The organism is Dryocola baronae (assembly GCF_051297175.1).
Lineage (GTDB): Bacteria > Pseudomonadota > Gammaproteobacteria > Enterobacterales > Enterobacteriaceae > Dryocola.
In genome coordinates, this window is record NZ_JBINNY010000001.1 from 112,736 (window position 1) to 170,406 (window position 57,671).

Annotated in this window: 44 protein-coding genes, 3 tRNA genes, 3 rRNA genes and 1 riboswitch (2 of these 51 running past the window's edge); of the genes, 33 read left to right on the top strand and 17 right to left on the bottom strand. The window is 55.3% G+C overall.

Translation table 11 applies throughout. The features are described 5' to 3' along the window. From hslU to priA, 5 genes are all read right to left on the bottom strand, one after another. Positions 1–263, bottom strand: partial view of an ATP-dependent protease ATPase subunit HslU gene (hslU, locus tag ACSPHG_RS00545; protein WP_435951541.1) — the 5' end (the start) only. It extends 1,072 nt beyond the left edge of the window; 263 of the gene's 1,335 nt are visible here — the first part of the coding sequence; it begins with the start codon at positions 261–263; its stop codon lies off the left edge, out of view. 9 nt (positions 264–272) lie between these two features. Beyond that, positions 273–803 (bottom strand): ATP-dependent protease subunit HslV, encoded by a 531-nt coding sequence (hslV, locus tag ACSPHG_RS00550; protein WP_034461419.1) that lies wholly within the window; start codon positions 801–803, stop codon positions 273–275. A 90-nt stretch (positions 804–893) separates the two neighbouring features. Continuing rightward, complete coding sequence (gene ftsN / locus ACSPHG_RS00555; protein WP_435951542.1) at positions 894–1,928, bottom strand: cell division protein FtsN; 1,035 nt, start codon at positions 1,926–1,928, stop codon at positions 894–896. A gap of 88 nt (positions 1,929–2,016) precedes the next feature. After that, positions 2,017–3,051 (bottom strand): DNA-binding transcriptional regulator CytR, encoded by a 1,035-nt coding sequence (gene cytR, locus ACSPHG_RS00560; RefSeq protein ID WP_435951543.1) that lies wholly within the window; start codon positions 3,049–3,051, stop codon positions 2,017–2,019. A gap of 163 nt (positions 3,052–3,214) precedes the next feature. Continuing rightward, positions 3,215–5,410: a primosomal protein N' gene (gene priA, locus ACSPHG_RS00565; RefSeq protein WP_435951544.1), complete on the bottom strand. Its 2,196-nt coding sequence runs from the start codon at positions 5,408–5,410 to the stop codon at positions 3,215–3,217. 206 nt (positions 5,411–5,616) lie between these two features. On the opposite strand from priA, the gene rpmE reads away from it, so the two are divergent. Beyond that, positions 5,617–5,832 carry a 50S ribosomal protein L31 gene (gene rpmE / locus ACSPHG_RS00570; RefSeq protein WP_435951545.1) on the top strand — a complete coding sequence of 72 codons (216 nt, stop codon included), beginning with the start codon at positions 5,617–5,619 and terminating at the stop codon, positions 5,830–5,832. Positions 5,833–6,021: 189 nt separating this feature from the next. On the opposite strand, the gene metJ is transcribed toward rpmE, so the two are convergent. After that, positions 6,022–6,339 carry a met regulon transcriptional regulator MetJ gene (metJ, locus tag ACSPHG_RS00575; RefSeq protein ID WP_031523354.1) on the bottom strand — a complete coding sequence of 106 codons (318 nt, stop codon included), beginning with the start codon at positions 6,337–6,339 and terminating at the stop codon, positions 6,022–6,024. A 263-nt stretch (positions 6,340–6,602) separates the two neighbouring features. Between metJ and metB the strand changes: the two genes are divergently transcribed. The 4 genes from metB to metF all read left to right on the top strand — a co-directional run bounded on the left by metB (position 6,603) and on the right by metF (position 11,677). Continuing rightward, entirely contained in the window at positions 6,603–7,763 is a 1,161-nt protein-coding gene (gene metB / locus ACSPHG_RS00580; RefSeq protein ID WP_435951546.1) for a cystathionine gamma-synthase, read from the top strand. A 2-nt stretch (positions 7,764–7,765) separates the two neighbouring features. Then, a complete protein-coding gene (locus tag ACSPHG_RS00585) occupies positions 7,766–10,198 on the top strand; it encodes a bifunctional aspartate kinase/homoserine dehydrogenase II (RefSeq protein WP_435951547.1) in 2,433 nt (810 codons plus the stop codon). 89 nt (positions 10,199–10,287) lie between these two features. Continuing rightward, a complete protein-coding gene (locus ACSPHG_RS00590) occupies positions 10,288–10,632 on the top strand; it encodes a hypothetical protein (protein ID WP_435951548.1) in 345 nt (114 codons plus the stop codon). Positions 10,633–10,786: 154 nt separating this feature from the next. After that, positions 10,787–11,677 (top strand): methylenetetrahydrofolate reductase, encoded by an 891-nt coding sequence (gene metF, locus ACSPHG_RS00595; protein ID WP_435951549.1) that lies wholly within the window; start codon positions 10,787–10,789, stop codon positions 11,675–11,677. A 326-nt stretch (positions 11,678–12,003) separates the two neighbouring features. On the opposite strand, the gene fsa is transcribed toward metF, so the two are convergent. Next, a complete protein-coding gene (gene fsa, locus ACSPHG_RS00600; protein WP_435951550.1) occupies positions 12,004–12,666 on the bottom strand; it encodes a fructose-6-phosphate aldolase in 663 nt (220 codons plus the stop codon). Positions 12,667–12,687: 21 nt separating this feature from the next. Further along, a complete protein-coding gene (gene ptsP, locus ACSPHG_RS00605; protein WP_435951551.1) occupies positions 12,688–15,189 on the bottom strand; it encodes a phosphoenolpyruvate--protein phosphotransferase in 2,502 nt (833 codons plus the stop codon). Between the two features lie 310 nt (positions 15,190–15,499). Between ptsP and ACSPHG_RS00610 the strand changes: the two genes are divergently transcribed. Genes ACSPHG_RS00610 through ACSPHG_RS00630 form a run of 5 tightly spaced genes read left to right on the top strand, consistent with a single transcriptional unit; the run spans position 15,500 to position 20,455 of the window. Beyond that, positions 15,500–16,582, top strand: coding sequence for a PTS fructose transporter subunit EIIC (locus ACSPHG_RS00610; RefSeq protein WP_435951552.1), 1,083 nt, complete (start codon positions 15,500–15,502; stop codon positions 16,580–16,582). A 21-nt stretch (positions 16,583–16,603) separates the two neighbouring features. Next, a complete protein-coding gene (locus tag ACSPHG_RS00615; RefSeq protein WP_435951553.1) occupies positions 16,604–16,924 on the top strand; it encodes a PTS fructose-like transporter subunit IIB in 321 nt (106 codons plus the stop codon). Positions 16,925–16,951: 27 nt separating this feature from the next. After that, positions 16,952–19,249 carry a formate C-acetyltransferase gene (locus tag ACSPHG_RS00620; RefSeq protein WP_435951554.1) on the top strand — a complete coding sequence of 766 codons (2,298 nt, stop codon included), beginning with the start codon at positions 16,952–16,954 and terminating at the stop codon, positions 19,247–19,249. Continuing rightward, positions 19,215–20,090 carry a [formate-C-acetyltransferase]-activating enzyme gene (locus ACSPHG_RS00625; protein WP_435951555.1) on the top strand — a complete coding sequence of 292 codons (876 nt, stop codon included), beginning with the start codon at positions 19,215–19,217 and terminating at the stop codon, positions 20,088–20,090. The genes ACSPHG_RS00620 and ACSPHG_RS00625 overlap by 35 nt, the downstream gene beginning before the upstream one ends. A gap of 20 nt (positions 20,091–20,110) precedes the next feature. Beyond that, positions 20,111–20,455: a PTS fructose-like transporter subunit IIB gene (locus ACSPHG_RS00630; protein WP_435951556.1), complete on the top strand. Its 345-nt coding sequence runs from the start codon at positions 20,111–20,113 to the stop codon at positions 20,453–20,455. On the opposite strand, the gene ACSPHG_RS00635 is transcribed toward ACSPHG_RS00630, so the two are convergent. From ACSPHG_RS00635 to argE, 3 genes are all read right to left on the bottom strand, one after another. Further along, positions 20,448–21,302: an AraC family transcriptional regulator gene (locus ACSPHG_RS00635; protein WP_435951557.1), complete on the bottom strand. Its 855-nt coding sequence runs from the start codon at positions 21,300–21,302 to the stop codon at positions 20,448–20,450. The genes ACSPHG_RS00630 and ACSPHG_RS00635 overlap by 8 nt on opposite strands. Before the next feature lie 117 nt (positions 21,303–21,419). Continuing rightward, complete coding sequence (gene ppc, locus ACSPHG_RS00640; RefSeq protein WP_435951558.1) at positions 21,420–24,071, bottom strand: phosphoenolpyruvate carboxylase; 2,652 nt, start codon at positions 24,069–24,071, stop codon at positions 21,420–21,422. Positions 24,072–24,313: 242 nt separating this feature from the next. Beyond that, complete coding sequence (argE, locus tag ACSPHG_RS00645) at positions 24,314–25,465, bottom strand: acetylornithine deacetylase (protein WP_435951559.1); 1,152 nt, start codon at positions 25,463–25,465, stop codon at positions 24,314–24,316. A gap of 186 nt (positions 25,466–25,651) precedes the next feature. Here argE and argC point away from each other — a divergent pair, with 186 nt between their 5' ends. The 4 genes from argC (at position 25,652) to argH (ending at position 30,135) form a co-directional block, all read left to right on the top strand. After that, complete coding sequence (gene argC / locus ACSPHG_RS00650; protein ID WP_435951560.1) at positions 25,652–26,656, top strand: N-acetyl-gamma-glutamyl-phosphate reductase; 1,005 nt, start codon at positions 25,652–25,654, stop codon at positions 26,654–26,656. A 14-nt stretch (positions 26,657–26,670) separates the two neighbouring features. Beyond that, entirely contained in the window at positions 26,671–27,447 is a 777-nt protein-coding gene (argB, locus tag ACSPHG_RS00655) for an acetylglutamate kinase (RefSeq protein WP_435951561.1), read from the top strand. 29 nt (positions 27,448–27,476) lie between these two features. Then, the gene (locus ACSPHG_RS00660) at positions 27,477–28,694 is read left to right on the top strand and encodes an argininosuccinate synthase (protein ID WP_435951562.1); all 1,218 of its coding nucleotides are present in this window, start codon (positions 27,477–27,479) and stop codon (positions 28,692–28,694) included. Positions 28,695–28,761: 67 nt separating this feature from the next. Further along, on the top strand, positions 28,762–30,135 hold the full coding sequence (gene argH / locus ACSPHG_RS00665; protein ID WP_435951563.1) for an argininosuccinate lyase: 1,374 nt from the start codon (positions 28,762–28,764) through the stop codon (positions 30,133–30,135). A 72-nt stretch (positions 30,136–30,207) separates the two neighbouring features. Here the strand turns inward: argH and ACSPHG_RS00670 are convergent, their stop codons facing one another. Continuing rightward, complete coding sequence (locus tag ACSPHG_RS00670) at positions 30,208–32,727, bottom strand: carbohydrate-binding protein (RefSeq protein ID WP_435951564.1); 2,520 nt, start codon at positions 32,725–32,727, stop codon at positions 30,208–30,210. Between the two features lie 457 nt (positions 32,728–33,184). Here ACSPHG_RS00670 and oxyR point away from each other — a divergent pair, with 457 nt between their 5' ends. After that, on the top strand, positions 33,185–34,102 hold the full coding sequence (gene oxyR, locus ACSPHG_RS00675; protein ID WP_435951565.1) for a DNA-binding transcriptional regulator OxyR: 918 nt from the start codon (positions 33,185–33,187) through the stop codon (positions 34,100–34,102). On the opposite strand, the gene sthA is transcribed toward oxyR, so the two are convergent. Beyond that, positions 34,085–35,485 (bottom strand): Si-specific NAD(P)(+) transhydrogenase, encoded by a 1,401-nt coding sequence (gene sthA / locus ACSPHG_RS00680; RefSeq protein WP_435951566.1) that lies wholly within the window; start codon positions 35,483–35,485, stop codon positions 34,085–34,087. The genes oxyR and sthA overlap by 18 nt on opposite strands. Positions 35,486–35,678: 193 nt before the next feature. Between sthA and fabR the strand changes: the two genes are divergently transcribed. Both fabR and ACSPHG_RS00690 read left to right on the top strand, forming a co-directional pair. Continuing rightward, on the top strand, positions 35,679–36,323 hold the full coding sequence (fabR, locus tag ACSPHG_RS00685; protein ID WP_271125441.1) for an HTH-type transcriptional repressor FabR: 645 nt from the start codon (positions 35,679–35,681) through the stop codon (positions 36,321–36,323). Positions 36,324–36,333: 10 nt separating this feature from the next. Then, positions 36,334–36,690 (top strand): YijD family membrane protein, encoded by a 357-nt coding sequence (locus ACSPHG_RS00690; RefSeq protein ID WP_435951567.1) that lies wholly within the window; start codon positions 36,334–36,336, stop codon positions 36,688–36,690. A gap of 48 nt (positions 36,691–36,738) precedes the next feature. On the opposite strand, the gene trmA is transcribed toward ACSPHG_RS00690, so the two are convergent. Next, positions 36,739–37,839, bottom strand: coding sequence for a tRNA (uridine(54)-C5)-methyltransferase TrmA (gene trmA, locus ACSPHG_RS00695; RefSeq protein WP_435951568.1), 1,101 nt, complete (start codon positions 37,837–37,839; stop codon positions 36,739–36,741). A gap of 120 nt (positions 37,840–37,959) precedes the next feature. Further along, a riboswitch (cobalamin riboswitch) is annotated at positions 37,960–38,144 on the top strand. Positions 38,145–38,214: 70 nt separating this feature from the next. Between trmA and btuB the strand changes: the two genes are divergently transcribed. The 8 genes from btuB to ACSPHG_RS00735 all read left to right on the top strand — a co-directional run bounded on the left by btuB (position 38,215) and on the right by ACSPHG_RS00735 (position 46,592). Further along, complete coding sequence (gene btuB, locus ACSPHG_RS00700; protein ID WP_435955916.1) at positions 38,215–40,086, top strand: TonB-dependent vitamin B12 receptor BtuB; 1,872 nt, start codon at positions 38,215–38,217, stop codon at positions 40,084–40,086. Beyond that, positions 40,031–40,912, top strand: coding sequence for a glutamate racemase (gene murI / locus ACSPHG_RS00705; RefSeq protein ID WP_435951569.1), 882 nt, complete (start codon positions 40,031–40,033; stop codon positions 40,910–40,912). The genes btuB and murI overlap by 56 nt, the downstream gene beginning before the upstream one ends. A gap of 366 nt (positions 40,913–41,278) precedes the next feature. Beyond that, positions 41,279–42,820: ribosomal RNA gene (locus ACSPHG_RS00710) — 16S ribosomal RNA — on the top strand. Positions 42,821–42,905: 85 nt separating this feature from the next. After that, positions 42,906–42,981, top strand: a tRNA-Glu gene (locus tag ACSPHG_RS00715). Between the two features lie 221 nt (positions 42,982–43,202). Next, a 23S ribosomal RNA gene (locus ACSPHG_RS00720) occupies positions 43,203–46,110 on the top strand. A gap of 105 nt (positions 46,111–46,215) precedes the next feature. Further along, a 5S ribosomal RNA gene (gene rrf / locus ACSPHG_RS00725) occupies positions 46,216–46,331 on the top strand. Together the 16S, 23S and 5S rRNA genes with 3 tRNA genes alongside form the textbook arrangement of a ribosomal RNA operon. A gap of 53 nt (positions 46,332–46,384) precedes the next feature. Further along, positions 46,385–46,461, top strand: a tRNA-Asp gene (locus tag ACSPHG_RS00730). Positions 46,462–46,516: 55 nt separating this feature from the next. Further along, positions 46,517–46,592, top strand: a tRNA-Trp gene (locus ACSPHG_RS00735). Between the two features lie 80 nt (positions 46,593–46,672). Here the strand turns inward: ACSPHG_RS00735 and hdfR are convergent. Continuing rightward, on the bottom strand, positions 46,673–47,497 hold the full coding sequence (gene hdfR / locus ACSPHG_RS00740; RefSeq protein WP_435951570.1) for an HTH-type transcriptional regulator HdfR: 825 nt from the start codon (positions 47,495–47,497) through the stop codon (positions 46,673–46,675). Positions 47,498–47,616: 119 nt separating this feature from the next. Here hdfR and ACSPHG_RS00745 point away from each other — a divergent pair, with 119 nt between their 5' ends. Beyond that, positions 47,617–47,955 carry a MaoP family protein gene (locus ACSPHG_RS00745; RefSeq protein ID WP_435951571.1) on the top strand — a complete coding sequence of 113 codons (339 nt, stop codon included), beginning with the start codon at positions 47,617–47,619 and terminating at the stop codon, positions 47,953–47,955. A gap of 27 nt (positions 47,956–47,982) precedes the next feature. Here the strand turns inward: ACSPHG_RS00745 and ACSPHG_RS00750 are convergent, their stop codons facing one another. Next, on the bottom strand, positions 47,983–49,503 hold the full coding sequence (locus ACSPHG_RS00750) for a YifB family Mg chelatase-like AAA ATPase (RefSeq protein WP_435951572.1): 1,521 nt from the start codon (positions 49,501–49,503) through the stop codon (positions 47,983–47,985). 351 nt (positions 49,504–49,854) lie between these two features. Here ACSPHG_RS00750 and ilvL point away from each other — a divergent pair, with 351 nt between their 5' ends. The 6 genes from ilvL to ilvA all read left to right on the top strand — a co-directional run bounded on the left by ilvL (position 49,855) and on the right by ilvA (position 56,405). Continuing rightward, on the top strand, positions 49,855–49,953 hold the full coding sequence (ilvL, locus tag ACSPHG_RS00755) for an ilv operon leader peptide (RefSeq protein WP_071530467.1): 99 nt from the start codon (positions 49,855–49,857) through the stop codon (positions 49,951–49,953). A 140-nt stretch (positions 49,954–50,093) separates the two neighbouring features. Then, entirely contained in the window at positions 50,094–51,740 is a 1,647-nt protein-coding gene (gene ilvG / locus ACSPHG_RS00760) for an acetolactate synthase 2 catalytic subunit (RefSeq protein WP_435951573.1), read from the top strand. Then, on the top strand, positions 51,737–51,994 hold the full coding sequence (gene ilvM / locus ACSPHG_RS00765) for an acetolactate synthase 2 small subunit (protein ID WP_435951574.1): 258 nt from the start codon (positions 51,737–51,739) through the stop codon (positions 51,992–51,994). The genes ilvG and ilvM overlap by 4 nt, the downstream gene beginning before the upstream one ends. Positions 51,995–52,013: 19 nt before the next feature. Further along, positions 52,014–52,952, top strand: a complete 939-nt coding sequence (locus tag ACSPHG_RS00770) for a branched-chain amino acid transaminase (RefSeq protein WP_435951575.1) — start codon at positions 52,014–52,016, stop codon at positions 52,950–52,952. A 55-nt stretch (positions 52,953–53,007) separates the two neighbouring features. Beyond that, entirely contained in the window at positions 53,008–54,858 is a 1,851-nt protein-coding gene (ilvD, locus tag ACSPHG_RS00775; RefSeq protein WP_435951576.1) for a dihydroxy-acid dehydratase, read from the top strand. Between the two features lie 2 nt (positions 54,859–54,860). Continuing rightward, positions 54,861–56,405: a threonine ammonia-lyase, biosynthetic gene (gene ilvA, locus ACSPHG_RS00780; protein WP_435951577.1), complete on the top strand. Its 1,545-nt coding sequence runs from the start codon at positions 54,861–54,863 to the stop codon at positions 56,403–56,405. Here the strand turns inward: ilvA and ilvY are convergent. After that, positions 56,402–57,295, bottom strand: coding sequence for an HTH-type transcriptional activator IlvY (gene ilvY / locus ACSPHG_RS00785; RefSeq protein WP_435951578.1), 894 nt, complete (start codon positions 57,293–57,295; stop codon positions 56,402–56,404). The two genes, ilvA and ilvY, sit on opposite strands and share 4 nt — an antisense overlap. A 164-nt stretch (positions 57,296–57,459) precedes the next feature. Here ilvY and ilvC point away from each other — a divergent pair, with 164 nt between their 5' ends. Next, positions 57,460–57,671: the 5' portion of a ketol-acid reductoisomerase gene (ilvC, locus tag ACSPHG_RS00790; protein WP_435951579.1), read on the top strand. 1,264 nt of this gene lie beyond the right edge of the window; only the first 212 of its 1,476 coding nucleotides appear in the window; the start codon lies at positions 57,460–57,462; the stop codon falls past the right edge of the window.

Below are 57,671 nucleotides of genomic sequence, written 5' to 3' on the forward strand. Positions count from 1 at the left end.
TCGGTGAATTTAGTCGCTTCAACCTTGATGAACGGCGCGTTAGCAAGTTTTGCCAGACGACGGGCGATTTCGGTTTTACCGACGCCGGTCGGGCCGATCATCAGAATGTTTTTTGGCGTCACTTCATGGCGCAGCTCTTCGTCCAGCTGCATACGGCGCCAGCGATTACGCAGCGCGATGGCCACGGAACGCTTGGCGTTGTCCTGGCCGATGATGTGTTTGTTCAGTTCGCTGACAATTTCGCGTGGAGTCATTTCAGACATGGGGGATCCTTACGCCTTAGACGCTAATTCTTCGATAGTGTGGAAATGGTTGGTGTAGATGCAGATATCACCGGCGATCCCCAGCGATTTCTCAACGATATCGCGTGCGCCCAACTCGGTGTTTTCGAGCAGCGCACGAGCTGCGGCCTGGGCGTATGGGCCGCCAGAGCCGATGGCAATCAGGTCGTCTTCCGGCTGAATCACGTCACCGTTACCGGTGATGATCAGCGATGCGTTTTCGTCGGCTACCGCCAACAGCGCTTCGAGCTTGCGCAGCATGCGGTCGGTACGCCAGTCTTTAGCCAGCTCAACGGCGGCTTTGACCAGGTGACCCTGATGCATTTCGAGTTTGCGTTCAAAGAGTTCGAACAGCGTGAAGGCATCCGCCGTGCCGCCCGCAAAGCCCGCGATAACCTTGTCGTTATACAGACGGCGAACTTTTTTGACGTTGCCTTTCATTACGGTGTTGCCGAGCGTGGCCTGACCATCGCCACCGATTACTACATGGCCGTTGCGGCGCACACTTACTATTGTTGTCACGAGCAGACCCCTTATTGCATCAGCTAAATATGGGCCCCAAACCGGGTTTGGGGCTGAATGCAATTATAGATGGGGGGGATTTTGGGGGTTTCAACCCCCGCCCAGACGAATGCAGTTAGAGTGACCAGCCATTTTGAGGCGGTTCAGGGTGCCGTCGGCGTTGTCCTTGCCTTTGATCGGGCCAATCACCACGCGGTTCCAGCCGTTATTGGTGGTAATGCGTGAGTCAAAGCCTTCAAACGCCAGCTGCGCGCGAACGGTTTCCGCCTGCTCGCTGCCTTTAAACGAGCCGCACTGCACCATCCAGCGTTTTTCGTCTTTTTTCTCCTGCGTGGCAGGCGCTGGCTTAGCCGCTTCGGGTTCACGCGTTACCGGCGCTGCTTTTGGCTGCGTTTGTACCTGCTCGCGCGGCTGTGACGTCTGCGCTGGAGCACGCTGCTGCGTGTTATGCGGCGGCGTCTGGATCAGATCCTGATACGGCTGCGAGGCTGCGGTAGTACGCGGCTGTTGCTGAACGGCCTTCGGCTGCTGTGTCTGCTGCACGGTGCGTGGCTGCTGATAAGGCTGCTCCACAACGCGCTGCTGTACGCGAGGCTGTTGCTGCTGCGTGTTCCACTGCTGTTGCTGAGTCTGCTGCTGCACCTGTTGCAGCTGTTTCTGGCGTTGCAGGGTTTGCTGACGCTGCGCCGGGGTTTGTTCGTTCCACGGCACTTCGTTCAGCTGAGTCGGCTGCTGACGCATATCCGCCTGCATCTGTTCCAGCAGCTGACGCTGTTCGTTGGTGAGCTGGTCTTTGTTCTGCACTTCACCACCGGCCGTTGGCTCGGTTGGCGTGCGCACGCCCGGCTGGCGGTTTTCCAGCTCTTTGATATAGCGCCAGCGCTCTTCAGGTTTCGGCGGAAGACCATTCCCGGTCACCTTATGGCCCGGCAGGACTTCACTTTCCTCTTTTTTATGATGGGTAATGAAGTACAGAGCACCAATAAAGGTCACCAGAACGGCGGCCGCAATGGCGACCATTGTCGGCGAGACGGATGGCAGGTTACGTTGCTTTTTGCGGGGGGTACTCTTTTTGCGCCGTGTCCCTGCCGATTGCCCGCGGCGTACATAATCTTTTTGTGCCACTATCGATTCGCTGTATTTATTCGTTTATCAGCCCGCCATGTTACTTAAGGGACGCCCCTTTGACCAGATTGGGGAGTCCTAAAGCGGTTCATTTTCTCAAGCCTGGCGCACTGGTGCTTCCTCGTTCAATGAGGTCGCAGTCCAGCAAGCGCGATCCGCTGCTGACGATTTCACCGTGCAGCTGATCTAATAACAACAGCATAGCTTCCCGTCCGATATCGAAACGCGGTTGCTGAACCGTGGTGAGAGGAGGATCGCAGAACTGCGATAATGCAATATCATCGAAGCCCATGATAGATAAATCTTCCGGCACGCGCAGCCCGCTGCGTTTGGCCTGCGACAGCGCGCCGAGCGCCATCACGTCACTGTGACAGAAAATTGCGGTAGGCGGAACCGGCAAAGTCAGGAGCTGCGCAAGGGCGGCGGCACCCGCTTCGTAGGTAAAATCACCGCGCTGAATGTAATGCGGATCGACAACCATGCCCGTGCGGCGCAGTGCCTGAACGTAGCCCTGCAGGCGGTAATGGCAGAGCGGCATCTCTTCCGGACCGGCGATACAGGCGATTCTTTCGTGGCCCAGCTGCTGCAAATAGTAGACGGCGTTAAACGCGGCGGTAAGGTTGTCGATGTGAACGGTCGGCAGTTCAAGCTCTGGCGCAAACTCGTTCGCCATCACCATCGGCGGCAAATTCCTTTGCTCTTCGAGGCTTGCATCAAACGGCAGGCGCGAGCCGAGCAGCAGCATACCGTCAATTTGCTTGGTGATGATGAGATCGATAAAGGTCTTTTCCTGCTGATTCTGATGGGCGCAGTCGCCGATCAGCACCAGATACCCCTGATCCGCGGCGGTGACTTCAATCCCGCGAATGATCTCGCTGAAGAACGGATCGCAAATATCCGGGACAATCACCAGTATCGTGCGCGATTCGTTACGCTTTGCGTTGCGGCCCAAAGAATGAGGTAAATAGCCCACTTCAATGGCTGCCTGCTCCACTTTACTGCGCGTGCTCTGGGAAACCTTATCCGGGTTCATCAACGCACGGGATACCGTTGCCGTAGAGACTTTCGCCTGGAGGGCAACATCTTTCATGGTCGCGTTCGCGACCTGGTTCTTCGGCTTCACTTCTTCTCCTCGCATGCAGTATGCAGGCCACGACACGTCCCTGATGCCTGATCATCTTCACATTCTTAGCAGAATAATGGCGAAGCCTGTTACAGAAATTTCATCAAAAATGTGACGGGTGCGGAATTTTTCGATCCGCTTCGCATAACCAGCCTTTTGCGGGCTAGCCCTCTATCGGATCGACATCCAGCATCCACTTCACTTTGCGGGATTCGGGAAGCGTATTCACCAGCGTAAGTGAGTGACTTATCAGGCGTTGCAAACGGGCGCGCGACGGATGCTGGAGGAGAATCTGCCAGCGGAAACGGCCGCCGCGTTTGGGCTGAAGCGAAGGCACCGGCCCCATAATCCACAGCTGTTCGTCGCGCAGCGGGCTGGATTCGAGCAGATTGCGCAGCTGCTGAAGGAACAGCGGTGCCTGCTGGTTGTTCTGGTCTTCGGCGCGGAAGATAACGTGGCTGGTAAACGGCGGCAAAAAGACCGTCTGGCGTTCGACCAGCGCCTGGCTTGCGAAGGCGTCATAGCCTTTGGTGAGCAGGGTTTGCAGCAGCGGGTGGTCAGGGTGATGGGTTTGCAGTACCACTTCGCCCTGCTTGCCCGCGCGCCCCGCACGCCCGGAAACCTGGACGTAAAGCTGCGCGAAGCGTTCCGCCGCGCGGAAGTCTGCGGAGAACAGCGCGCCGTCCACGTCCAGCAGCGCGACCAGCGTCACGTCCGGGAAATGGTGCCCTTTGGCCAGCATCTGCGTGCCGATAAGAATGCGGGCGCCGCCGCGATGGACTTCCGCTAGCTGCTCTTCAAGCGCGCCTTTACGGCTGGTCGTGTCGCGGTCGATACGTGAAAGAGGCACGTTCGGGAACAGCGGTGCCAGGCTTTGCTCAAGCTGCTCGGTGCCCATGCCGACCGGCACGAGGTTGGTCGAGCCGCAGCCGGGGCACTGATGCGGAATAGGCCGCTGGCTATCGCAGTGGTGGCAGCGCAGCTGGCGTTGCCCCTGGTGCAGGGTGAAATAGTGGTCGCAGCGCGGGCATTCCGCAATCCAGCCGCATTCGTGACACAGCAGCGCGGGGGCAAAACCCCGGCGGTTGAGGAACAAAATGACCTGGTTATCGGCCTTGATGTGCTGGCCAATTTTCTTGATAAGCGTGGGTGACAGCCCGGATTTCAATGGCTGTCCCTTTAGGTCCACCACCTGCTGTAGCGCCTGGCTTGCGTTCCCGGCGCGCTTGGTCAGGCGCAGCTTGCGATATTTACCGAGCTTCACGTTATGCAGCGTTTCGAGAGCGGGCGTCGCCGAACCCAATATTATGGGGATATCTTCCGCATGGGCGCGGTAAACCGCAAGATCTCGGGCGTGGTAGCGCCAGCCTTCCTGCTGCTTGTAGGAGCTGTCGTGCTCTTCATCAATAACGATGACGCCGAGGCGGCAGAAGGGCGTGAACAGGGAGGAGCGTGTACCGATGACGATAGCAGCCTCACCGCTGCGCGCTTTTAACCACACGGCCAGGCGTTCGCTGTCGTTCAGGCCGGAATGCAGGACTTCTACCGGCGCGTTAAAACGCTCGCGGAAGCGGGCGATGGTTTGCGGCGTCAGGCCGATTTCCGGTACCAGCACCAGGGCCTGCTTCCCCTGCGCCAGCACGTTTTCCAGCACGCTGAGGTAGACTTCGGTCTTGCCCGACCCGGTGATGCCGGCCAGCAGCCATGCGGAAAAATGGTCTGCTGAGCTGTGGATTGCGCCCACGGCTGTGGCCTGTTCGGTGTTCAATCTTAAACGTTCGCCCGCGACGGAATAGCTTTCCCGCCAGTCGGCGGCAGATGGCGCGGCGCTTTTTAAGTCGCAGAGGCCTTTGGTTCGCAACGCCTGTAGGCCCTGCTCGCTGATTTCCATCTCGCTGACCTGATGCCGCCAGATGTTTTTCTGCCGCACCGCCGCCAGCGCCTGCTGCTGTTTTGGCGCGCGCTTCAGGCTATTGAGATCGACGGCTTTGCCTTCTTCAGTGGCGAACCAGTACCACAGCGGCGCGTGATGCGCGGGTTTCCCCTGGCGCAGCAGAATCGGCAGCGCGTGGAACAGCACGTCGCCGATCGGGTGGTGGTAATAGTCCTTCGCCCACAGCAGCACGCGCCATAAAGAAGGAGGGAATAGGGAAGCGCCATCCAGCACGTCGGCTACGGGCTTGAGATCGCCAAGCGGCAGTTCGCTTTTTTCGCTGACCGCAACCACGATACCCACGGCTTCACGTTTGCCAAACGGCACCAGCACGCGACAGCCCGCTGCCACCTGCATGCCAGCAGGGATCAGGTAGTCAAAAGTACGGGCAAGGGGAACCGGTAGGGCGACGTGGGCAACAGGCATGAAAGCATCCGGGCTGATAAAAAAGACGAGATAGTGTACACTGAGTGTTCACGAAATTGCGGATCAGTTTGCAAGCGGGTTTTGTATTCTGTATGATTCGCCGCCTTTGATGCGCAGTTTTGGTGTCGAAAAACCTACATTATTCACATCGCGTGGTGTCTGGCGTAAGGGCTGGAAGAGCGACGCGGCCTTAACCGAGGTTTACCATGAAAAAAGATATCCACCCTAAATATGACTTCATTACTGCAAACTGTTCTTGCGGTAATTCTATCAAAATCCGCTCTACCGCGGGTCACGATCTGAACCTGGACGTTTGTGGCGAATGCCATCCGTTCTACACTGGCAAGCAGCGTGATGTTGCTACCGGTGGCCGCGTTGACCGCTTCAACAAGCGTTTCAGCGTACCAGGCGCGAAAAAATAAGTTTCGCAGCATGGTAAAAGAGAAAGGCGCCCAAGGGCGCCTTTTTTGTATCCATTATTTTTATAGCCGTTAGCATTCGAGTTGCAGGTAGGCGACAAGGGAGCTCATCCCCAGGAGCTTACTGAAGTAAGTGACTGGGGTGAGGGAGTGCAGTCAACACCCCTGCGGCTCGAAGGATGACGGTTAGAATTAATATTCCCAAGTATCCGGGTCGATCCCCAGTTCGCGCATAATCACCTTTGCCTCTTCCGGGATTTCATCACTACGCTCTTTGCGCAGATCCGCATCGTTCGGCAGAGGTTGGCCAGTAAACGCGTGCAGGAAAGCCTCACACAGCAGCTCACTGTTGGTTGCGTGGCGCAGGTTATTCACCTGGCGACGGGTGCGCTCATCGGTGAGGATTTTTAACACCTTCAGAGGAATGGAAACCGTAATTTTTTTTACTTGTTCACTCTTCTTCCCGTGCTCAGCGTAAGGGCTGATATATTCGCCGCTCCATTCAGCCATGAGATACCTTTAATCCTCTTATCAATTAAACATGCTCAAACCGGGCCGGGCACGATCTGGGCGATTATCTGTCATAGTGTACAGCCCAGACACCTGCGCAGTCTGCGAAGCTATCACTCTAAAGCATATAATTTTAACGGCTATTTCGCGTTTGCTCAATCTATACGCAAAGAAGTTTAGATGTCCAGATGTATTGACGTCTATCTCGCCAGTGTTTACTCTGATGCCTGACCTTTATTCGACCAGCAAGGATTAGGCAAACAATGACGCGCAAACAGGCAACCATCGCAGTACGCAGCGGTTTGAACGACGACGAGCAATACGGCTGTGTTGTTCCCCCCATTCACCTTTCCAGCACCTATAACTTCACCGGCTTCAACGAACCGCGCGCGCATGACTATTCGCGCCGTGGCAACCCTACGCGTGACGTTGTTCAACGCGCGCTAGCGGAGCTGGAAGGCGGGGCAGGTGCGGTAATGACGAATACCGGCATGTCGGCTATTCATCTGGTGACCACCGTCTTCCTCAAGCCTGGCGACCTGCTGGTGGCGCCGCACGACTGCTACGGCGGCAGCTATCGCCTGTTTGATAGCCTCGCAAAACGCGGCGCGTATCGCGTTTTATTTGTCGATCAGAATGATGATGCTGCCTTAAGCGCGGCGCTGGCCGAAAAACCGAAGTTAGTGCTGGTAGAAAGCCCAAGCAACCCATTGTTGCGCGTGGTAGATATTGCGAAAATATGCGCCGCGGCGCGTGAAGCCGGCGCCGTGAGCGTGGTGGATAACACCTTCCTTAGCCCGGCGCTGCAAAACCCGCTGGCGCTGGGGGCGGATCTGGTGCTGCATTCCTGCACCAAGTACCTGAATGGCCACTCGGATGTGGTTGCGGGTGTAGTGATTGCCAAAGATGCCGATACCGTCACCGAGCTTGCCTGGTGGGCGAACAATATCGGCGTCACCGGCAGCGCCTTTGATAGTTATTTGCTACTGCGCGGCCTGCGCACCCTGTCGCCTCGCATGGAAGTGGCGCAGCGCAACGCCCAGGCCATTGTGGAGTATCTGAAAACCCAACCGCTGGTCAAAAAGCTGTATCATCCATCGCTGCCAGAAAACCAGGGTCACGAAATCGCGGCCCGTCAGCAGAAAGGTTTTGGCGCGATGTTAAGTTTTGAATTAGACGCAGACGAGCAAACGCTGCGCCGTTTCCTGAGCGCGCTGTCGCTCTTCACTCTGGCGGAATCGCTGGGTGGCGTAGAAAGCCTGATTTCGCACGCGGCGACCATGACCCACGCGGGCATGGCCCCGGAAGCGCGAGCTGCGGCTGGCATTTCCGAAACGCTGCTGCGTGTGTCTACCGGCATAGAAGATGGTGAAGATTTAATTGCTGACCTGGAAAATGCGTTCCGGGCGGCAAGAGAGGGGTAAGCATGAGTGTTTCAGCACCAGCAGGGACGCCGGTTCGTCAACTGCATAAGTTTGGCGGTAGTAGTCTTGCGGACGTGAAATGTTACCTGCGCGTGGCAGGCATCATGACCGAATATTCCAGGCCGGGCGATCTGATGGTGGTTTCCGCCGCGGGCAGCACCACTAACCAACTGATCAATTGGCTTAAACTGAGCCAGAGCGACAGGCTTTCTGCCCATCAGGTGCAGCAGGCGCTGCGTCGCTATCAAAGCGAATTGATCGGTGGTCTGCTGCCGCCGGAAGTCTCCGACGGCCTGATCGGTGAATTCATTCACGATCTCGAACGCCTGGCGGGTTTACTGGATGGCAAGATAACCGACGCGGTATACGCAGAGGTGGTCGGCCACGGTGAAATCTGGTCCGCGCGGCTAATGTCTGCGGTGTTGAATCTTCAGGGTATTGAAGCGGCCTGGCTTGATGCGCGTGAGTTTATGCGCGCCGAACGTGCGGCCCAGCCGCAGGTTAACGAAGGCCTCTCCTGGCCGCTGCTGCAACAGCTTATGGCGCAGCATCCAAATAAACGCCTCGTGGTCACCGGCTTTATCTGCCGTAACGACGCGGGCGAAACCGTGCTGCTGGGCCGTAACGGCTCCGACTATTCAGCGACCCAAATCGGGGCGCTGGCTGGAGTTTCCCGCGTTACCATCTGGAGCGACGTGGCCGGTGTATACAGCGCTGACCCGCGTAAAGTCAAAGATGCCTGCCTGTTGCCGCTGCTGCGTTTAGACGAAGCCAGCGAGCTGGCGCGCCTTGCTGCCCCGGTGCTGCATGCCCGTACGCTACAGCCGGTTTCCGGCAGCGACATCGACCTACAGCTGCGCTGCAGCTATTCTCCGGAACAGGGTTCAACGCGCATTGAGCGCGTGCTGGCCTCCGGCACCGGCGCGCGTATCGTCACCAGCCATGACGACGTCTGCCTGATCGAATTCCATGTTGCCCCGCAGCAGGACTTTAAGCTGGCGCGCAAAGATCTGGACACCCTGCTCCAGCGTTCCCAGGTGCGCCCTCTGTCCATCGGCGTGCATCCCGATCGCAACCTGCTGCAGCTTTGCTACACCTCAGAAGTCGTGAACAGCGCGCTGCAAATTCTTCAGGAAGCCGGACTGCCAGGCGAGCTTCGCCTGCGCGAAGGCCTGGCGATGGTGGCGATTGTCGGCGCTGGCGTCTGCCGTAATCCGCTGCACAGCCACCGTTTCTGGCAGCAGTTAAAAGACCAGGCCGTCGAATACATCTGGCAGTCCGAGGACGGCATCAGCCTTGTCGCCGTTCTGCGCGGTGGCCCAACGGAAAACCTGATTCAGGGCCTGCATAAATCTCTGTTCCGCGCCGAAAAGCGTATCGGCCTGGTGCTGTTTGGCAAAGGGAACATCGGCTCCCGCTGGCTGGAGCTGTTCGCCCGCGAGCAGGAAACCCTCTCTGCCCGCACCGGCTTTGAGTTTGTGCTTGCAGGCGTAGTAGACAGCCGCCGCAGCCTGCTCAACTACGAAGGGCTGCACGCCAGCCGCGCGCTCGCATTCTTTAACGACGAGGCCGTTGAACAGGACGAAGAATCGCTGTTCCTGTGGATGCGCGCCCATCCTTACGATGATTTAGTGGTGCTGGACGTCACGGCAAGCGAGCAGCTCGCCGACCAGTATCTCGATTTCGCAAGCCACGGTTTCCACGTCATCAGCGCCAATAAGCTCGCCGGTGCGGGCAACGGGCAGAAGTATCGCCAGATTCGTGACGCCTTTGAAAAAACTGGCCGCCACTGGCTGTACAACGCGACCGTTGGCGCTGGCCTACCGGTCAACCACACCGTTCGTGACCTGCGCGACAGCGGTGACGCTATTCTTGCCATCAGCGGTATTTTCTCCGGCACGCTTTCCTGGCTGTTCCTGCAGTTTGACGGCACCGTGCCGTTCACCGACCTGGTCGATCAGGCCTGGCAGCAGGGGCTGACGGAACCCGATCCGCGTGTCGATCTCTCGGGTAAAGACGTGATGCGCAAGCTGGTGATCCTCGCCCGTGAAGCAGGCTACGACATCGAACCGGATCAGGTTCGCGTGGAGTCGCTGGTGCCAAACGGCTGCGAAGAAGGCTCGGTGGACCATTTCTTTGAGAACGGCGACGAGCTGAACGAACAGATGGTACAGCGCCTGGAAGCGGCGCAGGAAATGGGCCTGGTGCTGCGTTACGTGGCGCGTTTTGATGCCAACGGCAAGGCTCGCGTCGGCGTGGAGGCGGTTCGCCCCGAGCATCCGCTTGCCGCTCTGCTGCCGTGCGACAACGTCTTCGCCATCGAGAGCCGCTGGTATCGCGATAACCCGCTGGTGATCCGTGGCCCTGGCGCAGGGCGCGATGTCACCGCCGGAGCCATTCAGTCCGATATCAACCGTCTGGCGCAGCTTCTTTAACCTTTGAAGTGTCGGGTGGCGCTGTGCTTACCCGACCTACGCCACGCTGGAAGTTTTAGGGTGGATAAGCGAACGCGCCATTCACCGAATTGTCGGGTGGCGCTGCGCTTACCCGACCTACGCCACGCTGGAAGTTTGTAGGGTGGATAAGCGAACGCGCCATTCACCGAATTGTCGGGTGGCGCTGCGCTTACCCGACCTACGCCACGCTGGAAGTTTTAGGGTGGGTAAGCGAACGCGCCATTCACCGAATTGTCGGGTGGCGCTGCGCTTACCCGACCTACACCACGCTGGAAGTTTTAGGGTGGATAAGCGAACGCGCCATTCACCAAATTGTCGGGTGGCGCTGTGCTTACCCGACCTACGCCACGCTGGAAGTTTTAGGGTGGATAAGCGAAAGCGCCATCCACCTCCCGTCTTTTTCTGCATCGTGAACAAATTTCAGGTTGAGTGAGAATTCCTCAATTTCTCTGGTGATTTTTCAGTTGACGGCCTCCCCCTTTTCCTTCATCTTGCTATCTGGACGTCTAAACGTCTGGACTGCAAACACAACAACATAATGACAAATGCGATTGATGAGGTAAGGGTATGAGCTTTTTTCACGCCAACCAGCGGGAAGCACTGAATCAGAGTCTGGCGGAAGTCGCCGGGCAAATTAACGTTTCCTTTGAGTTTTTCCCGCCGCGCACCAGTGAAATGGAACAGACCCTGTGGAGCTCAATCGACAGGCTCAGCAGCCTGAAGCCTAAATTTGTTTCCGTGACCTACGGGGCCAACTCCGGCGAGCGCGACCGCACGCACAGCATCATCAAAGGAATCAAAGACCGCACCGGCCTTGAAGCCGCTCCGCATTTGACCTGCATCGACGCCAGTCGCGACGAGCTGCGCACCATCGCTCAGGACTACTGGAACAACGGCATCCGCCATATCGTTGCCCTGCGCGGCGACCTGCCGCCAACCGGCGGTAAGCCGGATATGTACGCTTCCGATCTGGTCACCCTGCTAAAAGACGTGGGCGATTTTGATATTTCGGTTGCTGCCTATCCCGAAGTCCACCCGGAAGCGAAAAGCGCGCAGGCCGATCTCATCAACCTGAAACGCAAAATCGACGCCGGTGCGAACCGCGCGATTACCCAGTTCTTCTTCGATGTCGAAAGCTACCTGCGCTTCCGCGACCGCTGCGCGGCAGCGGGTATTGACGTCGAAATCGTGCCGGGCATTTTGCCGGTCAGTAACTACAAGCAGGCGCACAAGTTTGCCACCATGACCAACGTGCGCGTCCCGCACTGGATGGCGCAGATGTTCGAAGGCCTTGATGACGATGCGGAAACCCGCAAAATGGTCGGCGCGAATATCGCCATGGACATGGTGAAAATCCTCAGCCGCGAAGGCGTGAAGGACTTCCACTTCTATACGCTAAACCGCGCCGAGATGAGCTACGCGATTTGCCACACGCTGGGCGTCCGCCCGAGTTTATAAACCTGCTTGTCGGGTGGCACTACGCTTACCCGACCTACGGTTGGCGGATGTAAATGTCGGGTGGCACTACGCTTACCCGACCTACGGTTGACGGATGTAAATGTCTGGTGGCGCTACGCTTACCCGACCTACGGTTGACGGACGTAAATGTCGGGTGGCGCTACGCTTACCCGACCTACGTTTGACGGATGTAAATGTCTGGTGGCGCTACGCTTACCCGACCTACGGTTGGCGGATGTAAATGTCGGGTGGCGCTGCGCTTACCCGACCTACGTTTTGAATTTTGTAGGGTGGATAAGCGCAAGCGCCATCCACCGCGTTTTTAACTACAGCGCCTTGCTGCCAAACGCCTTCTGCCAGTCTTCTTCAAACTTCACAATCGCCGCTTCTACCGCCGGTGCTGCAAGAAATTGCTGGGCGACATCCAGCGGCAGGGTGATCGCTTCACAGCCCGCCAGCAGGCAATCCAGCGCCTGACGCGGCGTTTTAAAGCTTGCGGCCAGGACTTTGCTAGCCGGAGCATGCAGCTCAAGCAGGCTTTGCAGCTCCTGCACCATGCGAATACCGTCACCCCCTTGAGCATCAACGCGGTTAACGTACGGTGCGACGTATTCCGCTCCGGCAAGCGCTGCCAGCAAACCTTGTGCCGCGCTATAGACGGCGGTGCCAAGCGTTGGGATGCCAAAATGTGCAAGCTGTTTTATGGCCGCCAGCCCTTCGGAAGTCACCGGGATCTTCACGACGATACCGGGAACGCATTCCGCTAGCTTCTGCGATTCTTTCACCATGCCCGCCGCATCCCGGCTCATCACCTGAGCGAACAGGCGGCCTTCTGGCCCCACCGCTTTTTGCAGACGCGGCAGAACGTCCCAAACGGATTCGCCGCCAGCAGCCACGATGCTCGGGTTGGTTGTCACGCCGTGCAGCGGGAAGATGCGCGCCAGGCGTTCTACTTCCGCTACGTTTGCGGTATCGAGATAAAGCTCCATCAGTTTTTCCTCTTGAGTCGATTACAGTTCAAGTTCACGGGCCAGCAAAGCGGCTATAGCGTCGCCGTGGGTGGCGTTGACCAGCGCGCTGCGGAATTCTTCGTGCATGATGCGTCGCGCCAGGCGAGAGAAAATCCTCATATGCTGATCGCCCGCCGCGTGTTTGTTCAGCGTTAACATAATGATGAACTGCGCCTCTTCATCGCCCCACGCTACCGGAGCCGGCAAGCGCGCCACGCTGATGGTGGACTGTTCGATATGCTCAGACTTGCTGTGCGGAATGGCGAAGCTAAAGCCCAGCCCGGTGGAAAACACAGCTTCTCGCGCCCACAGGTCGGCTTCCAGCTTACGCGGATAGCGGCTGCGCCCGGCGAGCAGCAGGTTATCGGTCATACCTTTAATCACTTCTTCTTTGCTGCGCCAGTCGTTATCCAGCGAAATGCACTGCGTGGTGATGAGCGGCGCGTCCTGCTGGGTCATACGGAATTGTGCCAACAGGTGTTCAACCTCAAGCGAGGTGCGGCAGGCCATCGCCTGGTTCAGCAACTGGCGGCAGGCGCGGCTGTCCAACTGAGAGAGCCGCTCTTTTGTCGCAGGCACCGATGGCGCGCTCATGCTGATTTCATCAAGACCGAGTCCCACCAGCAGCGGCAGCACAGAGCCTTTTGCGCCCAGTTCCCCGCACAGGCCAATCCATTTCCCCTGGCGATGCACCGCCTGCACGGCGTAATCCAGCGCGCGCAGGAACGCCGGGTTCAGGCTGTTGTAATGACGCGTTACCTTGGCGTTATCGCGGTCGACCGCCAGCAGATACTGCGTCAGGTCATTGCTGCCGATGCTAAAGAAATCAATCTCTTCGCAGCACTGGTCGATGATGAACATCACCGAAGGCACTTCCAGCATGATGCCGAGGGGGATTTTTTCATCGAAAGGAATATGCGCGCTGCGCAGCGACTGTTTGACCTCGGCAAGCTGATCCTTTACCCACAGGATCTCTTCCATGGAGGAGATCATCGGGATCATGATTTTCAGCGATCCGTGCGCAGAGGCACGCAGGATTGAACGCAGCTGGGTATGGAATAACGCGAGGTATTCCTGATAGATACGTACCGCTCGATAGCCGAGGAACGGGTTGTTTTCAGCCGGGATTTTCAGATAGTCCACGGGTTTGTCGCCGCCGATATCCATCGTGCGGACAATAATGCTGCGTCCGTTGGCCCCTTCCAGCGCCTGGCAATAAATGTTGTAAAGCTCATCTTCGGAAGGCGCAAAAGCACGATCCATATAGAGCATTTCCGTACGGAACAGACCGATCGCTTCTGCACCATTGTTGAACGCTGGCGCGGCTTCCACGGAGTGGGCGATGTTCGCCGCGACTTCCATACGGATGCCATCGGCCGTGCGCCCCGGTTCGTTGAGCCATACTTTTTGCCGATCGCGAATCGTTTGCTGTACCCAAGCTTCCTGCTGGTAATAACGCTTAACCGGCTCGCTAAGGTTCACCGCCACCAGGCCAAGATCGCCGTCGATTTGCACCGGCTGTTGCAGCCATGGTGCCAGCGCGTCAATGTCCACTCCAACAAGGGTTGGAATGTTAAAAGAACGAGCCAGAATAACCGTGTGGGAAGTCGTGCCGCCGCTGTGCAGCAAAAGCCCTTGCAGCAGGGTTTTATCCAACTCCAGGAACTGGCTTGGCGTAAGTTCTTCCGCCATGCAAATGGCCGTCTGCTGGAGCTTGCCCGGCGTCGGGAAGCGGGTTTCGCCATAAATCTGCTGCAGGAGCTGGAAGCAAACGTCGCGTACATCGAGCACGCGCTCTTGCAGATAGGCGCTTTCGGATTGCGCAAACTGCTCGCAAAAATGCTCTGCGGTTTTAACAACCGCCGCCGCGCAGCTCATGCCTGCCAGCACATGGCCCAGAAGCTGATTGCGCAGCGAGACATCTCCCGCCAGAGAACGATGAGCTTCCAGAATGGCGCTTGCCGTGCCGTCGTTAGCAAGCAGCTGAATATTGATGGTTTTTAGCAGCCTTTCCAGGCCGCTTTCCAGCGCCGCCTGCTCTTCATCAATGCTTTTCGCCGCCGGTAGTTCACCCAATTTATTCAGGTCGAGGCTGGCTAGCTGCACCAGCGTTCCGTTGGCGCTGCCCGCACAGACCGGCATGGCGTGAAAGAGAGTTGGATTCAGGCGGGACAGGGATTCCGGAATGGTAGCGGCTTCGCTATTTTGCACCTGTGCCAGCGGCTCATCGCAATGGGGAAACTCATCGGTGAGAAAGGTGGTAAGCCGTTTGAAGGCGTTTTCCTCATCTTCACCGCTAATGATTAATCGGCAGTCGTCTCCCTTTAGCGTCCCCGTGCCGATGAGCGCCAGCGCGCTTTTCGCATCGCCAGCGCGCTCGGTGCGCAGGTTGTGCCATTCAATGGTGGAAGCAAACTGATTACACAGCGTTTCAACGTGACTGGCTGGACGGGCATGCACCCCGTTGGGTAAGTCGCAGCGGAAATTTACTACCAGGGCCATGGGATTCTCCTGAGCCAACTCTTAATAATGCCTACAGAATAAGAGCCGGGCAGCTTGCCTCGCCACGGGACAAAACTGCCAAAAACTGGATAAATGTAATGTGTGTGGTTATTTGCGAGATGCCTCACAAATCTGCCCTATTGCAATTTATGCACGTCATTGCGGCAATTTTGAGGCGGATCGCATTTTTCTTTCTGTCATACAAAAATCCAGTAAATGTCATTTTTGTCCACTGTCTGCCGCCGCCTGGATTCCCTATTGTGTGCCCAATCTGTTTTGCTATGCGCCGCAACGGCACCGGGAGCACTTTATGAAAGAGCTAGTCCAGATCCTCAAAAATACGCGCCAGCACCTAATGACCGGCGTGTCACATATGATCCCCTTTGTGGTGGCGGGGGGCATCCTGCTGGCCGTGTCTGTCATGCTGTACGGCAAGGGCGCGGTGCCAGATTCGTTAACCGATCCAAACCTCAAGAAGCTGTTCGATATCGGCGTGGCCGGTTTAACGCTGATGGTGCCTTTTCTGGCGGCCTATATCGGGTATTCCATTGCAGAGCGCTCGGCGCTGGCACCTTGTGCGATAGGTGCCTGGGTAGGAAACAGCTTCGGCGCGGGGTTCTTCGGCGCCATCATCGCCGGGATTATCGGCGGCATTATTGTCTTCTATTTGAAGAAAATTCCGGTGCCGAAGATTTTGCGCTCGGTGATGCCCATTTTCGTTATTCCTATCATCGGCACCTTTATTACCGCGGGCATCATGATGTGGGGCCTTGGTGAACCCGTCGGTGCGCTTACCGCAAGCCTCACCCAATGGCTGCAAAGCATGCAGCAGGGCAGCATCGTCGTGCTGGCGGTGATTATGGGGCTGATGCTGGCGTTCGATATGGGCGGGCCGGTCAATAAAGTGGCCTATGCCTTCATGCTGATTTGCGTGGCGCAGGGGGTTTATACCGTTGTCGCTATTGCCGCTGTGGCTATCGCCATACCGCCGCTTGGTCTTGGCCTGGCAACGCTGATGAACCGTAAAAACTTTACTACCGAAGAGCGTGAAGCCGGGAAAGCGGCGCTGGTTATGGGCTGTGTGGGCGTCACCGAAGGGGCCATTCCTTTTGCAGCAGCAGACCCGCTGCGCGTGATCCCGTCCATCATGCTGGGTTCAGCCTGTGGCGCGGTTACTGCGGCTCTAATGGGCGCGCAATGCTATGCGGGTTGGGGTGGTTTGATTGTGCTGCCGGTGGTGGAAGGCAAGCTGGGTTACATCTTCGCGCTGTTGGTCGGGGCCGTTGTCACCGCCGTATGCGTTAACTTGCTCAAAACCTACGCGCGTAAAAAACAGGTGGATTCTCCAGCACAAGCTGAAGATGACCTGGATCTGGATTTTGAAATTAACTGATTAAATGAGAAGGAATTAACCATGACTAAGATTATTGCTGTGACCGCTTGCCCATCGGGCGTAGCCCATACCTACATGGCCGCAGAGGCGCTGGAAAGTGCTGCGAAAGCAAAAGGGTGGGAAGTAAAAGTGGAAACCCAGGGCTCCATTGGCCTTGAAAATGAGCTGACTGCAGAAGATGTCGCCAGCGCGGATATGGTGATTCTGACGAAAGATATCGGTATCAAAATGGAAGAACGCTTTGCCGGTAAAACCATCGTGCGCGTCAACATCAGCGACGCGGTTAAACGCGCCGAAGCCATCATGAATAAAATCGACGCTCATTTAGCACAGACGGCCTGAGCCTTTGCATGAAGTAAGGAAACCATTATGACCTCTCGTATCGAACGCCTGAAAACAGCCCTGTTTGCCCAGCCGCGGGAAATCTCTCTGGAGCGCGCGGTGCTGTATGCCGCCAGCCATAGAACCACTGAAGGCGAGCATGTTCTGCTCCGCCGCGCGAAAGCGACGGCGTGGATTCTGGATAACGTAGAGATTGCGATTCGAGAAGATGAGTTAATCGCGGGCAACCGAACCGTGAAGCCACGGGCCGGGATCGTGTCCCCCGAAATGGATCCTTACTGGCTGCTGAAAGAGTTAGATCAGTTCCCAAGCCGTCCGCAGGATCGCTTTAACATCAGCGAGCAGGACAAAGCGTTGTATCGCGAGCAGCTCTATCCTTACTGGGAAAAGCGCTCGATGAAGGATTTCATCAATAGCCAGATGACGGATGAAGTGAAGGCTGCGGTTAAGACGCAAATTTTCAGCGTCAATCAAACCGACAAAGGGCAGGGGCACATCATCATTGATTATCCTCGCCTGCTGCAAAACGGGCTGGGCAAGCTGGTGGCGGAACTTCGTGACCACTGTGTTCAGGCGCCGGACAATCACTTCTACCAGGCGGCGCTGATTTTGCTTGAAGCCTCGCAGCGGCATATTTTGCGCTATGTCGCCCTTGCCACACAGATGGCAGAAGAATGTGAGGACGCGGTACGGCGTGATGAGCTGCTGAAAATCGCCGCCATTTCTCGCCACAACTCGGAATGTTGCCCGGAAGACTTCTGGCAGGCGTGCCAGCTGTTCTGGTACATGAATATCATTTTGCAGTACGAATCCAACGCCAGTTCGCTTTCGCTGGGCCGCTTTGACCAATACATGCTGCCGTTTTATCAGGCCTCGCTCAACCGTGGCGAAAGCCCGGCCTTCCTGCGTGAACTGCTGGAGTCATTGTGGGTGAAGTGCAACGACATCGTGCTGCTGCGTTCTACCAGCAGCGCCCGCTATTTTGCGGGTTTTCCTACCGGTTACACCATTTTGCTGGGTGGCCTTACGGAGAACGGGCGCAGCGCGGTAAACGTGCTTTCATTCCTCTGCCTGGATGCCTACCAGAGCATTCAACTACCGCAGCCAAATCTCGGCGTGCGGGTCAATGAACTGATCGATCGTCCGTTCCTGCTTAAAACGGCAGAAACCGTGCGTTTGGGGACAGGCATTCCGCAAATATTTAACGATGAAGTGGTCGTGCCAGCTTTTCTCAACCGGGGCGTCTCGCTTGAGGATGCGCGTGACTATTCCGTCGTGGGGTGCGTAGAGCTGTCGATTCCCGGCAAAACCTACGGCCTGCACGATATCGCCATGTTTAACCTGCTGAAAGTGATGGAAATCGTTCTGCAGGAAAACGAAGGCAATACACAGCTTGATTATTCAGGGCTGCTGCAGCAAATTCGCGACAAAATTCGCCACTACATCCGGCTGATGGTTGAAGGCAGCAATATCTGCGATATCGGCCACCGCGACTGGGCGCCGGTTCCGCTGTTATCTTCTTTTATCGATGACTGCCTGAAAAAGGGTAAAGACATCACCGACGGCGGTGCGCGCTATAACTTCTCCGGCGTGCAGGGTATCGGTATTGCCAACCTGAGCGATTCGCTGCATGCCCTGAACGGGATGGTGTTTGAGCAACAGCGCTTAAGTTTCGATGAGCTGCTGGCAGTATTGAAAGCGAACTTTGCTACGCCAAACGGGGAGCAGATTCGCGCAAGGCTAATCAATCGCTTTGAGAAGTACGGCAACGATATCGACGTAGTGGACAACATCAGCGCCGATCTGCTGCGTTTTTACTGCAAAGAAGTAGAAAAATATGCCAACCCGCGCGGCGGCTACTTCACGCCGGGTTCTTACACGGTTTCAGCCCATGTGCCGCTCGGTGCCGTAGTGGGCGCTACGCCGGACGGGCGTTATGCAGGTGAACAGCTGGCAGACGGGGGGTTATCGCCAATGCTGGGCCAGGATAGTCAGGGGCCAACCGCGGTATTGAAATCGGTCAGTAAGCTAGATAACTACCTGCTGTCTAACGGGACGTTGCTGAACGTGAAGTTTACCCCGAACACGCTCGAAGGCGATGCGGGCCTGCACAAGCTGGCGGATTTCCTCGGTGCCTTCACTAAGCTTAAGCTCCAGCATATTCAATTTAATGTGGTAAACGCCGAAACGCTCCGTGAAGCGCAGCTGCGCCCTCAGGATTACACCGGGCTGGTGGTGCGCGTAGCGGGCTACAGCGCCTTCTTTGTTGAGCTGTCGAAGGAGATTCAGGATGACATTATCCGCCGTACAGCGCATCAGCTGTGACGTCATCGATAACGAGGCGCTAAAGGCGCGGATCTTCAACATTCAGCGTTATTCGCTAAACGACGGCAGGGGGATCAGGACTGTCGTGTTTTTTAAAGGCTGTCCACATTCTTGCCCGTGGTGCGCAAACCCTGAGTCCATCTCTGGAAAGATTGAAACCGTACGGCGTATGTCGAAATGTCTGCGATGCCCGACCTGTGAAAACGATGCGGATGAATGCCCGAGCGGTGCGATGGAGCGGATCGGGCGCGACGTTTCGTTTAGCGAACTGGAAAAAGAAGTCCTTAAAGACGAGGTTTTCTTTCGAGCATCCGGCGGCGGAGTGACGCTTTCTGGTGGTGAAGTGCTCATGCAGGCGGCCTTCGCGGCAAAATTTTTGCACCGTATGAAAGCATTGGGTATTCGCACCGCCATCGAAACCGCCGGGGACGCAGCGCCTGATAAGGTGCTGGCCGTGGCCCGGCAGTGTGATGAAGTCCTGTTTGATTTGAAGATCATGGATGCCGTAAAGGCGAAGCGCGTTCTGAACATGCAACAGCCACGCGTGCTGGATAACTTCAGGATGCTGGTCGAAAAGGGAATTCCCGTGATCCCTCGCGTGCCGCTTATCCCGGGCCATACGTTAGATCAGAGCAACATGCGGGCGATTATCGATTTTCTTGCCCCGCTAAGGCTCACCGAGCTGCATCTGCTACCCTTCCATCAGTACGGCGAGCCAAAATATCAGCTGCTTGGAAAGCCATGGCATATGGCGGGCGTGGCACAACCGAGTGAGGCGGATATTCTGCCGCTGCGGCAAATGGCTGAAAAGGCGGGGTATCATGTCACCATCGGCGGTTAGGTCTACTTAGGAGTTCATAGATGACACGACATCTGGTTGCGGTAACGGCATGTGTCAGCGGTGTTGCTCACACCTATATGGCTGCAGAGCGCCTGGAAAAACTCTGCCAGCAGGAGAAGTGGTCGGTGAAAATCGAAACCCAGGGAGCGTTAGGTATCGAAAATGAACTGACCGCGGCGGATATTGAACAGGCTGATGTGGTGCTGCTGATTACCGATATAGAGCTGGCGGGTGCGGAGCGTTTTCTTCACTGCCGCTGCGTGCAGTCAGGCATAAATACATTTCTCCGCGAGCCGCAAAAGGCTATCGCCGTTGTACGCCGTGTATTCGGCACGCCGCAGGAAACGCATATCATTATTAGCTGAGCGTTTTTTCCGTTAGCTGGCTGTGATACTGGCGGCGGTATTCGGACGGTGACCTTTCGGTACTCTTCCTGAACAGGCGGCAAAAATAGTTGCTGTCGACAAATCCGCAGGCGTGCGCCACTTCTTTCACTTTTAAATCGTAGCGTTTGAGTAGCGTTTTGGCGTGCTCCAGCCGCGTATAGTTCAGGTACTCGTTAAAGCCTACCGCGCCGGTTTTTTGGAAGAGATGCGATAGGTAGTTTGGCGAAATGTAAAAGGCCTGCGCGACGGATTCCCGGGTCAGGGCTTCGGCATATTTTTCATCTATATACTCGCGAATGGCGTCGAACAGCGCTTCGCTGCGCGAGGCCGTTTGGATCTGGCTGCCCAGCAGGTCGGTACAGTGGCTGAGGATGCTGCTGACGATAAACCGTGCCGTTTGCTGTTCGTGAGGCTGCATTACCAGTTCGTTAAGCGCCTGAAGCAGGAATGAGCCGATGCGCGGCCCGCGGCGCGCAACGTTTTGCTTGCCTAAGGTGGTGAATGCTTTTCCATCCCAATGCAGCACGCTAAATCCAAGCTGCTGTTTACCAAAAAGAATACTGAGCGTGGTCACCGGCGAGTTCCACTGTGGGCTGTTCCAGCATTTTGCCGGAACATAGAGCACGTCGTGTTGCTCGAGCCTTGCGGGCATACCCGCGTCGCAGGCGTCCATCAGCACGCCGTCGAGCACCACTTCAAGCCGGGGAAAATCAACCTGATACGCCAGTTCCGATGGCGCAACCTGGCTGCCCGCAAACCAGACGTTTTGCACCCCGGACGGGCCGTTGAGTAGCCGGGAAAGAATTTGGCTTACGTCGTGATTCATAGCGCATTCCGGTTTTTTTAGGGAGTTTTATCCTGGCACAATAGCGGCTTCTGGCGAATGAGCAAAAACAAAAAACCCCGCTTACGCAGGGTTTTATATTTTAGCTTCGTTATCCGTTTAGCCGGTATTACGCATCCCGGCGGCAACGCCGGCGATGGTCACCATCAGCGCCTGCTCAACCTGGGCGTTAGGCTCTTCGCCTTTTTCCTCAGATTGACGTGAACGGTGCAGCAGTTCAGCCTGTAGCACGTTCAGCGGATCGGTATAGATGTTTCGCAGCGTGATGGATTCGGCAATCCACGGCAGGTCTTCCATCAGGTGGGAATCGTTGGCGATATCCAGCACCACTTTGATATCCGCTTCCAGCTGATCGCGCAGCTGTTGACCGAGCTTCCACAGTTCTGGTTTCACCAGGCGCTGATCGTAGTATTCCGCAAGCCACAGGTCGGCTTTCGCAAACACCATTTCCAGCATGCCAAGGCGCGTGGAGAAGAACGGCCAGTCGCGGCACATGGTTTCCAGCTCGCCCTGCTTGCCGTCTTCGACCACTTTTTGCAGCGCGGCACCGGCGCCCAGCCAGGCTGGCAGCATCAGGCGGTTCTGCGTCCAGGCGAAGATCCATGGGATAGCGCGCAGTGACTCAACGCCACCGTTCGGACGGCGTTTTGCCGGACGTGAGCCGAGCGGCAGCTTGCCCAGCTCAAGCTCTGGGGTGGCCGAGCGGAAGTACGGCACGAAGTCTTTGTTTTCGCGGATGTAGCCGCGATACATATCGCAGGAAGTCTCTGAAAGCTCTTCCATAATATGCTTCCACTCTTTCTTCGGTTCCGGCGGCGGCAGCAGGTTGGCTTCCAGGATCGCGCTGGTGTAGAGCGACAGGCTGCTGATGGTGATTTCCGGCAGGCCGTACTTGAAGCGAATCATTTCGCCCTGTTCGGTCACGCGCAGGCCGCCTTTCAGACTGCCCGGCGGTTGCGACAGTAGCGCTGCGTGTGCGGGCGCGCCGCCACGACCAATCGAGCCGCCGCGTCCGTGGAACAGCGTCAGGGTGATTCCCGCTTTTTCGCAGGTTTTGATAAGCGCGTCCTGTGCCTGGTACTGCGCCCAGGAGGCGGCCATCACGCCTGCGTCTTTCGCGGAGTCAGAATAGCCAATCATGACCATCTGTTTGCCCTGAATAAACCCGCGATACCAGTCGATGTTCAGCAGCTGGGTCATTACGTCGTCGGCGTTGTTCAGGTCATCCAGTGTTTCAAACAGCGGGGCGACCGGCAGCGCAAACGTGCATCCCGCTTCTTTCAGCAGCAGGTGAACGGCCAGCACGTCGGAAGGCGTTTTCGCCATCGAGATGACGTAGGCGGCGATGGAGCCGCGCGGTGCTTCGGCAACCACTTTGCAGGTTTCCAGCACTTCGCGCGTGTCGTCGCTTGGCTCCCACTGGCGCGGCAGCAGCGGACGCTTGGAGTTCAGCTCGCGGATCAGGAACGCCTGTTTGTCGGCTTCAGACCAGCTTTCGTAGTCGCCGATGCCGAGGTAGCGGGTCATTTCGCCCAGCGCTTCGGTATGACGGGTGCTTTCCTGGCGAACGTCGATGCGCACCAGCGGTACGCCAAAGCTCTTCACGCGGCGCAGGGTATCGAGCAACTGACCGTTGGCGATGATGCCCATGCCGCAGGCCTGCAGAGATTGATAACAGGCGTATAGCGGGTCCCAAAGCTGTTCGTTCTGCGTCAGAAGGCCCTGTGGTTTCGGCAGGCGCTGGCCTTTCAGGCGCGCTTCCAGCCAGGCCTGGGTCGACAGCAGCTGCTGGCGCAGGCCTTTCATGATGCAGCGGTACGGTTCCTGTGCGCCGTCCGGGCCTGCCAGCTCGCTCAGTTCCGGGGTGCATTCCACCATAGAAAGCTCAGAGATAAGCACCTGGATATCGCGCAGGAACAGGTCGGTTGCTTTCCAGCGGCTCAGCAGCAGAACGTGGCGGGTGATGTCGGCGGTGACGTTCGGGTTGCCGTCGCGGTCGCCGCCCATCCAGGAGGTGAAGCGCACCGGCACAAAATCCACAGGCAGCTTGTAGTTCAGGTTTGCTTCAAGCTGTTCGTTCAGCTCGCGCAGGTAGTTCGGTACGCCTTCCCACAGGCTGTTCTCGACCACCGCAAAGCCCCACTTGGCTTCGTCGACCGGGGAAGGGCGATGCTTACGGATTTCGTCGGTGTGCCACGCCTGGGCGACCAGCTGGCGCAGGCGGCGCATAATCTGGTTGCGTTCATAGTCGGCGATGTCGCCGTGGTCGAGCTGCTTCAGGCAGCTGTTCACTTCAACCAGCTTGTGAATCAGGGTGCGACGGGTGATTTCGGTCGGGTGCGCTGTCAGAACGAGTTCCAGGGAGAGGGATTCCACAGCATCACGAATGGCGGCTTCGCTAATATCCGGCTGATCTTTTAGTTTTTGGAGGGTTTTAGCGATAACTTCGGGATTGCTGGCGGCCTCGCCGTTGGCGGAGATGCTGTGATACTGCTCGGCGGTGTTGGCCAGATTCAGGAACTGGCTGAACGCGCGGGCGACGGGTAGCAGTTCGTCGTTAGAGAGATTCTGCAGGGTGGTCAGCAATTCCTGACGGTTTGCTTCATTTCCCGCGCGGGAGGATTTAGACAGCTTACGGATGGTTTCTACGCGATCGAGGATGTTTTCCCCCAGCGCGTCTTTGATGGTATCGCCAAGCAATTTGCCGAGCATACTGACATTACTTCGCAAAGCAGAATATCGTTCGTTCATATGACCCCAGACACCCTATCCAATCTAATATGTAATTAAATTTCACCCGTGAAGGTTCAACACCGTCTTTTATAAAGCCACGTAAGTCATGTTTCGTCAATTGCTACGAAATCGTTTCAGCTAACGAGTAAATGCCGCAAATTCATGAAATTTACTTACCAAGTTTGCTCATAAGCAATTCTTATAAGACTCCCCATAAAACCAGCGGAAAAAGGGGCCAAAACCCCATTCTCCGCTATTTTTCAATGCCAGCAAAAATGATTGATCACCTGGGTGATGAGTTTGCGAGTCGGCTCGATAAAACGCGTTTCGATATATTCATCCGGCTGATGCGCCTGGTTAATCGAACCCGGCCCAAGCACCAGCGTTGGGCATAGCGTTTGAATAAACGGCGCTTCGGTGCAGTAGTTCACCACTTCGGTTTGCGCGCCGAGCAGCTTCTCAACGACCTGCACCAGGCGATCGTCTTTTGCACATTCATAGCCGGGGATCGGCGGGTGCAGTTCGGAGATGGTCAGGCGGCCCGGCCATTTCTGGCTCACCGGCTCCAGCGCTTCATTCAGTAAACCGTTTAGATCATTTAACGTGAGGCCCGGCAGCGGGCGGATATCCATGTGCAGCTCGCAGCAGGCGCAGATGCGGTTTGCCGCGTCGCCGCCGTTTATGTGGCCGAGGTTCAGCGTGGGATAGGGCACGGTGAAGGCATCGTGGTGATAGCGATCTTTCAGCGTGTTTTTCAGCGTCATGATGTGGCCGATAGCATCGTGCATCAGCTCAATGGCATTCACGCCGCGCGCCGGATCGCTCGAGTGGCCCGACTGGCCGAGGATCCGAATGGCGTTGGAGATATGGCCTTTATGGGCGCGCACCGGCTGGAGCGATGTTGGCTCGCCGATGATGGCGCAGTCCGGGCGTAGGCTGGTGGTTTCCGCGAAGTAGCGCGCGCCGGCCATGGTGGTTTCTTCGTCGGCGGTCGCCAGAATATAAAGAGGTTTTTTAAGCGTCGTGACATCGATATCGCGCAGCGAATCGAGAATAAACGCGAAGAAGCCTTTCATGTCGGCGGTGCCGAGCCCGTAGAGCTTGTTTTCGTGTTCGGTGAGGGTGAACGGGTCGCGGGTCCAGCGGCCTTCGTCGAAGGGAACGGTATCGGTATGCCCCGCCAGCAGCAGCCCGCCCGCACCTGAGCCGGTGCTTGCCAGCATATTGAATTTGCTGCGCGTGCCGGGCACGGGCTGAACCTCAACGTTGAAGCCCAGGTCACGGAACCAGCCCGCCAGTAAATTGATTAAAGACTCATTGCTTTGATCCAGCGCGCTGTCGGTGGCGCTGATGGAAGGAGTCGCGATAAGGGCGCGGTAAATCTCGATAAAAGGCGGTAATTTCATCTTCACTGTTGACAGGCCTTAGCTCAGGATAGTATACATAATCATGCATTAATATTGAATAAAAATACAATATCGCATGCCTCGATGGAACCTTGAATTTCGATAAATCTACGCGGTAACAAGATGTTGGGTGATAGCCTCTGCGCTGACACCTTATTTAGTAAACACGACGAAAGAAGGTGAACAGCCCAGATGTTGAATACGCTGATTGTTGGTGCCAGCGGTTATGCAGGCGCAGAGCTTGTAACCTATTTGAATCGCCATCCTCATATGAACATAACCGCATTGACGGTTTCAGCGCAAAGTTCAGATGCAGGAAAATTGATATCTGATTTGCATCCGCAATTAAAAGGCATTGTCGACATGCCGTTACAGGCGATGTCCGACATCCGCGAATTTACCGACGGCGTAGACGTGGTGTTCCTGGCGACCGCCCATGAGGTGAGTCACGACCTGGCGCCGCAGTTCCTGGCCGCAGGCTGCGTAGTGATTGATTTGTCCGGCGCGTTTCGTGTTAACGATGCCGAGTTTTATCAGCATTATTATGGCTTTACCCATCAGCACCCGGAGCTGCTTGCAAAAGCGGTTTATGGGCTTGCGGAATGGCAGAGCGATAAGCTTAAAGAAACTAACCTGATTTCCGTACCGGGATGCTACCCGACGGCTTCTCAGCTGGCGCTTAAGCCGCTGATTGATGCCGATCTGCTGGATTTGAACCAGTGGCCGGTGATTAACGCGACCAGCGGCGTGAGCGGTGCAGGGCGCAAAGCGGCTATCTCCAACAGCTTCTGCGAAGTGAGTCTTCAGCCGTACGGCATTTTCACCCATCGCCATCAGCCGGAAATCGCTGCGCACCTCGGCACGCAGGTAATTTTTACCCCTCATCTGGGCAACTTCCCGCGCGGCATCCTCGCGACGATTACCTGTCGTCTGAAAGATGGCGTAACCCAGCAGCAGGTTGCCGACGCGTTCAGTCAGGCTTATGAAGGCAAACCGATGGTGCGCCTGTATGAGAAGGGTGTACCAGCGTTGAAAAACGTGGTTGGCCTGCCGTTCTGCGATATCGGCTTTGCCGTGCAGGGCCAGCATCTGATTGTCGTCGCCACCGAAGACAATCTTTTAAAAGGCGCGTCGGCCCAGGCCGTGCAGTGCCTGAATATTCGTTTTGGCTTCGCCGAAACGCAGTCCCTTATTTAAACGAGCCGGGTGACATGATGAATCCGTTAATTATCAAATTAGGTGGCGTACTGCTGGATAGCGAAGAAGCGCTGGAGCGTCTGTTTACCGCTCTGGTCAACTATCGTCAGTCCCATCAGCGTCCGCTGGTGATTGTCCACGGCGGCGGCTGCCTGGTGGATGAGTTAATGAAAAAACTCTCCCTGCCGGTGCAAAAGAAAAATGGCCTGCGCGTAACGCCTGCCGATCAGATCGACATTATCACCGGCGCGCTCGCCGGAACTGCCAACAAAACGCTGCTGGCCTGGGCGAAGAAGCACGGCATTAACGGCGTCGGCCTGTGCCTGGGCGATGGCGACAGCGTGACCGTCACTAAGCTTGATGAAGAGCTTGGCCACGTTGGGCTTGCGAAACCAGGTTCAGCTAAGCTGATTACCGCGCTGCTGGATGGTGGCTTCCTGCCGATCGTCAGCTCCATCGGCGTGACGGCGGAAGGTGAGTTAATGAACGTGAACGCTGACCAGGCGGCTACGGCGCTGGCGGCAACCCTGGGCGCTGACCTGATTTTGCTCTCAGACGTAAGCGGTATCCTGGACGGAAAAGGGCAGCGCATCGCCGAGATGACGGCGGCTAAGGCCGAACAGCTGATTTCACAGGGCATTATTACCGACGGGATGGTTGTGAAAGTAAACGCGGCGCTGGATGCCGCCCGCACGCTGGGTCGTCCGGTGGACATCGCCTCCTGGCGACATGCGGAACAGCTTCCCTCTTTATTCAACGGCGTGGCAATTGGCACCCGGATTCTGGCCTAGTTTAAAAAAAGTATTTGAAGGAAAAGACAATGCAAAATCACGGCATCAAAAAAATCGTTCTGGCTTACTCTGGCGGCCTTGATACCTCTGCCATCATTCCATGGCTGAAAGAAAACTACGGCGGCTGCGAAGTGGTCGCCTGCGTGGTGGATATCGGCCAGGATCGTGACGATCTGAAAGGCGTCGAGCAGAAGGCCCTGCGCTCTGGCGCAACCGAATGCTATGTAGTGGATGCGCGTGAAGAGTTCATCAGCGACTACGTTTACCCGGTGCTGCAAACCGGCGCGCTGTATGAAGGCAGCTATTTGCTGGGCACTTCGATGGCTCGTCCGCTGATCGCCAAAGCGCTGGTGGACGTGGCAAATAAAGTCGGCGCGGACGCGCTGTGCCACGGCGCGACGGGCAAAGGCAACGACCAGGTGCGTTTCGAATCCGCCTGGGCCGCGCTTGCTCCGCATCTTAAAGTGGTTGCGCCATGGCGTGAGTGGGATCTGCGTTCCCGTGAAGCGCTGCTCGACTACTTGAAAGAGCGTGATATCCCGACGACCGCATCGCTTGAAAAAATCTACAGCCGTGATGAAAACGCCTGGCACATCTCTACCGAAGGCGGCGTGCTGGAAAGCCCGTGGAACGCGCCGAACAAAGACTGCTGGGTCTGGACCGTCGATCCGCAGGAAGCGCCAGACCAGGCCGAGCAGGTGACTGTTACCGTTAAACAGGGCAAAGTGGTTGCCGTGAATGGCGAAACCATGAGCCCGTTCAAGTGCCTGGAAACCCTGAACGCCATCGGTTCTAAGCACGGCATTGGCCGTATCGATATCGTTGAAAACCGCCTGGTGGGCATCAAGTCCCGCGGCTGCTACGAAACCCCAGGGGGCACCATCATGATGGCCGCGCTGCGTGGCGTTGAACAGCTGGTGCTGGACCGTGATAGCTTCAAATGGCGTGAGCAGCTGGGCCTGGAAATGTCGTACGTGGTTTACGATGGCCGCTGGTTTGCGCCGCTGCGTAAATCCCTGCAGGCTTCCGCAGAATCTTTGGCTGAAGAAGTGAACGGTGAAGTGGTGTTGCAGCTCTACAAAGGCCAGGTGACGGCGATTCAGAAGAAATCCCCGAACAGCCTGTACAGCGAAGAGTTTGCGACCTTCGGCGAAGACGAAGTGTATGACCACAGCCACGCGGGCGGCTTTATCCGTCTGTTCTCGCTGTCATCACGTATTCGCGCGTTGAACGAGTTGAAGAAGTAATTTTTACCCTCACCCTAACCCTCTCCCATCGGGAGAGGGGATAAATTGAAATTAATGGAGCACGACTATGGCACTTTGGGGCGGACGTTTTACTCAGGCAGCAGACCAGCGGTTCAAACAGTTCAATGATTCATTGCGCTTTGACTACCGACTGGCTGAACAAGACATCGTGGGTTCTGTCGCCTGGTCCAAAGCGCTGGTTACCGTTGGTGTTCTGACGCAGGCTGAACAGCTGGAGCTTGAGCAGGCGCTGAACGTGCTGCTTGAGGAAGTTCAGGCTAACCCGCAGGCGATACTTGCGAGCGACGCGGAAGATATTCACAGCTGGGTGGAAGGCAAGCTCATCGATAAAGTGGGCGCGCTGGGGAAAAAGCTCCACACTGGCCGTAGCCGTAACGATCAGGTCGCCACCGACCTGAAGCTGTGGTGCAAGGCGCAAATTAGCGAGCTGCTGGGCGCAACGCGTCAACTGCAGCAGGCGCTGGTGGACACCGCCGAGAATAATCAGGATGCGGTGATGCCGGGTTATACCCATTTACAGCGCGCGCAGCCGGTGACTTTTGCGCACTGGTGCCTGGCGTACGTTGAGATGCTGGCGCGTGACGAAAGCCGTTTGCAGAGCACGCTGGAACGCCTGGACGTTAGCCCGCTGGGCAGCGGCGCGCTGGCGGGCACGGCGTATGAAATCGATCGCGAGCAGCTGGCGGGCTGGTTAGGCTTTGCTTCCGCCACCCGCAACAGCCTGGACAGCGTGTCCGACCGCGATCACGTGCTTGAGCTGCTTTCCGATGCCTCTATCGGCATGGTTCACCTGTCGCGCTTTGCCGAAGATCTGATCTTCTTTAACACCGGCGAGGCGAACTTCGTTGAGCTGTCCGACCGCGTGACCTCCGGTTCTTCCCTGATGCCGCAGAAGAAAAACCCGGACGCGCTGGAGCTGATTCGCGGCAAGTGTGGCCGCGTGCAGGGCGCGCTGACCGGCATGATGATGACGTTAAAAGGCCTGCCGTTGGCGTACAACAAAGACATGCAGGAAGATAAAGAAGGGCTGTTCGACGCGCTGGACACCTGGCTCGACTGCCTGCATATGTCCGTGCTGGTGCTGGACGGGATTCAGGTAAAACGCCCGCGCTGTAAAGAAGCCGCGGAGCAGGGCTATGCTAACGCCACCGAGCTGGCGGATTATCTGGTCGCCAAGGGCGTGCCGTTCCGCGAAGCGCACCATATCGTCGGTGAGGCGGTAGTTGAGGCAATTCATCAGGGAAAAGCGCTGGAAGCCCTGACGCTTGCCGATCTGCAGAAGTTCAGCCCGGTGATTGGCGATGACGTTTACGCCATTTTGTCCCTGCAGTCCTGCCTTGATAAACGTGCAGCAATTGGCGGCGTGTCGCCGAAGCAGGTTGCGCTGGCAATTGCTGATGCAAAACAGCGCCTGATTTAACGCGCCGCTAAGATTAAAAACCCCAGCAGCCTTTGGCTACTGGGGTTTTATTATGGCGATGGCAAAACTGTTTTAAAGAATTGAAGCGCCCGTTTGAATCATCCCAGCGGTCAACGTCACTTCGCTAATTGTCGTTTGAATGCCGTTACAGTAGCGATAAAGGCGAATTTTATCCCCGGCCTTCAATGCCTGATTCCAGGTCCCTGTTACGGTGCCTTCTGCGGAATTAGCGGTTTTTTTGCCCCCGTTGCTTATAGCATTTGACTGGCTCTTACCCACCGTTTTGCCATTTACCTGCACCGAATAGTTTTTATTCGTCGCTTTATGGGCCGCTTCGGAAAGGGTCAGCGCTATCGCTTTTCCGCCGTTTGCAATCTTCAGGTCTTTTAACTCCTGCGAAATGACGGTAGCGGCGTTGGCCGTTCCGGCAAGCACGTTGCTGGTGACGGTAATAGTTTCTAAAGGCGTCTGCTTACCATTTGAGTAATTGCTCAGGTGAATTTTGTCTCCGGCCTTGAGAGTGTTATTCCAGGTACAGATCACCGCATCGTTTGCTGCATCCGCCGTTTTTTGGGCGGCGTTCGAACAGCTGTTGCTCTGGCTTTTGCCGATGAATTTATCATTGAGATAAATGGAATAGTTCATGTTACCGGCTTTGTGTGCCTGGCTGCTTAACGTCAGTTCGGTTTGCACCTTGCCGTTACGCTTCACGACGTTGAAGCCTTTTAACGAGGCGATGACGGGGTTAGAGATAGTCGCGGCGGTAGCGGTGTCGCTTTTTGAGTCATCGCCTTTTGAGCCATCGCTTTGAGGTTCATCGCTTTGAGCGCCATCGTGGGTAAACGGAGCGAAAATTTTGCTGTAGGCGTAAGTCGGTGCCTGCTGTGTGGTCATACCGCTATGCTCAGGGCTGACCTGTTTTGCGACGCCCGGCTGGTCACGCGCCATAGACCAGATGCCTATCATCCCCAGATCGCGCTTCACGGCGTCTTCCATCACCAGTTTGGCATCGGACTGATAGAAGACTTCGCCCTGCACGTCGTTATAACCGATCATTGGCGTTGTGCCGATCATGGCGTTGATTTGCTTATCGGACTTCGCAGGCCAGATGGCTTTAAGCTGCTTAAACATGTTATCGACGGCAGAGGTCGCGCATTTGCCGTGGATATTTTGCCCTTCGGTGCCGTCAGAGCGGCAGACGGCGTTACCGTAGTCCATGGTCATGACGTTTACACCGGCGAGTTCAACGCCCGCGTCGCGTGCATTTTCCAGCACGTAAATCCCTTCATGAGTCAGACCGGTTGGCAAAATGGGCAAGGTGTACCAGATACCGACCTTGCGGCCTTCTTGTTTCCACTGATCCTGAACGGCTTTTACCGCGCGGTTTCGACGCTGGATAGATTCGCTATCGGAAACCCATGTGCCTTCGATATCGAAGTCCAGCACGTTCAGATTCAGGTTATCAACGATATCGTGATAAAGCTGCTGCAGGTCGACATCGTTTTTACAGGCGGCGGCCAGCGGGTAGTTGTTTGCGCCACCGATGGACAGCATGATGTCGCCGCCAACGTCACGCAGGGCTTTGATTTTGCTGTACTGCGCATAATCTTGCAGGTTGTAGGCGGTGCCCCAGGTAGGAATGCACTGCTCTGCGCTTTTCGCCACGACGAAGGCCATGGTGAAGTGGGTAATGTTTTGTTCGGTGGCCAGTTTTGCCAGGTCCGGAATGGAATTCAGGCTGAAATCGACATAAGGCGCGTAAACATGGGCGGGCCACGGGTTTTTAGGCGTGCCGACGCGTTCTTTGGTGCCCGTCCAGTCGGTGTAGATAGCCCAGCGGTTGGCATCCGTTGGAGAGACGGCGCGAACTTTTAAGGTGGAAACGTAAACCTGGCCCTGGAACTGAATTAAAGAACCAGCGGCATAGGTTGTGGTGGCACTGAAATAAGGCGCGGCATTAAGCTGCGCCTGGCTGTATTCAACCACCGCGCCTAATGGTTTCCACGGTCTGCCATTATTGCTCTGTGGATTTTGGTTTGCAGGATCGGCTGGATTATTTCCTGCCGTATAGAAAAGCGCTTCGTAGGATTGTCCGTTTGCTTTAACGATATCGCCTTTATTATAAATTTTTGACGCGCTCCAGGCCGCGACCGGAATATAGCGCTGCCACGGGTTATCAATTCCTGGAGTGAATGAATTGGCGGGAATGTTGCTTTTTGCCTGATAGGTTATCTTTTCGAAAGTAATAATGTCGCCGGAAACATAGTCTTTGTCGCTGCTAAACACTTCGTGTGCGGACTGACCGGAGCCGCTGGTCGCATCACAGCTTTGCGGATTGCCATATTGCTTTATTTCCGCAGCGGTGGCCGCCCGTACGTAGCGCCAGGGATTGTTTGCCACGTCATTATTGGCTTCGCCTGGGCAGTTATCAGCGGCAACCCACCACGCGTTGCTATAAACCTTGCCGTCATAAATAACCTGTACCGTATCTCCTCCCGTTTGCCCACGCCATGCATCAAGCGCCCAGACACTAGAGGCACAGCCCAGCAAACCCAGTGCAAATAAAGACCGGGAAATATTATTTAATTTCATCGAGATTCCTTCCTGCTCATTGAAGTTGATATATAAATGTGTAATAGCGAGCGGATATTATTGAGCCGTGCGCAGAGGGATATCAACTAACTTAAAAATTAACCTTGGCTTAAAGTTTAAATAAGCATATTGAACATATTTAATATATGAGGATGTGGTAAAAACGCGCCCAGGGAAAATAATCTTGCAGGATAGATTCGATTTACAGTAGCAGGGATTTGTAGGTCGAGAGCAAAAAAAAGCGGACATCAAGTCCGCTAAAAATTCACGTTGGCTTTCATAGTTAGTCATATCAGAGATCAAGGTAGTCTCTACAGTAGAACCGCCGCTTCATGGGTAATGTGAAGGACCGTTCGTGCTGTTGATGGCTATTATTAACTTTCTTTCTTGATAGGGATAATCGTTCGTTGCTATGCTATCTATCGCCATGGGCTATCATGGCGCTGGAGGATAGATAATGAATATTCGTGATCTTGAATACCTGGTGGCGTTAGCTGAACATCGCCATTTTCGTCGGGCAGCGGATGCCTGTCACGTTAGCCAGCCAACCCTGAGCGGCCAAATCCGCAAGCTGGAAGATGAGCTGGGCGTCATGCTGCTGGAACGTACCAGCCGCAAAGTATTGTTCACGCAGGCGGGTTTGCTGTTGGTCGATCAGGCCCGTACCGTGCTGCGCGAAGTCAAAGTTCTTAAAGAGATGGCGAGCCAGCAGGGCGAGGCGATGTCCGGGCCGCTGCATATTGGCCTCATCCCAACCGTCGGCCCTTATCTGCTGCCGCAGATTATCCCGATGCTGCACAAAACCTTCCCAAAACTGGAAATGTACCTGCATGAAGCGCAGACCCATCAGCTGTTAGCGCAGCTTGATAGCGGCAAGCTCGACTGTGCGATTCTGGCGCTGGTGAAAGAGAGCGAAGCTTTTATTGAGGTGCCGCTGTTTGATGAGCCTATGGTGCTGGCGGTTTATCAGGATCATCCATGGGCCAATCGTGACCGCGTGCCGCTGTCAGACCTGGCGGGTGAAAAGCTGTTGATGCTGGAAGACGGGCACTGCCTGCGCGATCAGGCGCTGGGCTTCTGCTTTGAAGCGGGTGCCGACGAAGACACGCATTTCCGCGCAACCAGTCTTGAGACGCTGCGTAATATGGTCGCTGCGGGCAGCGGCATTACGTTGCTTCCGGCGCTGGCCGTGCCGAACGAACGCGAACGCGACGGCGTGGTTTATCTTCCATGCTACAAACCAGAACCGCGCCGTACGGTCGGCCTGGTTTATCGTCCGGGTTCACCGCTGCGCAGCCGCTATGAGCAGCTGGCAGAGGCCGTCCGCACGCAGATGGACGGCCATTTCGAAACCGCGTTAAAACAGGCGGTTTAAGCCGTTTAGCGCCGCTACCCGATAGGCTTCCGCCATGGTCGGGTAGTTAAAGGTGGTGTTAACGAAGTACTCAATGGTGTTACCGCCACCTTTCTGCTCCATTATCGCCTGGCCGATGTGAATGATTTCCGCCGCGCGCTCACCAAAGCAGTGGATGCCTAAAATCTCTTTCGTCTCGCGATGGAAGAGTATTTTTAGCGTGCCCACGTTCATGCCAACGATTTGCGCGCGAGCCAGGTGTTTAAACTGCGCGCGGCCCACTTCGTATGGCACTTTCATCGACGTTAGCTGCTGCTCGGTTTTCCCCACGGAGCTGATTTCCGGAATGGTGTAGATCCCGGTCGGGATATCTTCAATCAGGTGCGCGGTTGCTTCGCCTTTGACCAGCGCCTGCGCCGCAATGCGGCCCTGATCGTAAGCCGCAGAGGCAAGGCTTGGGTAACCAATAACATCGCCCACCGCATAGATGTGCGGCAGCGCCGTCTGGTACATGCTGTTGACCTTCAGCAGGCCGCGTCCGTCGGCTTCAAGACCCACGTTTTCCAACGACAGCGAATCGGTGTTACCGGTACGACCGTTGGCATAAAGCAGGCAGTCGGCTTTCACTTTCTTGCCGGACTTCAGCGAGACGATCACGCCGTCTTCCACGCCTTCAATGCTCTCGAACTCTTCGTTGTGGCGGATAACGACGCCGCTGTTCCAGAAGTGGTAGGAAAGTGAATCTGACATTTCCTGATCGAGGAACGCCAGCAGGCGGTCGCGGGTGTTAATCAGGTCCACCTTGACGTTCATGCCGCGGAAGATAGACGCGTACTCGCAGCCAATCACGCCTGCGCCGTAAATAATGACGTGGCGCGGCTCGTGGTGCAGGTTAAGAATGGAGTCGCTGTCGTACACGCGCGGGTGGCTGAAATCAACTTCCGGCGGGCGGTAAGGCCGCGAGCCGCAGGCAATCACAAACTTGTCAGCGGTAATCATTTCGACCGAGCCGTCGTGGCATTCCAGCGCGATGGTGTGTTCATCAACAAATCTTGCGTCGCCCTGCAGCATTTCGCAGCGGTTGCGCTCGTAAAAGCTTTGGCGCATGCGGGTTTGCTGGTTAATCACGCTGTCAGCATGGTTAAGGATATCGGCAAATGAGGAACGGAGAAGGTGGGTGTGGTCGCTGTATAACGGGTTTTGGTTGAATTCAATAATACGGCTAACGGCGTGGCGGAGCGCTTTGGAAGGAATGGTGCCCCAGTGGGTACAACCGCCGCCGACGTTGTGGTAGCGCTCTATCACCGCTACCCGTGCGCCGAGCTTAACCAGCCCCATTGCAGCGCCTTCGCCGCCCGGGCCGGAACCAATTACAACTGCATCATAATCGTAGGTGTGTGGCATGGTAAGGCTTACCTGTTCTTATACATAAAAGCAACATGATGGTAACATCATCGGCGGTATAACCCAATTATCCCTGTGCTTTTTCCTTTTTTACGCGGCCCGGCTCCCGTAAACAATCATTCACAATCCTGTTTAAAAGCGGTAGCGTTAGAGTCTGATATAGTGCCAGTTCGGTTTGAGGGATTCAGGCAAAATGATGGGTGTAAGAGCGCAACAAAAAGAAAGAACCAGGCGTTCTCTGGTTGAAGCCGCGTTTAGCCAGCTAAGTGCTGAACGGAGTTTCGCCAGCCTCAGTTTGCGAGAGGTTGCTCGTGAGGCAGGGATTGCACCGACGTCGTTTTATCGCCACTTCCGCGATGTTGATGAACTGGGCCTGACCATGGTTGATGAAAGCGGTCTGATGCTGCGCCAGCTAATGCGCCAGGCTCGCCAGCGTATTGCCAAAGGCGGGAGCGTTATCCGCACCTCCGTTTCAACATTTATGGAATTTATCGGTAATAACCCCAACGCTTTTCGCTTATTACTGCGCGAGCGTTCCGGCACGTCCGCCGCTTTTCGTGCCGCCGTGGCCCGCGAAATACAGCATTTTATTGCGGAACTTGCCGACTATTTAGAACTCGAAAATCGCATGCCGCGCAGCTTTACCGAAGCGCAGGCAGAAGCCATGGTAACGATTGTTTTTAGTGCCGGTGCGGAAGCGCTCGACGTCGATCCCGATCAGCGTCGTCAGCTCGAAGAGCGCCTGGTGTTGCAGCTGCGCATGATCTCGAAAGGGGCGTATTACTGGTATCGCCGGGAGCAAGAAAAGATGTCGCTGGCTCAATTATCCGAAGAGTAAAGGACGAGCAATGAAACAGTTACAAGAGAGAGGTACGCTGGTGCTGGCGTTTATCGCCGGGCTGTCGATTAACGGTAGCTTTGCCGCGCTGTTCAGCTCGGTGGTGCCGTTCTCCATTTTCCCGCTTATTGCATTGGTGCTGACGGTTTATTGCCTGCATCAACGTTATCAAAACCGAACGATGCCGGTAGGGTTGCCGAGCCTTGCCGCAGCCTGCTTCGTGCTTGGCGTGCTGCTTTATAGCGCAGTGGCGCGTGCCGAGTACCCGGCGATGGGATCTAACTTCCTGCCTTCGGTGCTGTCCGTGGCGCTGCTGTTCTGGATCGGCATTAAGATCCGTGCCCGTAAGGCGCAGCTGACGGACTAAGTCCCGCAGACTGGACAAAAAACAACGGACGCCTCGGCGTCCGTTTTGCTATTTGCGCGTTAACCACACGCCGCATTCCATATGGTGCGTATAGGGGAACTGGTCGAAGAGCGCCAGGCGCGACACTTCGTGCGTCTGGGTCAGCGTTTCGAGGTTTTCGCACAGCGTTTGTGGATTGCAGGAGATATAAAGGATGCGCGGATAGGCCTGCACCATTTTCACCGTGTCGGCATCCAGCCCGCTGCGCGGCGGATCGACAAATATCGTCTCGCACTGGTAGCTTTTCAGATCGATGCCCTTCAGGCGATTAAATTCGCGCACGCCGTTCATCGCCTGGGTAAATTCTTCCGCCGCCATACGGATGATTTGCACGTTTTCGATGTGGTTGGCCGCAATGTTGTACTGCGCCGCCGCCACGGACGGTTTCGCGATTTCCGTTGCCAGCACGCGGTTGAAGTTGCGCGCCAGCGCCAGCGAAAAGTTACCGTTACCGCAGTACAGCTCCAGCAGATCGCCGCTGGAGTTTTTCGTCGCATCCAGCGCCCATTCAAGCATCTGGACGTTCATCGCCGCGTTTGGCTGGGTGAAGCTGTTTTCGACCTGACGGTAAATCATCTCTTTGCCCGCTACCTGCAGCCGTTCGTCGATGAAATCTTGATCCAGCTCGATTTTAGTTTTGGTGGCGCGGCCAATCAGGTGGACGTTAAAACCACGGGCGCGCAGGCTGTCGCGCAGGGCTTCGGCATGTTCCTTCCACTCTTCATCAAGCTTGCGGTGATAAAGCAGCGAAACGACGGCCTGGTTGCTGAGCGTGGTCAGGTAGTCGATCTGGAATAGCTTATGGCGCAGAGCAGGGACGTCGCGCACGCCGTCCAGCATCGCGGGCATCAGGTCGTTTATCAGCGAGCTTGCCGCCGGGAAGCTGTTGACGCGAATGCGCTGCTTAGTCTGCTGGTCGAACATGATGTGGTAGAGATCGCCCTCGTCGTGCCAGATGCGGAATTCTGCACGCATGCGGTAATGGCTGACAGGTGAACGGAACACCTCCGGTGCCGGCGCGGCAAATGGGGCCATCATGCTCTGCAAGCGGGCGACTTTTTCATCCAGCTGCGCGTCGTACTGATCGATAGGGAGATGTTCGGGGGTCATAGGCGGCTACCTGTTAATAGAAGTCAAACTACGCGGCGATTTTAGGGAATAGCCCCGCGATGTCCAGTCTCTTTGACCGTGGAAGTGCAACTGGAAGTCTGGACATCTATAACGCGATAACTGTAGCATGCGCTCTCCGGCCTCCTGAGAGTTAAAAGGGAACCCAGTGCAATTCTGGGGCTGACGCGCAGCGGTAAGGAAGAGTGGGATGAAAGCGAAACGCAGACACTGCTGAAATTCAGTGGGAAGTCCTCATCCATAAAACACCTCCAAGCCCGAAGACCTGCCGGTTTACGTCGCAATTGGCATAGCTATCGCGTGCTATCGGTTATGCCTGCGGCATCCTTGTTTGAAAAGCGGATGCTTATATAAATGATGATAAAAAAAGTTTCGCTGTTTACGGCGCTTTCCGTAACGGCGTTTTCTGGCTGGGCGCAGGACAGCAATTCTGACGATACTCTGGTGGTGACGGCGAACCGTTTCCAACAACCTGTTAATACCGTTTTGGCACCAACTGACGTGGTGACGCGCCAGGATATCGACAAATGGCAGGCGAAAACGCTTAACGACGTGATGCGCCGTTTGCCGGGCGTGGATATCGCCCAGTACGGCGGCATGGGGCAGGGTTCTTCAATGCTCATTCGCGGTACGAATGCCAGTCACGTTCTGGTGCTGGTGGATGGCGTACCCGTTGCGCGTCCCGGCATTTCCAATACTGCCGACTTTAATCAAATCCCCCTTTCTTTGGTTCAGCGCGTTGAATTTATCCGCGGCCCGCGTTCGGCCGTTTATGGCTCCGGCGCGATTGGCGGGGTTATTAACGTCATTACCCATTCTGACGAAGAAAAATCGCAAATCACTACGGGCGTTGGTTCAAGAGGTTTCCAGCAGTATGATGGCACGCTGCGCCAGCGCTTTGGGGATACCGTGGCGACGGTTGCCGGATCTTATGAATCCACTAAAGGCTTCAACGTTCAGCCACATTCCACCTATAGCGGCGATAACGACCGCGACGGTTCGCGTAAAAAGACCTTCTGGGGCGGCGTGGAACATCAGTTTAACGACGAGTTCGACGGTTTCTTCCGTGGGCGTAGCTATACCAACAATATTGATTACGACCTGGGAAGCCCGCCGTACACGCCAGCCTACAGCGCCGACGAAGAGCAGCTTTATAATCAGAGCTACGATGCGGGGATGCGTTTTCACTCCGGCATTTACTCTTCGCAGCTGATTGCCAGCTACCAGAAGGTGAAGGACTACAACTACAGCAGCGAGTACGGACGCTATAACACCGGCACTACGCTCGATCGCATGACGCAGCGTAATGTTCAATGGGGTAATAACCTCGCTGTTGGCCAGGGTTCCATCAGCGCGGGCGTCGACTGGCAACAGCAGCGCCTGACCTCGTCCGATACCGTTCTTAGCGATACTTATAAACGCGATAACACGGGTTTGTATCTGAGCGGTCAGCAGCAGTTCGGCGATGTAACGCTTGAAGCCTCCGGGCGCGAAGACCACGACGAGCAGTTCGGCTGGCACGGCACCTGGCAGACTGCGGCCGGCTGGGAGTTTGTCGAAGGCTATCGTGCAACGGTTTCTTACGGCACGGGCTTCCTTGCGCCGTCGCTTGGGCAGCAGTTTGGCTCAACCCGCTTTGGTATTGCCTCCAACCCGAATCTGAAACCTGAAGAATCCAGACAGTGGGAAGCTGGGCTTGAAGGTCTGACCGGCCCGCTGGACTGGCGCTTGTCAGCCTATCGCTACAAGATCGAAAATCTGATCACCTATTATTCCGACCCGGTTACGTTCGATGGTGCTTATGACAACATCGACTCTGCGACTATCAAAGGGCTGGAGTGGACGGGGAGCGTTGATACCGGCATCTTTACGCATAAAGTTACGCTGCAATACATCGATCCGCGTAATGACCAGAATGACGAAGTGCTGGCTCGGCGCGCGAAACGCCAGGCGAAATACCAGCTCGACTGGACAATGTTCAACGTTGATATGGATGTGGCGTGGCAGTATTACGGCAAGCGCTACGACAACAACACTTCTGCTTATAACAACACTCAGCAAATTTTGCCGAGTTACAGCACGGTTGACGTTGCAGCATCATATCCAGTCACCTCTCACCTGACCGTTCGTGGTAGAATCGCCAACCTGTTTGATAAAGATTATGAGACGGTTTATGGCTATCAAACCCCAGGACGGGAATACTACCTCTCTGGCAGCTATACCTTCTGATGCACGCCCTACGGTACTGGTGTTCGATTCCGGTGTCGGGGGCCTTTCAGTCTATAATGAGGTTCGGCAGCTTTTGCCGGACCTGCATTACATCTATGCCTTCGATAACGTAGCTTTCCCCTACGGCGAAAAGAGCGAAGAGTTTATCGTTGAGCGCGTGGTCGATATTGTTACCGCCGTTCAGGAACGTTATCCCCTCGCACTTGCCATTATTGCGTGTAACACCGCAAGCACGGTTTCCCTTCCTGCTTTACGCGAAAAGTTCGTCTTCCCTGTCGTTGGCGTCGTGCCCGCCATTAAACCTGCTGCCCGTATGACGGCAAATGGAATTGTTGGCCTGCTCGCAACGCGCGGTACGGTACGTCGTCCTTATACTCACGAACTCGTGGCGCGCTTTGCTACGGAATGCAAAATCGAAATGCTGGGGTCAGCCGAGCTGGTGGAGCTGGCTGAGGCGAAGCTGCATGGCGAACCTGTCCCCCTCGACGAGCTGCGTAAGATCCTGCGCCCTTGGCTGCGTATGAAAGAGCCGCCGGACACGGTCGTGCTGGGCTGTACTCACTTCCCTCTATTACAGGAAGAGCTTCTGCAGGTCCTTCCTGAAGGCACGCGCCTTATCGATTCCGGGGCGGCGATTGCTCGGCGGACAGCATGGCTTTTAGAACATGAAGCGCCAGAGGCGTTTTCTGCGGATGAGAATATTGCGTACTGCATGGCTTTTACCCCAGAAACCGCACAGTTAATGCCGGTTCTAGAGCGTTATGGCTTCTCAAAGCTCGAAAAACTGCCTGTTTGCAGTGGTTTTGCACAAAAAAGCGACGCTTGAAAAGAAATTGCAAATTAGGGGTTGTCAGCCTCCGAAAAATCCCTATACTGCGCCTCCACTGACACGGCACAACGGCTTACAAACCGGCCCGTCAGTCAGACGAAAGCGAAAATAAACGCTTGACTCTGAAAGAGGAAAGCGTAATATACGCCACCTCGAGTTACCCGGCGAAAGCGGCTAACTCACTGCTCTTTAACAATTTATCAGACAATCTGTGTGGGCACTCGCAGAATTGATATCTCAGTACCTTCGGGTACAAAAAAATATCAAGTCTTGAAGAGTGACCAAGCAGTAATTCATTTAGTTGAATTATTACGAAAGTTAATTTTTGAGCACCGCTTCACGAGTTGAAGCAAATCAAGCTTTTAATTGAAGAGTTTGATCATGGCTCAGATTGAACGCTGGCGGCAGGCCTAACACATGCAAGTCGAGCGGCAGCGGAAAGTAGCTTGCTACTTTGCCGGCGAGCGGCGGACGGGTGAGTAATGTCTGGGAAACTGCCTGATGGAGGGGGATAACTACTGGAAACGGTAGCTAATACCGCATAACGTCGCAAGACCAAAGAGGGGGACCTTCGGGCCTCTTGCCATCAGATGTGCCCAGATGGGATTAGCTAGTAGGTGGGGTAATGGCTCACCTAGGCGACGATCCCTAGCTGGTCTGAGAGGATGACCAGCCACACTGGAACTGAGACACGGTCCAGACTCCTACGGGAGGCAGCAGTGGGGAATATTGCACAATGGGCGCAAGCCTGATGCAGCCATGCCGCGTGTATGAAGAAGGCCTTCGGGTTGTAAAGTACTTTCAGCGAGGAGGAAGGCATTGTGGTTAATAACCGCAGTGATTGACGTTACTCGCAGAAGAAGCACCGGCTAACTCCGTGCCAGCAGCCGCGGTAATACGGAGGGTGCAAGCGTTAATCGGAATTACTGGGCGTAAAGCGCACGCAGGCGGTTTGTTAAGTCAGATGTGAAATCCCCGGGCTCAACCTGGGAACTGCATTTGAAACTGGCAAGCTTGAGTCTTGTAGAGGGGGGTAGAATTCCAGGTGTAGCGGTGAAATGCGTAGAGATCTGGAGGAATACCGGTGGCGAAGGCGGCCCCCTGGACAAAGACTGACGCTCAGGTGCGAAAGCGTGGGGAGCAAACAGGATTAGATACCCTGGTAGTCCACGCCGTAAACGATGTCGACTTGGAGGTTGTTCCCTTGAGGAGTGGCTTCCGGAGCTAACGCGTTAAGTCGACCGCCTGGGGAGTACGGCCGCAAGGTTAAAACTCAAATGAATTGACGGGGGCCCGCACAAGCGGTGGAGCATGTGGTTTAATTCGATGCAACGCGAAGAACCTTACCTACTCTTGACATCCACAGAATTCGGTAGAGATACCTTAGTGCCTTCGGGAACTGTGAGACAGGTGCTGCATGGCTGTCGTCAGCTCGTGTTGTGAAATGTTGGGTTAAGTCCCGCAACGAGCGCAACCCTTATCCTTTGTTGCCAGCGGTTCGGCCGGGAACTCAAAGGAGACTGCCAGTGATAAACTGGAGGAAGGTGGGGATGACGTCAAGTCATCATGGCCCTTACGAGTAGGGCTACACACGTGCTACAATGGCGCATACAAAGAGAAGCGACCTCGCGAGAGCAAGCGGACCTCATAAAGTGCGTCGTAGTCCGGATCGGAGTCTGCAACTCGACTCCGTGAAGTCGGAATCGCTAGTAATCGTGGATCAGAATGCCACGGTGAATACGTTCCCGGGCCTTGTACACACCGCCCGTCACACCATGGGAGTGGGTTGCAAAAGAAGTAGGTAGCTTAACCTTCGGGAGGGCGCTTACCACTTTGTGATTCATGACTGGGGTGAAGTCGTAACAAGGTAACCGTAGGGGAACCTGCGGTTGGATCACCTCCTTACCTAATAGATACAACCCGCGTAGTGCTCACACAGATTGTCTGATAGATGTAAAGAAGCAAGGCGTCTTGCGATTGAGACTTCAGTGTCCCCTTCGTCTAGAGGCCCAGGACACCGCCCTTTCACGGCGGTAACAGGGGTTCGAATCCCCTAGGGGACGCCACTTGCTGGTTTGTGAGTGAAAGTCGCCGACCTCAATATCTCAAAACTGACTCTGTGGAGTTATGTTTGAGATATTTGCTCTTTAAAAATCCGGAACAAGCTGAAAATTGAAACGACATGTCGTCTCATTCCTCCGTAATAAGGAATGGGAATACGATATGTTCGAGTCTCTCAAATTTTCACAACGTCGATTGTGTCTTACGAGACACCTTCGGGTTGTGAGGTTAAGCGACTAAGCGTACACGGTGGATGCCCTGGCAGTCAGAGGCGATGAAGGACGTGCTAATCTGCGATAAGCGTCGGTAAGGTGATATGAACCGTTATAACCGGCGATTTCCGAATGGGGAAACCCAGTGTGATTCGTCACACTATCGTTAAGCCAATACATAACTTAACGAAGCGAACCGGGGGAACTGAAACATCTAAGTACCCCGAGGAAAAGAAATCAACCGAGATTCCCCCAGTAGCGGCGAGCGAACGGGGAGCAGCCCAGAACCTGAATCAGTTTGTGTGTTAGTGGAAGCGTCTGGAAAGTCGCAGGGTACAGGGTGATACTCCCGTACACTAAAATGCACATTCTGTGAGTTCGAAGAGTAGGGCGGGACACGTGGTATCCTGTCTGAATATGGGGGGACCATCCTCCAAGGCTAAATACTCCTGACTGACCGATAGTGAACCAGTACCGTGAGGGAAAGGCGAAAAGAACCCCGGCGAGGGGAGTGAAACAGAACCTGAAACCGTGTACGTACAAGCAGTGGGAGCCTCATTTATGGGGTGACTGCGTACCTTTTGTATAATGGGTCAGCGACTTATATTCTGTAGCAAGGTTAACCGTATAGGGGAGCCGCAGGGAAACCGAGTCTTAACTGGGCGTTAAGTTGCAGGGTATAGACCCGAAACCCGGTGATCTAGCCATGGGCAGGTTGAAGGTTGGGTAACACTAACTGGAGGACCGAACCGACTAATGTTGAAAAATTAGCGGATGACTTGTGGCTGGGGGTGAAAGGCCAATCAAACCGGGAGATAGCTGGTTCTCCCCGAAAGCTATTTAGGTAGCGCCTCGTGAACTCATCTTCGGGGGTAGAGCACTGTTTCGGCTAGGGGGCCATCCCGGCTTACCAACCCGATGCAAACTACGAATACCGAAGAATGTTATCACGGGAGACACACGGCGGGTGCTAACGTCCGTCGTGAAGAGGGAAACAACCCAGACCGCCAGCTAAGGTCCCAAAGTCATGGTTAAGTGGGAAACGATGTGGGAAGGCACAGACAGCCAGGATGTTGGCTTAGAAGCAGCCATCATTTAAAGAAAGCGTAATAGCTCACTGGTCGAGTCGGCCTGCGCGGAAGATGTAACGGGGCTAAACCATGCACCGAAGCTGCGGCAGCGACACTATGTGTTGTTGGGTAGGGGAGCGTTCTGTAAGCCGTCGAAGGTGAACTGTGAGGTTTGCTGGAGGTATCAGAAGTGCGAATGCTGACATAAGTAACGATAAAGCGGGTGAAAAGCCCGCTCGCCGGAAGACCAAGGGTTCCTGTCCAACGTTAATCGGGGCAGGGTGAGTCGACCCCTAAGGCGAGGCCGAAAGGCGTAGTCGATGGGAAACAGGTTAATATTCCTGTACTCGGTGTTACTGCGAAGGGGGGACGGAGAAGGCTATGTTAGCCGGGCGACGGTTGTCCCGGTTTAAGCATGTAGGCGGAGAGTTTAGGTAAATCCGGACTCTTATTAAACGCTGAGGTGTAATGACGAGGCACTACGGTGCTGAAGTAACAAATGCCCTGCTTCCAGGAAAAGCCTCTAAGCATCAGGTAACATCAAATCGTACCCCAAACCGACACAGGTGGTCAGGTAGAGAATACCAAGGCGCTTGAGAGAACTCGGGTGAAGGAACTAGGCAAAATGGTGCCGTAACTTCGGGAGAAGGCACGCTGTCGTTAGGTGAAGCGATTTACTCGTGGAGCTGAAGGCAGTCGAAGATACCAGCTGGCTGCAACTGTTTATTAAAAACACAGCACTGTGCAAACACGAAAGTGGACGTATACGGTGTGACGCCTGCCCGGTGCCGGAAGGTTAATTGATGGGGTCAGCCGCAAGGCGAAGCTCTTGATCGAAGCCCCGGTAAACGGCGGCCGTAACTATAACGGTCCTAAGGTAGCGAAATTCCTTGTCGGGTAAGTTCCGACCTGCACGAATGGCGTAATGATGGCCAGGCTGTCTCCACCCGAGACTCAGTGAAATTGAACTCGCTGTGAAGATGCAGTGTACCCGCGGCAAGACGGAAAGACCCCGTGAACCTTTACTATAGCTTGACACTGAACACTGGTCCTTGATGTGTAGGATAGGTGGGAGGCTTTGAAGCGTGGACGCCAGTCTGCGTGGAGCCAACCTTGAAATACCACCCTTTAATGGCTGGTGTTCTAACGTAGACCCGTTATCCGGGTTGCGGACAGTGTCTGGTGGGTAGTTTGACTGGGGCGGTCTCCTCCTAAAGCGTAACGGAGGAGCACGAAGGTTAGCTAATCACGGTCGGACATCGTGAGGTTAGTGCAAAGGCATAAGCTAGCTTGACTGCGAGAGTGACGGCTCGAGCAGGTGCGAAAGCAGGTCTTAGTGATCCGGTGGTTCTGAATGGAAGGGCCATCGCTCAACGGATAAAAGGTACTCCGGGGATAACAGGCTGATACCGCCCAAGAGTTCATATCGACGGCGGTGTTTGGCACCTCGATGTCGGCTCATCACATCCTGGGGCTGAAGTAGGTCCCAAGGGTATGGCTGTTCGCCATTTAAAGTGGTACGCGAGCTGGGTTTAGAACGTCGTGAGACAGTTCGGTCCCTATCTGCCGTGGGCGCTGGAGAATTGAGGGGGGCTGCTCCTAGTACGAGAGGACCGGAGTGGACGCATCACTGGTGTTCGGGTTGTCATGCCAATGGCATTGCCCGGTAGCTAAATGCGGAAGAGATAAGCGCTGAAAGCATCTAAGCGCGAAACTTGCCCCGAGATGAATTCTCCCTGACTCCCTGAGAGTCCTGAAGGAACGTTGAAGACTACGACGTTGATAGGCTGGGTGTGTAAGCGTAGCGATACGTTGAGCTAACCAGTACTAATGATCCGTGAGGCTTAACCTTACAACACCGAAGGTGTTTTGGTGAGAGAGACGATATAATTTTCAGCTGGTCCGAGATTAAATCAATGGTTACGTGGATAACGTAACGGTTGATAGACAGAATATGCCTGGCGGCACTAGCGCGGTGGTCCCACCTGACCCCATGCCGAACTCAGAAGTGAAACGCCGTAGCGCCGATGGTAGTGTGGGGTCTCCCCATGCGAGAGTAGGGAACTGCCAGGCTCTAAATTCAGAAGTAAAACCGGAGTAAAATCTGGTGCTGTAAGAAATTCGGTGGAGCGGTAGTTCAGTCGGTTAGAATACCTGCCTGTCACGCAGGGGGTCGCGGGTTCGAGTCCCGTCCGTTCCGCCACTTATTAGAAAGATTAAGCCTGCTATATTAGCGGGCTTAATAATAAGCGTTCTTTAGGGGCGTAGCTCAGTTGGTAGAGCACCGGTCTCCAAAACCGGGTGTCGCGAGTTCGAGTCTCTCCGCCCCTGCCATATAATGATCCTTTGCTTCGGCAAAGGATTTTTTTTTGCCTAAAATTCCTCGAAAGCCCATCTAATACTATGGAAGCGCATTACTGCGCTATCAGCTGTATCTTCAATAAGTCTTTGATCGTGCTATTTTTATCGCTGTTCTGAAGCCAAATTGCATACAGTGGACGAGCAAGCATTTTAGTTTCCGCAAGTTGCCAAATTCCTTCCTGTTTCTTCGCCCATTCAACCGGCAAAAATGCATATCCATTGAGCTCTTTGAGCAGGTTATGAGCAATCTGAGCCGAGCTTGTTGTCAGAATAGGTATGTCATCGTTGCTGATTAGACCGGCTTCATGCTGTTGGAAGTCAGGCCCCCATTCCAAGCGTAAATAAGTTAGGTCGTCTTTAGTTTTTTGCTGTGTCGAAGCAAAGAGAGCCAGGTTGAAATGGCCAAGGAGCTGGTTTGAAAATTCGTCCATCTTAGGGGCTTCAGTGGTGATTAATAAATCTAGCTGGCGCTCGTGCAGCTGTTTTACCAGCGACTGACGTTGTGCAATACGTGCTTCAAACTGCATGCCGCTATGCTGCTGATAAAGCGTGATAAGCCAATCTGAAAGCATGCACTCCCATAGAGAAGCGCTTGCTCCGATGGTGAGCTGGTTATGCTGAGAGGTTTGTGAAACGTCTTTCTTGGCAGCAAGCCAAATGCTCATAAGATTTTCAGCATAGGGAAGGAGGCGTTCCCCTGCCGTGGTGAGGCGTATGTTATTGCGGTGCCTCGTAAAAAGATTTACACCGAGTTGATTCTCAAGCTGGCGAATACGAAAACTGACGGCAGACTGAGTCAAATAAAGCGCCTCAGCCGCCCGACCAAAATGGCGGGTCCTGCTTACTTCTAAAAAGGTTTTCAGTAATTCGGTATCCACAACGCGCTCCCAAAAAAAATTTGTCGTTATGATTTAAATGTTTTGTTTGACGCTCTGTCAAGCGTAACTAATACTCCGCGCCATAAATAGCTCGGCCAAGAGAATTAGGAGCGTGTAGGATGGCGGAAAGCTTTACGACGACTAATCGGTTTTTCGACAATAAACATTATCCGCGCGGGTTCGCTCGCCATGGTGATTTCACCATCAAAGAGGCACAGTTACTGGAGCGTCATGGTTATGCGTTCAATGAACTGGATCTCGGCAAGCGTGAGCCTGGTACTGAAGAAGAAGTGCTGTTTGTAGCAGTATGCCGTGGTGAGCGTGAGCCAGTCACTGAAGCCGAACGTGTATGGAGTAAGTACATGACGCGCATCAAGCGTCCGAAACGCTTCCATACCCTCTCCGGTGGCAAACCGCAGATGGATACGGTGGAAGATTTTACCGACAGCGATGATTAAAAAATTTGGGGCGAAAGCCCCATTTTTTTATCCTGCAAGCTGCTGTAAATGTATCAGTAAACGATCTATTGCGCGGTAGCTAAGCGCTTCCAGAAGATGTTCCCGCCGGATTTTATCCTCCTGATGAATATCAGCGATTGTCCTGGCCACTTTGAGCAGCCGTTGCCAAGCTCGTATTGAGAGGCCAAGCTTTACTAACGTTTCTTCAAGCCATATCGCATCAGCTTGTTCAATCGCGCAATGTTCGCGGATCTCATGATTATCGAGTCGAGCATTAAGCTTTTGCTGGCGCTTGTACTGCCGTAGCTGGGTTTGAATGACCCTCTCTCTAACTACCGTACTGCTTTCACTATTAAGGCTGGGATTGCTGAGCATTCCAGAAGGAGGAAGGGGGATCTCAACGGACAGATCAAAGCGGTCCAGGAAAGGGCCAGAAAGCCGGCTTAAATAACGAAGCGATTGTTCTGGGCTGCAGCGGTTGTGTTTACCTTGATAATGCCCTGTCGGGCTGGGATTCATCGCTGCCAGTAATTGAAACTGCGCGGGATAACTAATTTTGGCGCGGGTCCGTGAAATATGAATCTCTCCTGATTCGATAGGCTCACGCAAAGCGTCCAAAACACGACGTTCAAATTCCGGAAGTTCATCAAGAAACAGCACGCCATTATGTGCGAGGGAGATTTCCCCCGGGCGAGGAATGGCGCCTCCGCCCACCATCGCCGTCAGTGATGCGCTGTGATGAGGTGCCCTGAATGGACGCTGGCGCCATTTTTTCTGCAGATCGTGGGGATTGATGAGGCTGAGAATTGCTGCGCTGTCGAGAGCTTCAGCATCGCTTAAAGGCGCTAAGAGCGTGGTTAACCGACTCGCTAACATCGTTTTACCCGTTCCCGGCGGCCCGATAAGCAAAAGATTGTGTCCTCCTGCTGCGGTTATCTCCAGCGCCCGCTTCCCCTGTGGCTGACCAAATATCTCATTCAGGTCTTGTCCATTTTCTGCATGCGATTCTTGTTGCCGGACAGGAGGGCAAAGCTCACCTTTGCCCTCAAGAAACGCGCATACCTGGGTAAGATGATTGGCGATAAGGCAGCCCGACTGTTTAATTAATCCTACCTCGCTGGCATTTTCCTCCGCGACAACGATCCCCCGGCCTGCTTTTAATGCTTCCATCGCTGAGGAGATAGCGCCTGGGACGCCGCGTAATGCTCCTGTAAGGGCTAGTTCACCAACAAACTCGTAATGGTCCAGCGTATCCCTTGAAAGTTGCTCAGAGGCGGCGAGCAGAGCTAATGCTATAGGTAAATCGTATCTTCCTCCTTCCTTAGGAAGATCCGCGGGCGCGAGGTTGATAGTGATCTTTCGGGCAGGAAAGGTATAGCCGCTATTTATGATGGCGCTACGGACTCGATCTCTTGCCTCCCTGACGGTTGTTTCCGGCAACCCGACCAGCGTTAGCCCCGGCAATCCCTGGCTAATATGCACCTCAACGGTGACAAGAGGGGCGGCGATCCCTAACGCTGCTCTAGTATTAATAACGGCCAGTGACATATTCCCTCCTTAGATGTCGAGCAAGCCTGGCAGCTAACCAAACCGCCATGAAGCAGGAAAAGGTGAATAGTCGAGGCCTCTTCCAGCCTTTCAACATTTTTTTCAGCGTTGCGCTAATTTTTGGAAGGAATATTCCGAAGTATAAATTTTACCTGTCACGTACAAGATTCATGGAAAATCATCGAGCGATGAATTTTTTTCACCATTCTCTTATTCACTGAAAATAAATGCTTTTTACTTTTTTCACTTTTAAATATCTCATCGCGGTCATAAAAAAATCTTGTGCCTTTCCCGATCTCTGTGATAACTCTGTAGGCATTACTTCGAACTAGACGTTAGAACATACAGAAAATGACAGCCCTTCTACGAGTGATTAGCCTGGTCGTGATTAGCGTGGTGGTGATTATTATCCCACCGTGCGGGGCTGCACTTGGAGAAAGAAAGGCTTAAAAATCAAGCCTGAATCGAAAAGAACCCCCGCACCGAAAGGTCCGGGGGTTTTTTGTTGGGCAGAGAACAGCAAATGAGAAACGGCTCAAGCATTGCAGAATAAAATGCTGTTTCTTCAGTAATGAGACGGGGAACTAACTATGAATGGTGCGCAGTGGGTGGTACATGCTTTGCGAGCGCAGGGTGTAGAGACAGTATTCGGTTATCCCGGCGGCGCAATTATGCCCGTGTACGACGCATTGTATGACGGTGGTGTGGAACATTTGCTCTGCCGCCATGAGCAAGGCGCGGCAATGGCAGCCATCGGATACGCACGTTCTACAGGAAAAACAGGCGTTTGTATTGCAACCTCCGGGCCTGGCGCTACCAACCTGATCACCGGTCTTGCTGATGCGCTGTTAGATTCCGTTCCCGTTGTTGCTATCACCGGCCAGGTGGCCGCTCCGTTCATCGGTACCGACGCCTTTCAGGAAGTCGACGTTTTAGGTTTGTCCCTGGCCTGCACCAAACACAGTTTCCTGGTTGAGTCTTTTGACGATTTGCCTCGCGTCCTCGCCGAAGCCTTTGAAATCGCAAACTCTGGCCGTCCCGGTCCGGTTCTGGTTGATATCCCTAAAGATATCCAGCTGGCGCAGGGCGATTTGGAACCCTGGCTGTCGACGGTCGAAGATGATTTCGAGTTACCGTATGCGGAACTGCAGCAGGCTCGTGAACTGCTGTCAGCCGCGCGTAAACCGATGCTGTATGTTGGCGGCGGCGTCGGTATGGCTCAAGCCGTACCGGCCCTGCATGAGTTCATCGCCGTAACCAATATGCCTTCGACCGTTACGTTGAAAGGGCTGGGTGCGGTTCCTGCAGAGCATCCTTTTTATACCGGCATGTTAGGGATGCACGGCACCAAGGCGGCCAATCTGGCCGTGCAGGAGTGCGACCTGCTGATCGCCGTTGGAGCACGCTTTGACGACCGCGTGACCGGCAAGCTCAACACCTTCGCGCCGCATGCCAAAGTCATCCATATGGATATCGATCCGGCTGAATTAAGCAAGCTGCGCCAGGCGCACGTTGGCTTGCAGGGCGACCTGAGCCAGCTTTTACAGGCGTTGCAACAGCCGCTGGATATTGCCGCGTGGCAGGAGGAAGTTTCGACATTACGTGCCGAAAATCCATGGCGATATGACCACCCGGGCGACGCGATATTCGCGCCGCTGCTGCTGAAACAGATCTCAGACCGCAAGCCGCACGACTGCGTGGTGACTACCGACGTTGGGCAGCATCAGATGTGGACGGCGCAGCACATGTCCTTCACGCGCCCGGAAAACTTCATCACCTCAAGCGGCCTGGGAACGATGGGCTTCGGCCTGCCCGCCGCGGTAGGCGCGCAGGTTGCCCGCCCGAACGATACGGTTATCTGTATCTCCGGTGACGGCTCCTTCATGATGAACGTGCAGGAGCTGGGCACCGTAAAACGAAAACAGCTGCCGCTGAAAATCGTTTTGTTGGATAACCAGCGTCTGGGCATGGTTCGACAGTGGCAGCAGATGTTTTTCTCGGAACGCTATAGCGAAACTAACCTCTCCGATAACCCCGATTTCCTCATGCTGGCCAACGCCTTTGGTATTCCCGGCCAGCGCATCACCCGTAAAGACCAGGTTGAAGGTGCCATCGACGCGCTGCTGAACAGCGACGGCCCGTATCTGCTGCATGTTTCAATCGATGAGTACGAAAACGTCTGGCCGTTGGTGCCGCCCGGCGCCAGTAACTCGCAAATGCTGGAGAAATTATCATGATGCAACATCAACTCGCCGTGCAGGCTCGCTTTCGCCCGGAAACCCTGGAGCGCGTGTTACGCGTGGTGCGTCACCGCGGTTTCCAGATCTGCTCAATGAACATGGCAGCGGTAGGCAATACCGACAATATTAATATTGAATTGACCGTTGCCAGCCTGCGTCCGGTGGAATTACTGTTTAGTCAATTAAGCAAACTGGTTGACGTTGGCCGCGTCGAAATCCAGCAACAAACATCACAACAAATCCGCGCCTGAGCGTAAAAGGAAGAGAACAATGACCACGAAGAAAGCTGATTACATTTGGTTCAATGGTGAGATGACGCCGTGGGGCGAAGCTAAAGTCCATGTAATGTCCCACGCGCTGCATTACGGTACCTCCGTGTTTGAAGGCATCCGTTGCTACGACTCGCACCGTGGGCCAGTGGTGTTCCGCCATCGTGAACACATGCAGCGCCTGCGTGACTCAGCCAAAATCTATCGCTTCCCGGTATCGCAAAGTGTTGATGAGCTGATGGAAGCCTGCCGTGCGGTTATCCGTAAAAATAACCTGACCAGCGCGTATATCCGTCCTTTGGTGTTTGTGGGTGATGTGGGCATGGGCGTGAATCCGCCGGACGGCTACACCACTGATGTGATCATCGCAGCCTTCCCATGGGGTGCCTACCTCGGCGCTGAAGCGCTGGACCAAGGGATCGACGCGATGGTTTCCTCCTGGAACCGTGCCGCGCCAAACACCATTCCTACGGCCGCAAAAGCTGGCGGTAATTACCTTTCTTCCCTGCTGGTTGGCAGTGAAGCGCGCCGTCATGGCTACCAGGAAGGCATCGCGCTGGACGTGCAGGGCTTCCTCTCTGAAGGCGCGGGCGAAAACCTCTTCGAAGTGAAAGACGGCATCCTGTTTACTCCGCCGTTTACTTCTTCCGCGCTGCCGGGCATCACGCGTGACGCGATTATCAAGCTGGCAAAAGATATGGGTATCGAAGTGCGCGAGCAGGTGCTTTCCCGTGAATCTCTCTACCTTTCTGACGAAGTCTTTATGTCCGGCACGGCGGCTGAAATCACGCCGGTTCGTAGCGTGGACGGTATTCAGGTAGGCGAAGGCCGCTGCGGCCCCGTCACCAAACGCATTCAGCAGGCGTTCTTTGGCCTGTTTACCGGCGAGACCGAAGATAAATGGGGCTGGTTAGATCCGGTAAATCCTCAGCAAAAATAATAATCAGGCGGAGGGTGATTCCCCTTCGCTTCATGACAGACTGGAGTAAATAAGCATGCCTAAGTACCGTTCAGCTACCACTACACACGGCCGTAATATGGCCGGTGCCCGCGCATTGTGGCGCGCAACCGGCATGACCGATGACGATTTCGGCAAGCCAATTATTGCGGTAGTGAACTCCTTCACGCAGTTTGTGCCGGGTCACGTTCACCTGCGCGATTTAGGCAAGCTGGTCGCCGAACAAATCGAAGCCTCCGGCGGCGTGGCGAAAGAATTCAACACCATTGCCGTGGATGACGGTATCGCGATGGGCCACGGCGGCATGCTTTATTCACTGCCGTCGCGCGAGCTGATTGCCGATTCCGTGGAGTACATGGTTAACGCGCACTGCGCGGACGCCATGGTGTGTATCTCTAACTGCGACAAAATTACCCCCGGGATGCTGATGGCGTCACTGCGCCTGAACATTCCGGTGATCTTTGTCTCCGGCGGGCCGATGGAAGCCGGGAAGACCAAGCTTTCCGACAAAATCATCAAGCTGGATTTGGTTGATGCGATGATCCAGGGCGCAAACCCGAACGTCAGCGACGCCGACAGCGAGCAAATCGAACGCTCCGCCTGCCCGACCTGCGGCTCCTGCTCCGGCATGTTCACCGCAAACTCCATGAACTGCCTGACCGAAGCATTGGGACTGTCGCAGCCGGGTAACGGTTCCCTGCTGGCGACCCACGCCGACCGTAAAGACCTGTTCCTGAACGCCGGTAAGCGCATCGTTGAGCTGACCAAACGCTATTACGAGCAGGACGACACCAGCGCGCTGCCGCGCAGCATCGCCAGCAAAGCGGCATTCGAAAACGCCATGACGCTGGATATCGCGATGGGCGGTTCAACCAACACCGTTTTGCACCTGCTTGCCGCCGCGCAGGAGGGCGAAATCGAGTTCGACATGACGGATATCGACCGCCTGTCGCGCAAAGTTCCGCACCTGTGCAAGGTCGCGCCGAGCACGCAGAAATACCATATGGAAGACGTGCACCGTGCCGGTGGCGTACTGGCCATTCTCGGCGAACTGGACCGCGCGGGCCTGCTGCATCGCGACGTGAAGAATATTCTCGGCCTGACGCTGACCCAAACGCTGGATAAGTACGACATCATGCTGACCCAGGACGAGGCGGTGAAAAAAATGTTCCGCGCGGGTCCGGCGGGTATCCGTACAACGCAGGCCTTCTCGCAGGACTGCCGTTGGGACACGCTGGATGACGACCGTGCGGAAGGCTGCATCCGCTCGCTTGAACATGCTTTCAGCCAGGACGGCGGTCTGGCCGTGCTTTACGGCAACATCGCAGACGCGGGCAGCATCGTAAAAACGGCCGGGGTGGACAAATCGAACCTGACCTTCCGCGGCCCGGCAAAAGTCTATGAAAGCCAGGACAGCGCGGTGGAAGCCATTCTGGGCGGCAAAGTCGTCTCCGGCGACGTGGTTGTCATTCGCTACGAAGGCCCGAAAGGCGGCCCGGGCATGCAGGAAATGCTTTATCCAACCACCTACCTGAAATCCATGGGCCTCGGCAAAGAATGCGCGCTGATCACCGATGGCCGTTTCTCGGGTGGCACGTCCGGCCTGTCTATTGGCCACGTTTCTCCGGAAGCGGCAAGCGGCGGCCTGATTGCGCTGGTTGAAGACGGCGACATGATCGACATCGACATTCCAAACCGCAGCATGGTGCTGGATGTTCCTGCCGCTGAACTTGCCGCGCGCCACGAAGCCGAACTTGCCCGCGGCGACAAAGCCTGGACGCCGAAGAATCGCGAGCGTGTGGTTTCCTTCGCCCTGCGTGCTTACGCAAGCCTCGCGACCAGCGCCGACAAGGGTGCGGTACGCGATAAAAGCAAGCTGGGAGGCTAATTATGGCCGAGTCACAGCCGCTACCTGACGCCCCCTGCGGGGCGGAATATCTGCGCGCCGTGCTGCGCGCGCCCGTTTACGAGGTGGCGCAGGTCACCCCGCTGCAGAAAATGGAAAAGCTCTCTTCGCGGTTGGATAACGTTATCCTGGTAAAGCGCGAAGACCGCCAGCCGGTGCACAGCTTCAAGCTGCGCGGCGCCTACGCAATGATTGCCGGGCTGAACAGCGAACAAAAGGCCAGCGGCGTGATTACCGCTTCGGCGGGCAACCACGCCCAGGGCGTTGCGCTTTCCTCAACGCGGCTTGGCCTGAAATCTCTGATTGTGATGCCGGTGGCAACGGCCGATATCAAAGTCGATGCGGTCAGGGCGTTTGGCGGCGAAGTGCTGCTCCATGGCGCAAATTTTGATGAAGCGAAGGCGCGGGCCATCGAGCTTTCTCAGCAGCAGGGTTTTACCTATGTGCCGCCGTTTGACCACCCGGCGGTCATCGCCGGGCAGGGCACGCTGGCTCTGGAGCTGTTGCAGCAGGACGCGCATATCGATCGGATATTCGTTCCGGTTGGCGGCGGTGGCCTGGCGGCAGGCGTGGCGGTGCTGATCAAGCAGCTGATGCCGCAGATTAAAGTCATTGCGGTAGAAGCCGAGGACTCGGCGTGCCTGAAGGCGGCGTTGGACGCGGGTAAGCCGGTCGATCTTGCGCGCGTCGGGCTGTTTGCCGAAGGCGTTGCGGTTAAACGCATTGGTGACGAGACCTTTCGCGTCTGCCAGGAATATCTCGACGACATCATCACCGTCGACAGCGATGCTATCTGCGCGGCGATGAAAGATCTCTTCGAAGACGTTCGCGCCGTGGCGGAACCTTCTGGCGCACTGGCGCTGGCGGGGATGAAAAAGTACATTCAGCTGCATCAGATTCGGGGTGAGCGTTTAGCCCACGTGCTTTCCGGCGCAAATGTGAATTTCCACGGTTTGCGCTATGTTTCAGAGCGATGCGAATTGGGCGAGCAGCGTGAAGCCCTGCTTGCGGTCACCATCCCGGAAGAAAAGGGCAGCTTCCTGAAGTTCTGCCAGCTGCTCGGCGGTCGTTCGGTCACCGAGTTTAACTATCGGTTTGCCGACGACAAAGACGCCTGCATTTTTGTCGGCGTTCGCCTGAGCCGGGGGCTTGAAGAGCGCAAAGAGATTCTTGAGCTGCTGCATAAGGGCGGCTACAGCGTGGTGGATCTTTCCGATGACGAGATGGCGAAGCTGCATGTGCGCTATATGGTCGGCGGGCGTCCTTCGAAGCCACTACAGGAACGTCTTTACAGCTTCGAATTCCCGGAATCGCCAGGCGCGCTGTTGAAGTTTCTGCATACACTTGGCACGCACTGGAACATCTCGCTGTTCCATTACCGCAGCCACGGCACCGACTATGGACGCGTACTGGCCGGTTTTGAGCTGGGCGAACACGAGCCGGATTTCGAAACCCATCTCAACGAGCTGGGCTACGAATGCCACGACGAAAGCAACAATCCGGCGTTCCGCTTTTTCCTGGCAGGCTAGTGGCTGCCGGGGAGTAATTTCCAGAACGCGTGCACAAGCGGCTCATTGAGCCGCTTTTTTTGTGCGCACACGCCAAGCTCAAACGGCGCGTCTTCTTCGCTGCGCTCGAGAACCAGCACGCGGTTACGCACCGGCTCGGGGCTATTCTCCAGCACGATTTCCGGGATAAGCGCCACGCCGCAGCCCAGCGCGACCATTGAAACCATCGCCTCATGGCCGGCGACCGTCGCGTAGATAAACGGATTGCTGATTTTCTGCCGGCGAAACCACAGCTCGATGCGGCGGCGCACCGGTCCCTGATCCGGCAGAATAAACGGCACTTTCGCCCAGTCTGGCGCTGGCTGGCTGACCAGCGCTCGAACCGGGCAGGGCAGCGCCGGGGCAATCAGCGCGACGGACAAATTCTCCAGCATCGAAAACGCGATGCCCGGCGGCAGCGACTCCGGCTTACCGGCAATCGCCAAATCTGCTTCGTTTGAATCCACTTTTTCCACCGCATCGGCAGCATCGCCGGTGGTGAGTTTAATCTCCACGTTTGGATGCTCGGCGCGGAAACGGTCAAGAATGGGCGGCAGATGGCTGTATGCGGCCGTCACCGAGCAGAACAGATGCAGCTCGCCGGAAAGCGATGGGCCTTCCTGGCCGATGGTGTGGCGCATCTGCTGATATTGCAAAAGCGTGTGCTGTGCGAACTGGCGCAGCTGTTCACCGGCTTCAGTCAGCGTAACGGTGCGGTTATCGCGTAAAAAAAGCGGCTGGCCGAGGTCGTCCTCAAGGCGTTGGATCTGGCGTGAAAGCGTAGACGGGCTGACGTGCATTGCCCGCGCGCTGCGCCCGAAGTGGCAGCTTTCAGCGAGGTGGAGAAACGTTTTTAGATCGCGTAAATCCATGGTCATCAGCCCTGGGTTTTGTGTTGCATTTATTGCAACGTCATGTTGTTAATATATCAATTTCAGCAACACATTTCCTGACATATAGTGGATTCATTATCGCAAGCAAGACACGGCTGGCGTCCCATACAAAAAGCACAACACGACAATCACGGAGTCCTACGATGGCTAATTATTTCAACACTTTGAACCTGCGTCAGCAGCTGGCGCAATTGGGTAAATGTCGTTTCATGGCGCGTAATGAATTCGCCGACGAAGCAAGCTACCTCAAAGGCAAAAAAGTCGTCATCGTCGGCTGCGGCGCTCAGGGTCTGAACCAGGGCCTGAACATGCGCGATTCCGGTCTGGATGTTGCCTACGCCCTGCGTGCAGAAGC

Bases quoted from the DNA above. Each gene is read 5' to 3' on its own strand.
- ACSPHG_RS00670 (WP_435951564.1), bottom strand. From the start codon at position 32,727: ATGAAATTAAATAATATTTCCCGGTCTTTATTTGCACTGGGTTTGCTG.
- fsa (WP_435951550.1), bottom strand. From the start codon at position 12,666: ATGGAGCTTTATCTCGATACCGCAAACGTAGCGGAAGTAGAACGCCTG.
- oxyR (WP_435951565.1), top strand. From the start codon at position 33,185: ATGAATATTCGTGATCTTGAATACCTGGTGGCGTTAGCTGAACATCGC.
- ilvG (WP_435951573.1), top strand. From the start codon at position 50,094: ATGAATGGTGCGCAGTGGGTGGTACATGCTTTGCGAGCGCAGGGTGTA.
- ACSPHG_RS00630 (WP_435951556.1), top strand. From the start codon at position 20,111: ATGACACGACATCTGGTTGCGGTAACGGCATGTGTCAGCGGTGTTGCT.
- ACSPHG_RS00635 (WP_435951557.1), bottom strand. From the start codon at position 21,302: ATGAATCACGACGTAAGCCAAATTCTTTCCCGGCTACTCAACGGCCCG.
- ilvM (WP_435951574.1), top strand. From the start codon at position 51,737: ATGATGCAACATCAACTCGCCGTGCAGGCTCGCTTTCGCCCGGAAACC.
- ACSPHG_RS00660 (WP_435951562.1), top strand. From the start codon at position 27,477: ATGCAAAATCACGGCATCAAAAAAATCGTTCTGGCTTACTCTGGCGGC.
- argB (WP_435951561.1), top strand. From the start codon at position 26,671: ATGATGAATCCGTTAATTATCAAATTAGGTGGCGTACTGCTGGATAGC.
- ACSPHG_RS00620 (WP_435951554.1), top strand. From the start codon at position 16,952: ATGACCTCTCGTATCGAACGCCTGAAAACAGCCCTGTTTGCCCAGCCG.
- ilvY (WP_435951578.1), bottom strand. From the start codon at position 57,295: ATGGATTTACGCGATCTAAAAACGTTTCTCCACCTCGCTGAAAGCTGC.
- trmA (WP_435951568.1), bottom strand. From the start codon at position 37,839: ATGACCCCCGAACATCTCCCTATCGATCAGTACGACGCGCAGCTGGAT.
- ilvA (WP_435951577.1), top strand. From the start codon at position 54,861: ATGGCCGAGTCACAGCCGCTACCTGACGCCCCCTGCGGGGCGGAATAT.
- ACSPHG_RS00770 (WP_435951575.1), top strand. From the start codon at position 52,014: ATGACCACGAAGAAAGCTGATTACATTTGGTTCAATGGTGAGATGACG.
- metB (WP_435951546.1), top strand. From the start codon at position 6,603: ATGACGCGCAAACAGGCAACCATCGCAGTACGCAGCGGTTTGAACGAC.
- ACSPHG_RS00615 (WP_435951553.1), top strand. From the start codon at position 16,604: ATGACTAAGATTATTGCTGTGACCGCTTGCCCATCGGGCGTAGCCCAT.
- murI (WP_435951569.1), top strand. From the start codon at position 40,031: ATGGCTATCAAACCCCAGGACGGGAATACTACCTCTCTGGCAGCTATA.
- fabR (WP_271125441.1), top strand. From the start codon at position 35,679: ATGATGGGTGTAAGAGCGCAACAAAAAGAAAGAACCAGGCGTTCTCTG.
- ACSPHG_RS00750 (WP_435951572.1), bottom strand. From the start codon at position 49,503: ATGTCACTGGCCGTTATTAATACTAGAGCAGCGTTAGGGATCGCCGCC.
- sthA (WP_435951566.1), bottom strand. From the start codon at position 35,485: ATGCCACACACCTACGATTATGATGCAGTTGTAATTGGTTCCGGCCCG.
- ppc (WP_435951558.1), bottom strand. From the start codon at position 24,071: ATGAACGAACGATATTCTGCTTTGCGAAGTAATGTCAGTATGCTCGGC.
- ACSPHG_RS00610 (WP_435951552.1), top strand. From the start codon at position 15,500: ATGAAAGAGCTAGTCCAGATCCTCAAAAATACGCGCCAGCACCTAATG.
- metF (WP_435951549.1), top strand. From the start codon at position 10,787: ATGAGCTTTTTTCACGCCAACCAGCGGGAAGCACTGAATCAGAGTCTG.
- ilvD (WP_435951576.1), top strand. From the start codon at position 53,008: ATGCCTAAGTACCGTTCAGCTACCACTACACACGGCCGTAATATGGCC.
- argH (WP_435951563.1), top strand. From the start codon at position 28,762: ATGGCACTTTGGGGCGGACGTTTTACTCAGGCAGCAGACCAGCGGTTC.
- ptsP (WP_435951551.1), bottom strand. From the start codon at position 15,189: ATGGCCCTGGTAGTAAATTTCCGCTGCGACTTACCCAACGGGGTGCAT.
- rpmE (WP_435951545.1), top strand. From the start codon at position 5,617: ATGAAAAAAGATATCCACCCTAAATATGACTTCATTACTGCAAACTGT.
- metJ (WP_031523354.1), bottom strand. From the start codon at position 6,339: ATGGCTGAATGGAGCGGCGAATATATCAGCCCTTACGCTGAGCACGGG.
- priA (WP_435951544.1), bottom strand. From the start codon at position 5,410: ATGCCTGTTGCCCACGTCGCCCTACCGGTTCCCCTTGCCCGTACTTTT.
- argC (WP_435951560.1), top strand. From the start codon at position 25,652: ATGTTGAATACGCTGATTGTTGGTGCCAGCGGTTATGCAGGCGCAGAG.
- ACSPHG_RS00585 (WP_435951547.1), top strand. From the start codon at position 7,766: ATGAGTGTTTCAGCACCAGCAGGGACGCCGGTTCGTCAACTGCATAAG.
- ACSPHG_RS00625 (WP_435951555.1), top strand. From the start codon at position 19,215: ATGACATTATCCGCCGTACAGCGCATCAGCTGTGACGTCATCGATAAC.
- ACSPHG_RS00690 (WP_435951567.1), top strand. From the start codon at position 36,334: ATGAAACAGTTACAAGAGAGAGGTACGCTGGTGCTGGCGTTTATCGCC.
- ilvL (WP_071530467.1), top strand. From the start codon at position 49,855: ATGACAGCCCTTCTACGAGTGATTAGCCTGGTCGTGATTAGCGTGGTG.
- ACSPHG_RS00745 (WP_435951571.1), top strand. From the start codon at position 47,617: ATGGCGGAAAGCTTTACGACGACTAATCGGTTTTTCGACAATAAACAT.
- btuB (WP_435955916.1), top strand. From the start codon at position 38,215: ATGATAAAAAAAGTTTCGCTGTTTACGGCGCTTTCCGTAACGGCGTTT.